General features: G+C 56.6%; 52 protein-coding genes, 7 tRNA genes, 1 other RNA gene and 2 pseudogenes (1 of these 62 running past the window's edge). 26 read left to right on the top strand and 36 right to left on the bottom strand.

Annotated features, from left to right (window positions below):
- The 9 genes from purF to pdxB form a co-directional block, all read right to left on the bottom strand.
- Nucleotides 1–208, bottom strand: partial view of an amidophosphoribosyltransferase gene (gene purF / locus CW267_RS14325; protein WP_002913213.1) — the start only. It extends 1310 nt beyond the left edge of the window; only the first 208 of its 1518 coding nucleotides appear in the window; the start codon lies at nucleotides 206–208; its stop codon lies beyond the left edge, outside the window.
- A 33-nt stretch (nucleotides 209–241) separates the two neighbouring features.
- Nucleotides 242–730, bottom strand: coding sequence for a colicin V production protein (gene cvpA / locus CW267_RS14320; RefSeq protein ID WP_002913214.1), 489 nt, complete (start codon nucleotides 728–730; stop codon nucleotides 242–244).
- A gap of 216 nt (nucleotides 731–946) precedes the next feature.
- Nucleotides 947–1642 (bottom strand): cell division protein DedD, encoded by a 696-nt coding sequence (gene dedD / locus CW267_RS14315; protein ID WP_008803928.1) that lies wholly within the window; start codon nucleotides 1640–1642, stop codon nucleotides 947–949.
- Nucleotides 1632–2900 carry a bifunctional tetrahydrofolate synthase/dihydrofolate synthase gene (gene folC, locus CW267_RS14310; protein WP_012967502.1) on the bottom strand — a complete coding sequence of 423 codons (1269 nt, stop codon included), beginning with the start codon at nucleotides 2898–2900 and terminating at the stop codon, nucleotides 1632–1634. The genes dedD and folC overlap by 11 nt, the downstream gene beginning before the upstream one ends.
- Before the next feature lie 75 nt (nucleotides 2901–2975).
- Entirely contained in the window at nucleotides 2976–3896 is a 921-nt protein-coding gene (gene accD, locus CW267_RS14305) for an acetyl-CoA carboxylase, carboxyltransferase subunit beta (protein WP_100781318.1), read from the bottom strand.
- A 186-nt stretch (nucleotides 3897–4082) separates the two neighbouring features.
- On the bottom strand, nucleotides 4083–4742 hold the full coding sequence (locus tag CW267_RS14300; RefSeq protein WP_008803926.1) for a DedA family protein: 660 nt from the start codon (nucleotides 4740–4742) through the stop codon (nucleotides 4083–4085).
- Between the two features lie 26 nt (nucleotides 4743–4768).
- Nucleotides 4769–5581, bottom strand: coding sequence for a tRNA pseudouridine(38-40) synthase TruA (truA, locus tag CW267_RS14295; protein WP_008803925.1), 813 nt, complete (start codon nucleotides 5579–5581; stop codon nucleotides 4769–4771).
- Nucleotides 5581–6594: an aspartate-semialdehyde dehydrogenase gene (locus CW267_RS14290; RefSeq protein ID WP_012967501.1), complete on the bottom strand. Its 1014-nt coding sequence runs from the start codon at nucleotides 6592–6594 to the stop codon at nucleotides 5581–5583. The genes truA and CW267_RS14290 overlap by 1 nt, the downstream gene beginning before the upstream one ends.
- 63 nt (nucleotides 6595–6657) lie before the next feature.
- On the bottom strand, nucleotides 6658–7794 hold the full coding sequence (gene pdxB / locus CW267_RS14285; protein WP_063266736.1) for a 4-phosphoerythronate dehydrogenase PdxB: 1137 nt from the start codon (nucleotides 7792–7794) through the stop codon (nucleotides 6658–6660).
- 110 nt (nucleotides 7795–7904) lie between these two features.
- Between pdxB and flk the strand changes: the two genes are divergently transcribed.
- Entirely contained in the window at nucleotides 7905–8885 is a 981-nt protein-coding gene (gene flk / locus CW267_RS14280; protein WP_016161596.1) for a flagella biosynthesis regulator Flk, read from the top strand.
- Nucleotides 8886–8943: 58 nt separating this feature from the next.
- Here flk and CW267_RS14275 read toward each other — a convergent pair whose 3' ends face one another.
- From CW267_RS14275 to CW267_RS14260, 4 genes are all read right to left on the bottom strand, one after another.
- Nucleotides 8944–10617, bottom strand: a complete 1674-nt coding sequence (locus CW267_RS14275) for a carbohydrate porin (RefSeq protein ID WP_100781319.1) — start codon at nucleotides 10615–10617, stop codon at nucleotides 8944–8946.
- Nucleotides 10618–10677: 60 nt separating this feature from the next.
- Nucleotides 10678–10989, bottom strand: a complete 312-nt coding sequence (locus tag CW267_RS14270; protein ID WP_038421566.1) for a PTS lactose/cellobiose transporter subunit IIA — start codon at nucleotides 10987–10989, stop codon at nucleotides 10678–10680.
- Entirely contained in the window at nucleotides 10976–12322 is a 1347-nt protein-coding gene (locus CW267_RS14265) for a PTS sugar transporter subunit IIC (protein WP_012967497.1), read from the bottom strand. Before CW267_RS14265 ends, CW267_RS14270 begins: the two co-directional genes overlap by 14 nt.
- Nucleotides 12323–12430: 108 nt before the next feature.
- On the bottom strand, nucleotides 12431–12745 hold the full coding sequence (locus CW267_RS14260; protein WP_046621457.1) for a PTS sugar transporter subunit IIB: 315 nt from the start codon (nucleotides 12743–12745) through the stop codon (nucleotides 12431–12433).
- Nucleotides 12746–12940: 195 nt separating this feature from the next.
- Between CW267_RS14260 and CW267_RS14255 the strand changes: the two genes are divergently transcribed.
- A complete protein-coding gene (locus CW267_RS14255; protein ID WP_012540966.1) occupies nucleotides 12941–13678 on the top strand; it encodes a GntR family transcriptional regulator in 738 nt (245 codons plus the stop codon).
- A gap of 1 nt (nucleotide 13679) precedes the next feature.
- Here CW267_RS14255 and CW267_RS14250 read toward each other — a convergent pair whose 3' ends face one another.
- Both CW267_RS14250 and fabB read right to left on the bottom strand, forming a co-directional pair.
- Entirely contained in the window at nucleotides 13680–14861 is a 1182-nt protein-coding gene (locus tag CW267_RS14250; protein ID WP_008803916.1) for an MFS transporter, read from the bottom strand.
- Between the two features lie 209 nt (nucleotides 14862–15070).
- Nucleotides 15071–16291, bottom strand: a complete 1221-nt coding sequence (gene fabB, locus CW267_RS14245) for a beta-ketoacyl-ACP synthase I (RefSeq protein WP_008803915.1) — start codon at nucleotides 16289–16291, stop codon at nucleotides 15071–15073.
- 158 nt (nucleotides 16292–16449) lie between these two features.
- Between fabB and mnmC the strand changes: the two genes are divergently transcribed.
- On the top strand, nucleotides 16450–18438 hold the full coding sequence (gene mnmC, locus CW267_RS14240; protein ID WP_100781320.1) for a bifunctional tRNA (5-methylaminomethyl-2-thiouridine)(34)-methyltransferase MnmD/FAD-dependent 5-carboxymethylaminomethyl-2-thiouridine(34) oxidoreductase MnmC: 1989 nt from the start codon (nucleotides 16450–16452) through the stop codon (nucleotides 18436–18438).
- 61 nt (nucleotides 18439–18499) lie between these two features.
- Here mnmC and CW267_RS14235 read toward each other — a convergent pair whose 3' ends face one another.
- From CW267_RS14235 to prmB, 6 genes are read right to left on the bottom strand one after another with little or no spacing between them, the layout of a single operon-like run.
- Nucleotides 18500–18781 (bottom strand): YfcL family protein, encoded by a 282-nt coding sequence (locus CW267_RS14235; protein ID WP_008803913.1) that lies wholly within the window; start codon nucleotides 18779–18781, stop codon nucleotides 18500–18502.
- Nucleotides 18782–18812: 31 nt separating this feature from the next.
- Nucleotides 18813–19361 (bottom strand): elongation factor P hydroxylase, encoded by a 549-nt coding sequence (locus CW267_RS14230; protein ID WP_100781321.1) that lies wholly within the window; start codon nucleotides 19359–19361, stop codon nucleotides 18813–18815.
- A complete protein-coding gene (locus CW267_RS14225) occupies nucleotides 19361–20170 on the bottom strand; it encodes a sulfite exporter TauE/SafE family protein (protein WP_008803911.1) in 810 nt (269 codons plus the stop codon). The genes CW267_RS14230 and CW267_RS14225 overlap by 1 nt, the downstream gene beginning before the upstream one ends.
- Complete coding sequence (mepA, locus tag CW267_RS14220; RefSeq protein ID WP_008803910.1) at nucleotides 20170–20994, bottom strand: penicillin-insensitive murein endopeptidase; 825 nt, start codon at nucleotides 20992–20994, stop codon at nucleotides 20170–20172. Before mepA ends, CW267_RS14225 begins: the two co-directional genes overlap by 1 nt.
- Before the next feature lie 2 nt (nucleotides 20995–20996).
- Nucleotides 20997–22082: a chorismate synthase gene (aroC, locus tag CW267_RS14215; protein ID WP_012540962.1), complete on the bottom strand. Its 1086-nt coding sequence runs from the start codon at nucleotides 22080–22082 to the stop codon at nucleotides 20997–20999.
- Between the two features lie 42 nt (nucleotides 22083–22124).
- Nucleotides 22125–23057, bottom strand: a complete 933-nt coding sequence (gene prmB / locus CW267_RS14210) for a 50S ribosomal protein L3 N(5)-glutamine methyltransferase (RefSeq protein WP_002913346.1) — start codon at nucleotides 23055–23057, stop codon at nucleotides 22125–22127.
- Nucleotides 23058–23224: 167 nt separating this feature from the next.
- Here prmB and smrB point away from each other — a divergent pair, with 167 nt between their 5' ends.
- Nucleotides 23225–23776 carry an endonuclease SmrB gene (smrB, locus tag CW267_RS14205; protein WP_008803907.1) on the top strand — a complete coding sequence of 184 codons (552 nt, stop codon included), beginning with the start codon at nucleotides 23225–23227 and terminating at the stop codon, nucleotides 23774–23776.
- Nucleotides 23777–23794: 18 nt separating this feature from the next.
- Here smrB and sixA read toward each other — a convergent pair whose 3' ends face one another.
- The 4 genes from sixA to CW267_RS14185 all read right to left on the bottom strand — a co-directional run bounded on the left by sixA (nucleotide 23795) and on the right by CW267_RS14185 (nucleotide 28386).
- Nucleotides 23795–24280, bottom strand: a complete 486-nt coding sequence (sixA, locus tag CW267_RS14200; protein ID WP_008803906.1) for a phosphohistidine phosphatase SixA — start codon at nucleotides 24278–24280, stop codon at nucleotides 23795–23797.
- Between the two features lie 209 nt (nucleotides 24281–24489).
- Complete coding sequence (gene fadJ, locus CW267_RS14195; protein WP_032736069.1) at nucleotides 24490–26634, bottom strand: fatty acid oxidation complex subunit alpha FadJ; 2145 nt, start codon at nucleotides 26632–26634, stop codon at nucleotides 24490–24492.
- The gene (fadI, locus tag CW267_RS14190) at nucleotides 26634–27944 is read right to left on the bottom strand and encodes an acetyl-CoA C-acyltransferase FadI (protein WP_008803904.1); all 1311 of its coding nucleotides are present in this window, start codon (nucleotides 27942–27944) and stop codon (nucleotides 26634–26636) included. The genes fadJ and fadI overlap by 1 nt, the downstream gene beginning before the upstream one ends.
- Before the next feature lie 157 nt (nucleotides 27945–28101).
- Nucleotides 28102–28386: a YfcZ/YiiS family protein gene (locus CW267_RS14185; RefSeq protein WP_012967491.1), complete on the bottom strand. Its 285-nt coding sequence runs from the start codon at nucleotides 28384–28386 to the stop codon at nucleotides 28102–28104.
- Nucleotides 28387–28759: 373 nt separating this feature from the next.
- Here CW267_RS14185 and fadL point away from each other — a divergent pair, with 373 nt between their 5' ends.
- Nucleotides 28760–30082 carry a long-chain fatty acid transporter FadL gene (fadL, locus tag CW267_RS14180; protein ID WP_012967490.1) on the top strand — a complete coding sequence of 441 codons (1323 nt, stop codon included), beginning with the start codon at nucleotides 28760–28762 and terminating at the stop codon, nucleotides 30080–30082.
- Nucleotides 30083–30143: 61 nt separating this feature from the next.
- Here fadL and mlaA read toward each other — a convergent pair whose 3' ends face one another.
- The gene (gene mlaA / locus CW267_RS14175; protein ID WP_008803901.1) at nucleotides 30144–30905 is read right to left on the bottom strand and encodes a phospholipid-binding lipoprotein MlaA; all 762 of its coding nucleotides are present in this window, start codon (nucleotides 30903–30905) and stop codon (nucleotides 30144–30146) included.
- 289 nt (nucleotides 30906–31194) lie between these two features.
- Here mlaA and CW267_RS14170 point away from each other — a divergent pair, with 289 nt between their 5' ends.
- The 4 genes from CW267_RS14170 (at nucleotide 31195) to CW267_RS14155 (ending at nucleotide 34256) form a co-directional block, all read left to right on the top strand.
- On the top strand, nucleotides 31195–32124 hold the full coding sequence (locus CW267_RS14170; RefSeq protein WP_008803900.1) for a formate/nitrite transporter family protein: 930 nt from the start codon (nucleotides 31195–31197) through the stop codon (nucleotides 32122–32124).
- Between the two features lie 89 nt (nucleotides 32125–32213).
- A tRNA-Arg gene (locus tag CW267_RS14165) sits at nucleotides 32214–32288 on the top strand.
- A 249-nt stretch (nucleotides 32289–32537) separates the two neighbouring features.
- On the top strand, nucleotides 32538–33020 hold the full coding sequence (locus CW267_RS14160) for a WbuC family cupin fold metalloprotein (RefSeq protein ID WP_008803899.1): 483 nt from the start codon (nucleotides 32538–32540) through the stop codon (nucleotides 33018–33020).
- A 375-nt stretch (nucleotides 33021–33395) separates the two neighbouring features.
- A complete protein-coding gene (locus CW267_RS14155) occupies nucleotides 33396–34256 on the top strand; it encodes a hypothetical protein (protein ID WP_012967487.1) in 861 nt (286 codons plus the stop codon).
- Here CW267_RS14155 and cynR read toward each other — a convergent pair.
- Nucleotides 34253–35194 carry a transcriptional regulator CynR gene (gene cynR, locus CW267_RS14150; protein WP_023340583.1) on the bottom strand — a complete coding sequence of 314 codons (942 nt, stop codon included), beginning with the start codon at nucleotides 35192–35194 and terminating at the stop codon, nucleotides 34253–34255. The two genes, CW267_RS14155 and cynR, sit on opposite strands and share 4 nt — an antisense overlap.
- A gap of 132 nt (nucleotides 35195–35326) precedes the next feature.
- Between cynR and CW267_RS14145 the strand changes: the two genes are divergently transcribed.
- The 3 genes from CW267_RS14145 to ypdK all read left to right on the top strand — a co-directional run bounded on the left by CW267_RS14145 (nucleotide 35327) and on the right by ypdK (nucleotide 37388).
- Nucleotides 35327–35785, top strand: coding sequence for a nucleoside deaminase (locus CW267_RS14145; protein WP_016161607.1), 459 nt, complete (start codon nucleotides 35327–35329; stop codon nucleotides 35783–35785).
- Nucleotides 35782–36978, top strand: coding sequence for a cyanate transporter (locus CW267_RS14140; protein ID WP_032736070.1), 1197 nt, complete (start codon nucleotides 35782–35784; stop codon nucleotides 36976–36978). Before CW267_RS14145 ends, CW267_RS14140 begins: the two co-directional genes overlap by 4 nt.
- A gap of 338 nt (nucleotides 36979–37316) precedes the next feature.
- Nucleotides 37317–37388: a membrane protein YpdK gene (ypdK, locus tag CW267_RS14135; RefSeq protein ID WP_099119320.1), complete on the top strand. Its 72-nt coding sequence runs from the start codon at nucleotides 37317–37319 to the stop codon at nucleotides 37386–37388.
- A 70-nt stretch (nucleotides 37389–37458) separates the two neighbouring features.
- On the opposite strand, the gene alaC is transcribed toward ypdK, so the two are convergent.
- Nucleotides 37459–38673 carry an alanine transaminase gene (gene alaC / locus CW267_RS14130; RefSeq protein WP_008803894.1) on the bottom strand — a complete coding sequence of 405 codons (1215 nt, stop codon included), beginning with the start codon at nucleotides 38671–38673 and terminating at the stop codon, nucleotides 37459–37461.
- Between the two features lie 88 nt (nucleotides 38674–38761).
- On the opposite strand from alaC, the pseudogene CW267_RS14125 reads away from it, so the two are divergent.
- Nucleotides 38762–38935 (top strand): annotated as a pseudogene (locus CW267_RS14125) (phytanoyl-CoA dioxygenase); the annotation flags it as partial.
- A 14-nt stretch (nucleotides 38936–38949) separates the two neighbouring features.
- Here the strand turns inward: CW267_RS14125 and CW267_RS30570 are convergent.
- A pseudogene (locus tag CW267_RS30570) lies at nucleotides 38950–39057 on the bottom strand (hypothetical protein); the annotation flags it as partial.
- On the opposite strand from CW267_RS30570, the gene CW267_RS14120 reads away from it, so the two are divergent.
- Both CW267_RS14120 and CW267_RS14115 read left to right on the top strand, forming a co-directional pair.
- Nucleotides 39056–40753 (top strand): sensor histidine kinase, encoded by a 1698-nt coding sequence (locus CW267_RS14120; RefSeq protein ID WP_012540955.1) that lies wholly within the window; start codon nucleotides 39056–39058, stop codon nucleotides 40751–40753. The pseudogene CW267_RS30570 and the gene CW267_RS14120 sit on opposite strands and share 2 nt — an antisense overlap.
- An 11-nt stretch (nucleotides 40754–40764) precedes the next feature.
- On the top strand, nucleotides 40765–41502 hold the full coding sequence (locus CW267_RS14115; protein ID WP_012967486.1) for a LytR/AlgR family response regulator transcription factor: 738 nt from the start codon (nucleotides 40765–40767) through the stop codon (nucleotides 41500–41502).
- A gap of 52 nt (nucleotides 41503–41554) precedes the next feature.
- Here the strand turns inward: CW267_RS14115 and glk are convergent, their stop codons facing one another.
- Nucleotides 41555–42520 (bottom strand): glucokinase, encoded by a 966-nt coding sequence (gene glk, locus CW267_RS14110; protein ID WP_012540954.1) that lies wholly within the window; start codon nucleotides 42518–42520, stop codon nucleotides 41555–41557.
- A gap of 263 nt (nucleotides 42521–42783) precedes the next feature.
- On the opposite strand from glk, the gene CW267_RS14105 reads away from it, so the two are divergent.
- Nucleotides 42784–44019, top strand: coding sequence for an ion channel protein (locus CW267_RS14105; RefSeq protein WP_032736207.1), 1236 nt, complete (start codon nucleotides 42784–42786; stop codon nucleotides 44017–44019).
- On the opposite strand, the gene CW267_RS14100 is transcribed toward CW267_RS14105, so the two are convergent.
- On the bottom strand, nucleotides 44016–45677 hold the full coding sequence (locus tag CW267_RS14100; RefSeq protein ID WP_023340586.1) for an alpha-keto acid decarboxylase family protein: 1662 nt from the start codon (nucleotides 45675–45677) through the stop codon (nucleotides 44016–44018). The genes CW267_RS14105 and CW267_RS14100 overlap by 4 nt on opposite strands.
- Nucleotides 45678–45857: 180 nt before the next feature.
- Between CW267_RS14100 and mgrA the strand changes: the two genes are divergently transcribed.
- Nucleotides 45858–46850, top strand: coding sequence for an L-glyceraldehyde 3-phosphate reductase (mgrA, locus tag CW267_RS14095; RefSeq protein WP_012967483.1), 993 nt, complete (start codon nucleotides 45858–45860; stop codon nucleotides 46848–46850).
- 130 nt (nucleotides 46851–46980) lie between these two features.
- Nucleotides 46981–47334 carry a DUF2502 domain-containing protein gene (locus CW267_RS14090; protein WP_008803887.1) on the top strand — a complete coding sequence of 118 codons (354 nt, stop codon included), beginning with the start codon at nucleotides 46981–46983 and terminating at the stop codon, nucleotides 47332–47334.
- Between the two features lie 57 nt (nucleotides 47335–47391).
- On the opposite strand, the gene CW267_RS14085 is transcribed toward CW267_RS14090, so the two are convergent.
- Nucleotides 47392–48633: an Nramp family divalent metal transporter gene (locus CW267_RS14085; RefSeq protein WP_008803886.1), complete on the bottom strand. Its 1242-nt coding sequence runs from the start codon at nucleotides 48631–48633 to the stop codon at nucleotides 47392–47394.
- A gap of 346 nt (nucleotides 48634–48979) precedes the next feature.
- On the opposite strand from CW267_RS14085, the gene nupC reads away from it, so the two are divergent.
- Nucleotides 48980–50182, top strand: a complete 1203-nt coding sequence (gene nupC, locus CW267_RS14080; protein ID WP_012540950.1) for a nucleoside permease NupC — start codon at nucleotides 48980–48982, stop codon at nucleotides 50180–50182.
- Nucleotides 50183–50230: 48 nt separating this feature from the next.
- On the opposite strand, the gene CW267_RS14075 is transcribed toward nupC, so the two are convergent.
- The 3 genes from CW267_RS14075 to CW267_RS14065 all read right to left on the bottom strand — a co-directional run bounded on the left by CW267_RS14075 (nucleotide 50231) and on the right by CW267_RS14065 (nucleotide 52804).
- Nucleotides 50231–52402: an EAL domain-containing protein gene (locus tag CW267_RS14075; RefSeq protein WP_023340589.1), complete on the bottom strand. Its 2172-nt coding sequence runs from the start codon at nucleotides 52400–52402 to the stop codon at nucleotides 50231–50233.
- Nucleotides 52403–52611: 209 nt separating this feature from the next.
- A tRNA-Ala gene (locus tag CW267_RS14070) sits at nucleotides 52612–52687 on the bottom strand.
- A gap of 41 nt (nucleotides 52688–52728) precedes the next feature.
- Nucleotides 52729–52804: transfer RNA gene (locus CW267_RS14065), tRNA-Ala, on the bottom strand.
- 219 nt (nucleotides 52805–53023) lie between these two features.
- On the opposite strand from CW267_RS14065, the gene CW267_RS14060 reads away from it, so the two are divergent.
- Together CW267_RS14060 and CW267_RS14055 are read left to right on the top strand one after the other, a co-directional pair.
- Nucleotides 53024–53377, top strand: a complete 354-nt coding sequence (locus CW267_RS14060; RefSeq protein ID WP_008803883.1) for a YfeC-like transcriptional regulator — start codon at nucleotides 53024–53026, stop codon at nucleotides 53375–53377.
- A gap of 3 nt (nucleotides 53378–53380) precedes the next feature.
- Entirely contained in the window at nucleotides 53381–53773 is a 393-nt protein-coding gene (locus CW267_RS14055) for a MerR family transcriptional regulator (protein WP_032736073.1), read from the top strand.
- Nucleotides 53774–53825: 52 nt separating this feature from the next.
- Here the strand turns inward: CW267_RS14055 and gltX are convergent, their stop codons facing one another.
- Complete coding sequence (gltX, locus tag CW267_RS14050; RefSeq protein ID WP_008803881.1) at nucleotides 53826–55244, bottom strand: glutamate--tRNA ligase; 1419 nt, start codon at nucleotides 55242–55244, stop codon at nucleotides 53826–53828.
- Between the two features lie 259 nt (nucleotides 55245–55503).
- Here gltX and CW267_RS14040 point away from each other — a divergent pair.
- From CW267_RS14040 to CW267_RS14020, 5 genes are all read left to right on the top strand, one after another.
- Nucleotides 55504–55579 (top strand) — tRNA-Val (locus tag CW267_RS14040).
- Between the two features lie 45 nt (nucleotides 55580–55624).
- Nucleotides 55625–55700, top strand: a tRNA-Val gene (locus tag CW267_RS14035).
- Nucleotides 55701–55746: 46 nt separating this feature from the next.
- Nucleotides 55747–55822: transfer RNA gene (locus tag CW267_RS14030), tRNA-Val, on the top strand.
- A gap of 4 nt (nucleotides 55823–55826) precedes the next feature.
- Nucleotides 55827–55902: transfer RNA gene (locus CW267_RS14025), tRNA-Lys, on the top strand.
- Between the two features lie 22 nt (nucleotides 55903–55924).
- A non-coding RNA gene (locus CW267_RS14020) (RtT sRNA) lies at nucleotides 55925–56060 on the top strand.
- Nucleotides 56061–56093: the final 33 nt, after the last annotated feature.

The following is a 56093-nucleotide window of genomic DNA, read 5'->3' as shown; positions in this document are numbered from 1 at the left end:
TACCCATATTGCCCTGCATACGCTGCATGTGGCGGGCTTCGAATACGTCGCTTACCAGCCCGTTAGCCTTACGCAACCGGAAGCAGTTGTTGGCATCAATGGTGATGATGCCAGCGGCATCCTGTCCACGGTGCTGGAGCACCGTTAGCGCATCATAAATCGACTGGTTAACCGGCATAACACCGGCGATACCGACAATACCGCACATACGTCTTTTCCTCGTTCAGCAACGACCCAAAGTCTATACTTTAGGCAAGAAACTTGACGAGCTTTGCAGGTATTCAAAAAACCATCTGATGACAGGGGTAAAATAGGGAATAAACTGCGACTGATGCCAGTCATCGCTCTTCGCCATCCCGGTAAAGGTGTCCAGGAAGAACAAGATAGCGGCGATGATCAGCACCCCACGTAGCGCGCCGAAGCAGATCCCCAATACCCTGTCGGTTCCTGACAAACCGGTCTTCTCCACCAGCTGGCCTATCACATAGTTCACGATAGCGCCAACGATGAGCGTCACGATAAACAGCGCCGCAATAGCAATCCCATTTCGAACCCGTTCATCCTCAAAGCCCGTAAACCAGACAGACAGGTCAGCGTAGTAATGGCTGGCGACATAAAACGCGCAACCCCACGTCACTAACGATAAAGCTTCGCGAACAAAGCCGCGGATCAGGCTGACCAGGCAAGAAAGACCCAGCACCGCCATAATGGCGTAATCAATCCAGACCATATACGTCCCACGATTTACGCCCTGTCGTCCAGTTCGGGGCGCATTCTAACAGAAAAAGAAAACGTTTGCGTAGGGATTTCCATGCCCTACAGAAATAAAAATGGCGCTGAAAAAACATTCAACGCCAGACTGCCTTTCGCCTCTTGAGGGCGGCTGAGACAGGGTTTGCGGGGCGTTTCTCCCCGCCACGTTCTCTCCGCATGGCGGAAAAAACAATCAGTTTGGGGTGAAGCCCATCACGACCCCACTAAGCCCGGAGATCTGCTGTAGATCGCCCAGCTGGCCTTTCAGCTTGTCTTTTGACGCATCCGGGCCGACGAGGATGCGGGTAATTTTACCCTGTACCGGCGTCGAAGGCGACGTATAGACTTTGAACCCCGAGGCCCGCAGTTTACCCACAATCTCATTCACCTTATCGGCGTTCTTCAACGCGCCCAGCTGAACCACATAGGCTTTCCCGGTCGGCGCCGGCAGGGCCGCCTGCTGCTGCGGTGGCTGTTGCTGCTGTGGCTTAGCCGGCGGCGGCGTTGGCGTCGCGGCCTGCTGTTGCGGCTGCGGCTGTGGTTTCGGCTGCGGCTTGGGCTGCGGTTTCGCGGCCACCACCGGCTCCTGAACGTCGTCGAAGCTGTTGCTGTTCACCGGAATACGCGATGGATCTAACGATGGCGCGGCGGCATCGCCCGCCCGCACCTCTTCCGCCGCTCCTTCCGGCGGTTGCGAAGGCAACGCCTGGGTCGCCGCTGGCAACATATCCGGTTCATCGCGATCGCCCGGTTTCGGCACCAGCGGGATCGCGGCAAACTCATCCTGGTAATGCTTTTTCTGCCCGTCCAGCAGCCCTGGCAGGATAATCACCCCCAGCGCCACCAGCACGATTGTCCCGACTAAACGGTTCTGAAACTTACTCGCCACCGATTCTCCCCGCGTCTATCTCTTCCATAACCTGCGCTACGGTGTGAAACGAACCACACACCAGCACGGTATCTTCCACTTTAGCGTCAGCCATGGCCGCATGCCACGCCTGCGCCACGCTGGTATAGACTGTGCCGCCACGCAAATGTTCCAACAGCTGCTCCGCCGTCGCGCCGCGCGGGCCTTCCAGCGGCGCGCAGTACCAGGCGTCGACTTCCGGGGCCAGATTGGCCAGCGTACCGGCAATGTCCTTATCATGCAGCATACCAATAACCGCCAGCACGCGTCCCGTTTTCGCTAACGTTTTGAGACGCCCGGCGAGATAGGCCGCCGCGTGCGGGTTATGCGCTACATCGAGGATCACCCGCGGGGCATCGCTGATTATCTGAAAACGGCCCGGCAGCATCGCGTCGCGGATCCCATCGCGTAGGATGGCGTCATCCACGGCAAGCCCGCTGGCGCGCAGCGCCGCCACGGCCGTCGCCGCATTCGGCAACGGCACCTGAGGCAACGGCAGGCGGCTTAACGCCCCGGCCGCGTCGCGGAAGGACCACGTATCGTCCTCCACCTCATAGCACCAGTCGACGCCGCGGCGCTGGAGCAGCGCGCCCTTCTCGCTGGCCACGTCGGCAATGGTGTGCGGCATATCCGGCTCACCCACCACCGCCGGTTTACCGGCGCGAAAGATACCCGCTTTTTCCCGGCCGATACTTTCGCGATCCGGCCCCAGCCAGTCGGTATGATCGAGGGCGATGCTGGTGACCACCGCGACGTCGGCATCTACGATATTGGTGGCGTCGAGACGGCCACCCAGCCCGACCTCAAGGATCACCACATCCAGCTGCGCCTGCTTAAACAGCCATAGCGCCGAGAGCGTGCCGTACTCAAAATAGGTCAACGAGATGTCACCGCGCGCGGCTTCGATTTCAGCAAACGAGGCCGTATGCGCGGCCTCCGGCAGTTCCGCTCCCTGAATGCGCACGCGTTCGGTGTAGCGCACCAGATGCGGGGAGCTGTAGACCCCCACTTTATAGCCGGCCGCCATCAGGACGGTTTCCAGCGTGCGGCAGGTGGTGCCTTTGCCATTGGTGCCCGCGACGGTAAAAACAAATGGCGCCGGTTTAACGATATCCATCTGCCCGGCGACCTCGCTGACGCGTGCCAGCCCCAGGTCGATGGTTTTACTGTGCAGATGTTCCAGATAAGAAAGCCACGTAGCCAGGGGCGACGTGGCCTGAGGAATAGGATCTTTTTCCATGATGCCCGTAAGAATTGACGGTTAACGCGTATGAATAAAAAAGGGCAGCGCCGCCAGGCCCTGCCCTCTGCTTTATCAGGCCTCAGGTTCCTGATCCGGTGCCGACGGCACCACCACGCCTTCATGAGGCGCTTCCGAAACGGCAACCGGCGCCGGCAGGTTCATCAGCTTCGCCAGAATGCTGGCCAGCTTGAGACGCATTTCCGGGCGGCGAACGATCATATCGATCGCCCCTTTTTCAATCAGAAACTCGCTGCGCTGGAATCCCGGCGGCAGCTTCTCGCGTACGGTCTGCTCAATTACGCGAGGACCGGCAAAGCCGATCAGCGCTTTCGGCTCGGCAATGTTCAGATCGCCCAGCATCGCAAAGCTCGCCGATACGCCGCCCATGGTCGGGTCGGTCAGCACGGAGATGTACGGCAGCCCGCGCTCCTGCATTTTCGCCAGTGCGGCGGAGGTTTTCGCCATCTGCATCAGCGACATCAGCGCTTCCTGCATACGGGCGCCGCCGGAGGCGGAGAAGCAGATCAGCGGGCAGTTGTCTTCCAGCGCCTGCTCCACGGCGCGCACAAAGCGTGCGCCGACGACGGAACCCATCGAGCCCCCCATAAAGGAGAACTCAAAGGCGGCGGCAACCACCGGCATCGCGTAGAGCGTACCTTTCATTACCACCAGCGCGTCTTTCTCGCCCGTCTCTTTCTGAGCGGACGCCAGGCGGTCTTTGTATTTTTTTGAATCGCGGAACTTCAGCACATCTTTTGGCTCAAGTTCGCTACCCAGTTCTACCAGAGAACCTTCATCCAACAGGCTATGCAGGCGATTACGCGCCGACATGCGCATATGGTGATCGCACTTAGGACAAACCTCCAGGTTGCGCTCCAGCTCGGCGCGGTAGAGTACCTGACCGCAGCTATCGCACTTGGTCCATACACCCTCAGGAATGCTCGCCTTGCGGGTGGGAGTGATGTTGCTTTTAATTCGTTCAATCCAGCTCATTGATAACCTTTCTGCCTGAACCTGGTCGATGCCAGTTTTGTCGTAAGGGGCGCATAATGCCATTTTTGCCTCTTACAGACCATGAATGTTGCACATTAAATCATATCATCCCGGAACATGGGATAAAAAAGTGGTCAAACCGCTGCGCGCGACGATCATGTTCGGTCACGCGCAGCGCAGGGCGAACTACTTCGCCTGCTTTGACGCCGCCCGCTTATGGCGGATGATCTCAATCACACCCGGCAGGACGGAGAGGACGATGATCGCCACGATCAGCAGCTTCAGGTTCTCCTGCACCACCGGCAGATCGCCAAACAGATAGCCGGCGTAGGTGAACAGCAGCACCCACAGCAGCGCCCCGACCACGTTATAGGCTGCAAAATGACGATAGGACATATGCCCCATTCCCGCCACAAACGGCGCGAAGGTTCGGACTATCGGCACAAAGCGCGCCAGGATAATGGTTTTTCCGCCGTGACGTTCATAGAAGCTATGGGTTTTATCCAGATAGCTACGACGGAAAATCTTCGAGTTCGGATTACTAAACAGCTTCTCGCCGAACAGTCGGCCAATGGTGTAGTTGACCGCATCGCCGACGATGGCCGCGATGACCATCAGCAGTACCATCAGGTGAACATTGAGATCGTTCGTCGGCAGCGCCGAGAGCGCGCCCGCGACGAACAGCAAGGAATCGCCCGGCAGGAATGGCGTCACCACCAGCCCGGTTTCGCAGAACAGAATCAAAAACAGAATGGCATAAACCCAGACGCCGTACTGGGCAACCAGTTCGGCAAGGTGCACATCAATATGCAGGATGAAATCAATTAAAAAGTGAATCAAGTCCATGTTTGTCTTTACCCTTAATGACTCTATTAGTCCGCCAGAAACAGCGGGCCCATTGGCAGCACCGGTAAATCATAGTGGGCCGGGTAATCCACCGACACCAGATACAACCCTTCCGCTTTTGCCGTTGCCGCAGCGAGCGTCCTGTCTTTTGCTGCCAGCAGTTCTGCCATCCAGCTCTCTGGCTGGTTTCCGGCCCCGACTTCCATCAGGCTGCCCACAATATTCCTGACCATATGATGTACAAAGGCATTCGCTTTGATATCCACCACCACATACGCGCCGTAGCGGGTAACGTTAATATGCATCACATTCCGCCACGGGGTACGCGACTGGCACTGTACCGCGCGAAACGAGGTAAAGTCATTCTCGCCCAGCAGACACTGCGCAGCGCGCTGCATGCGCTCGGCGTCGAGCGGCTGGTGAAAATGCGTCACGCCATGACTTAGCACCGCCGGGCGCAGGCGATGATTATAGATGACGTAGCGATAACGGCGCGCCGTAGCGCTGAACCTGGCGTGAAAGTCCGCTGGCACATGTTTAACCCAACGCACCGCGATGTCACCAGGTAAATTCGCATTTACCCCCAGCGTCCAGGCGGCATCTTTACGCTGCGCCCGGGTTTCGAAATGCACCACCTGGCCGGTGCCATGGACACCGGCGTCGGTGCGGCCAGCGCAAAAGACGGTAATCGGTTCGTTCGCCACCTGCGAGAGCGCCTTTTCCAGCTTCTCCTGCACACTGCGCACTTCGTTTTGCCGTTGCCAGCCGTAATATTTGCTACCGTCGTACTCGATGCCCAGCGCGATTTTAAAGATCGGCTGTTGCTCCATCTCAGACATCAGTACAGGTACTCCTCAATCAGCTTCTCGGCGATTTTCACCGCCATCAGCGCCCCGCCGAAGCGCACGTTATCCGCGACGGACCAGAACTGAATCTGCTCCGGCATGCCGTAATCGTTATGCACGCAGCCGATGGAGAGACGAGCGTTGCCGGAGGCATCGCCAACCTGGGTCGGGAATTCTCCCTCTTCAGAAAGTTCGATATCCTCGCCGCGGGTAAAGGCGTCACGCGCCTCTTCCGCCGCCAGCGGACGCATCGCTTCAAAGTTCACCATCTGCGCATGGCCGTAGAAGACCGGCGACTGGACCACGTTGGCGGAGATCATCAGCCCGTCATCCTGAAGAATTTTGCGCGCTTCATCGACGATACGGCGCTCTTCGCGCACGCTACCTTCCCGATCCGGCAGCAGCGGCAGCATGTTGAACGCCAGCTGGCGGCCAAAGAAATCGTCTTCATCGATGGGGATGCCGTTCAGCAGCTTGGCGCTCTGCCCTGCCAGCGCATCCACCGCTTTTTTCCCCTGCCCCGAGGCGGAGAGCAGGTTGGTGACGCTGATCCGCGACAGCCCGCCCTGGTCGATAAGCGGCTTGAGCGCCGTCAGCAGCTGGCTGGTCAGGCTATTGGGCACGGCAATCAGATTGCGGTTGCGGTAATCGCCTAACACGAACGGATTCACGTCCGGCACCACCAGCGGTACGTCTGGCTCCAGCGCAAACAGGCCGCTGAGATCGATAACCAGACACCCGGCGTTGGTGGCGTCTTCAATATACGCCGCGCTGGCTTCGACGCCGGCGGCGAAGAAAGCCAACTGGGCCTGGGTCCAGTCAAACTCGGCAGCGTCTTTGACGATCACTGACTTGCCACCAAAACGCAGATGTTCGCCCGCGCTTTCATTGCGCGCCAGAGCAAAAATCTCCCCCACCGGGAACTGGCGTTCAGCAAGAGTTTCGAGCAGGGCTTCGCCTACGGCGCCCGTTGCGCCCAGTACGGCAATATTCCAGCCTTCAGACATGGTGGTTTACTCCAGAAATAAAGCGGCCCTGCCGGAGTATCCGGCAGGGGCATTAAGAAGACATTAACGAACAGGATGATGCACAGCGTTAAAACCGAGCTGGCGCAATAGCGTCGCCGCCTGCGCATCGCTGCACTGTACGTACAGCGAAGACCATTCGCGGCGTTCCTGATAGTTTTTACGCAGCTTGTCAAATTCACCGGCGACGCCGGCCACCTTCCGCAGCGGCGCATCATCGCGGCGCACATCATACACCAAGTGGACCAGCCTTTTCAGCGTCGGCTGATCGAGCGGCCCATGCAGGGTGATGCGGCCAAATTCCGGCGCTGGCAACAGGGTATCCAGCGCCACCTGCTGCGGATGGCCGATAAAGGCGCTGTAGGCTTCAAAAACCTGCGTTGTCCCGCGCGCTTTCCCTTCGAGGGTGTAGCCAGCGATATGCGCGGTACCGATATCCACTCGCTTAAGAAGCTCTACGTTAAGATCCGGCTCCGGCTCCCAGACGTCCAGCACTACGCTCAGCGGCTGTCCAGCTTCCAGCCGTTTCAGCAGCGCAGCGTTATCTACCACCGGTCCGCGGCAGGCGTTGATCAAAATCGTTCCTGGCTTCAGACGGCTAATCAGCGACTCATCCGCCAGATGCAGGGTTTTATATGGCCCTTCTTTATACAGTGGGGTATGGAAGGTGAGAATATCAGCTTCCTGAACCAGCGCATCGAGGGAGCGGAAATCGCCTTCGTCTCCGCGATCGGCGCGCGGCGGATCGCAGAGCAGCGTTTTGATCCCCAGCGCTTCCAGCCGTTTTTGCAGTCGTCCACCGACGTTGCCGACGCCAACGATCCCGACGGTACGATCGCGCAGCGCGAAACCGTCGCGTTCGGCCAACATCAGTAGCGATGAAAAGACATACTCCACCACCGCAATGGCGTTGCAGCCGGGCGCCGCGGAGAAACCAATCCCTGCCTGCTGCAGCCACGCCTGATCGACGTGATCGGTGCCAGCGGTAGCGGTGCCGACGAACTTAACGGCCTTACCGGAGAGCAATGCTTCATTGACCCGGGTGACCGAGCGTACCATTAAGGCATCCGCATCGGTCAGGGCCTCAGCCGGGACCGGACGCCCCGGAACCGCTTGCACATCGCCTAAACGGCTAAAAAGCTCACGGGCATAGGGCATATTTTCATCAACGAGGATTTTCACAGTTCAGTACCTGTCTGAGAACGAGAGTTAACCGGGGAAGTGTGCCATAATCTGGCCGCCAGGCATACTCATCACCTGGTTCCAGCACCGCGATATCGAAAGGATGAATCATGACGCACCCCCTTGCAGATATGCCAGACCGCCCTCCGGGGCGAGGTCCATCAGGCACTGCCGCCACCGGCGAACCTTCGCTTTCCATGCAGCAACGCACCGTTCTGGAGCGACTGATCACGCGCCTGGTGGCGCTGACCTCGCAGCAGAATGCGGAAGTGTGGGCCTGCGTCAAGCATGATCTCGGACTGAAAGGCGACACGCCGCTGCTGGCCTGCCATTTCAGCGCCGCGGAGGCCAGTCTCAACCAGCGCTTAGCCGCCGCTCAGGATAATCATCATCATCGCCAGACGCTGGCGCAGCTCAGCGATCTGCTGGGTCAGGGCAATAACCGTCAGGCGGTCAGCGATTATATTCGTCAACATTATGGGCAAACGGCGCTGCATGCGCTAAGCCAGCCGCAGCTGGAGAACATTCTGCACCTGCTGCAGCGCGGCCAGCTATCGATCCCGCAACCGCAGCAGCGCCCGCCGACCCTGCGCCCGCTGTTGCCGGCCGAGCACAACACGCTCAATCAGCTGGTGACTAAGCTGGCGGCTGCCACCGGCGAACCGAGCAAGCTGATTTGGCAATCCATGCTGGAACTTTGCGGCGTCAAATCCGGAGAGCTTATCCCGGCGACGCACTTCACGCCGCTTTCATACTGGCTGCAGGCGCGGCAAACGCTGAGTGCGCAAAGCGCGCCCACGCTCACCTCGCTGCAGGGTGCGCTCAAGCAGCCGCTGGAGGCCGCAGAATGGCAAAAGATTGTCGACTTTGCCCGTCGCAGCTGGCAGGTCACCCCGCAGACGACGCTGAGCCCAGCGCAGATCCTGGCGCTGTTGAACAAGGTGTTTGTGCTGCGGGTAGCCCGCGCCCAGGAGACGCTGGCCATCCCGCAGGAAGAGCCCGCGCCGACGCGAGCATGGGCCGCTAAGCCGTGGCAGCTGGCGCTGGGCGGTGTGCTGATCCTGCTCCTCCTGCTTTGGCTCCTGCTGTAGCCCACACCGTAGGAAAGCGCGCCTGCCTCATGCGGGCGCCCGTTAAGTGATTTGCCGGTTACCACCACACCTCGGCCTGAACGCCAACCATAAACTCATCTTTGCTGTCGTCGTTGAACGCAAACTGCGACAACTGGTTATCGAGAATATTGATATACGTACCATAAAAGCGAATTTCAGGACGTGACCCCAGCAGGCTCGGCCCAACCTTCAGCGCATGGTACAACGTCGTTTTATACGCTGACTCCTGCAGATCGTCGCCCTGACGGGTGTTGTTTTTCTGGGTAAACCACCCCAGCTCGACCCCGGTCTGGTTCCAGGTGTCCCATATCCACGCCGGGCGGATCACCGCGCGCAGGCTGTCGAAATCGCTGTGCGCTCCGCTTTCATAGCTATACACATCATTGCCATGGGCCCACACCAGCGAATTGGCCATGATAATGCGATCGGCGAGATACATTTCCCCCTGCGAGATCAGACGCCAGGCCACGCCGTTGGTATGATCGCCATAGTAATAGCGCCCGCTGGCCATGGAGTTACTGGCGCCGGAGAAGTTGGCGAAACTGCTGGCGTACGAGTTGTTCGCCACCTGCAGCGTAAATTCGTTAAAGCCCTTGCGCTCCAGCTCCTGACGAATAATGGCGGTGGCCATCCAGGTATCTTTGAACCGGAAGTAGCTGTTGTTATCCTCGTTTCTCTCCTGCTCGTCATTTTTATTTGCGAACGCATATTTGCCCATTAGCGACAGAGACCCCGACTGCCACAGGGGAATATTGCGATAGCGCAGGTCGACTGAGTTGGTGTTCATCTGAGTGGTTTGTGTGAAATCTCGTGAATATACGTCGACGTCGTTCCTGCTGATGGACGCATCCAGCTGACCAACCCCCAGCGCCCAGTTCTGGATCCCGACCCCGGCCGCAACGTCGGTGGTCAGCGACTTCCAGTCCAGCATCTGAATTTCATACTCGGGCAGTTTATGTTTGCCGACCCAGAAATCTGCCTCTGGCGCGAACGGCAGGAAACCTTTGGTGGTCAGATAAATATCACTAAACTGCAAAATGCTGTCGGTATCCTGGCCAGCAAACCAGGCGTCGTTATACTGCTCGCCGACGTTACCGTCGTACGTCACAACGGCATTCGCCGTTTTGCCATCCTGGTTATAGACCCGCTGATTCAACGTTAAGTCGAACCAGCCACTCATTTCATTACCGAAACGACCCAGCGAGCCGGGGGCGTAGGTCTGCGACGATCCGTGATTTGATGTTCCCCAGCCGGAACGGAAGTACCCCTGGTAGCTAAAGCCAATATCATCTTTAACAAATTTACTGATGTCCTTCAGGGTGACGCTTTCCAGTTTCGGCTTCTGGCCTTCGGTATCAATAACCGCCACCTGCTGAGTGGCTTTCACCTGCACCGGAGCCGCCTTTTTACTCAGTTCATTATTTTCATTGGCTATATTTTCCGCCACCGGCGACGTTGTTGTCGGATAACCCGTCGTGACATGACGTTTTTCATTCTCCTTAATACTTTTTTGTAATTCGGCCACCTTACCTTTATAGGTCGATAATTGTGATTGCGTTTTTTGTAGCTCTTTTTTATTCGCCGACAGTTCAGACTCCAGTAATTCCAGACGCTGTTCAATGGTTAATTTAGCCGCCATCACATCACTTGTCGAAATAGCCAGCAGTACCGATAAAGACAATAAGCTCACCTTCAATTGACTTGAATACATAGGGTACCTTTACATATTGTTATAATTGGCCTTCAGCCAGAACGGCTGAAGGCGGGTAAATCAGGCAGAGCGCTCCTGGCGCAGGGCAATAATTTCTTTGGCTAAATCCTGGCACAGCATCGCGGTCATTAAGTGATCCTGGGCGTGCACCAGAATAAGGTTAACGGTGATTTTTCCGCAGCCTTCGTCCTCACCTATCAACGCCGTTTGGATCTTATGCGCTGCCCGACAGGCCGCTTCCGAGCTGGCCATCAAATCCGCTGCCCGCCCCCATTCCCGCTGCCGGGAGGCGGCAATCGCCTCCATGGCGTCTGATCGCGCCTGACCAGCATAAATCAGCAACTCCATGACCGTACTTTCATCTGCAAACATCGCCATCCTCCTGGTCGGTCGCCGCCGCGGTATTGACCTTGTTAGCGGCAATCACAAACGGTAAGTAAATGAGTGTTGAAACCGCGAGGCACAGAATGCCGACAAACAGCGCCAGCCAGTTGCCGCCGGTGCCAAAGAAGGCGATAAGCGGCCCGGGCGTAGTCCAGGGTACGGCGTAAGCAATCGGCGGAATAAACTCCATGCTAATAAAGAAATAACCGATCAATGAATTCACAAACGGCACCAGAATAAACGGGATCACCAGGATGGGGTTAAGCACAATCGGCAGGCCAAACATCACCGGTTCATTGATGTTAAACAGGCCCGGCACGAAGGCCATTTTTGCCAGGTCACGGTAGTCTTTGCGCCGGGAGGCAATAAAGATGGCCAGTAACAGGCCCAGCGTCATACCCGACCCGCCGCAGTTAGCAAACGCATCGTTGATGCCAGTCCATGTGATGGGGTACGGCGCTCCCCAGGTGCTGCCATGCGAGGCGGCATAGGAGAGATTTTCGAGGTTGGCTTCCGAGAAGATGGTCTCGCGGATGGCGGCCACGGTGTTCGGCCCATGGATCCCCAGCACCCACAGGAAATTCGCCACCAGCCCCAGCACCAGAACCGTCACGATGTTGGTCCCCATATCCTTCAGCGGGGCCTGAATAAGGGTATAGATCAGATCGTTAAGACCGTTAGGCGAAATACGCGTCAACAGATAGTTGAGGATCGAAAAGAAGATCATCACGAAGAAGATCGGCAACAACACCTTAAAGGAACGCGCCACCGCCGGCGGCACCGCAGCCGGCATCGTGATGGTCACCCTTGGGTTGCGCGCCAGGCGGCAAAAGACTTCGCTGGAAATCAGCGCGACGATAATCGCCACAAACAACCCCTGCGGGCCAAGATATTTGGTCGCCAGATAGGCCTGGCCATCAATGATGGTATAAGGCGTGTACACCACAAAAAAGGCGCCGATCGCCGTCAGGCCGCACAGGAGATCGTCCTGCTGATAGCTGATCGCCATATTGCGCGCCACCAGAAAGGTGATCAATATCGCCATAATATTGACCGAACCGTTCATTACCGGGGTGAAAATCTGCTGCGCCTCCGCGAGGTGGGGGAATATCGTCCCTAAATGCAGAATACTGGCGATAAATCCGTCAGGCGACAAAATAGCAAAGTTGATAAGAATAATCAGCGAACTGGCCATGACGATGGGAAACGAAAGAATAAACGCATCGCGAATCGCTGAAACGTGGATCTGAGAATTTAACTTAATCGCGACAGGCACGAGGATTTTTTCCATGCCGCGCTCAAAGGTATCCATGAAACTCATGACGAACCCTTATTCATAATAATTTATTAACGTCATCGTGTTTTTTAGCCGCAGCAGCCCAGGGCAGCAACGAAAGTACCCACACGATAACGGGGATAAATGAGAAAACTATTGGTTTGCCAATAATGCCAGCGCACTTTCCAGAACAGCTTTACCGTCCATTTGCCCATAATATTTCATGTCAATCACCGCCACGGGTATTTTTCCCTGAGCCACCTCTTCTATTTCCTTTTTTTGAAAGCGGACCTGTGGTCCCAAAAGGACGACATCTACTTCATTGTTCTTAATTTTTTCTTTAGCTTCAGAAATGGCCAGCGCATTGATATTAACCTGAGCCTTAATATTTACAGCCTGCTCCTGCATGCGTTTCACCAGCATACTGGTCGACATTCCCGCCGCACATACTAATAATATATTTTGCATTACCCCTTCCTGTTTTATTTATGACCTCAATTGACGAGCACTTTAATAATTGTTAATTTTCTTAACCGCGGTTTTGATCACAGTTAGCCATACCAAAGTGGTGCAGAAGCAAAGCAAAAAATGAACGTCTTGCCCTGTATTTAACAACATACGTTAGCAAGCCCATGTTTCCAAAGGGATTGTGGAGGTTCAAAAGTGGTTTACAAAAATATCGTCAATTTGCTTAAAAACAAAATTAATAGCCCATTCTACAACATTGGCGATCTTCTGCCGGCCGAAAAAGAGTTGGCAGAACTTTATGATGTTTCACGCAATACGTTACGTAAGGCGCTGAAAACCCTGGAAGAGGATGGTTTAATCGAACGCCGACATGGCTCAGGTACATGGATTAGAAATAAGCATTTCCAGGCGTCGGTGACACACTTAGACAGTTTTACCGAAATTGCCCGTAATCAGGGGAAAACGCCCTCCAGCCAGATCCTCAAATTCGAGTTACAGCCAGCGTCGGAGGAAATTGCCCGTGGACTGCAATTGCAGCATGGCGAAGCGGTATATTATGCTAAGAGATTACGTTTTATCGATAATATTGCCATGCAATTAGAAGAAACTTGGCTCTCCGCGACCCGTTTTCCCGATCTGACCATCGCGCATATGAAGAAATCGAAGTTTTCATATATAGAAAACGAATGTGGGGTAAGAATAAATGGATGTTACGAATCAATAGTGCCGGTGCTCCCAACGCCTGAGCTGGCAACCCTCCTGCATATCAGCGCTAAAGATCCGATTATCCGCATGCAGACGCAGGCGATTGATGAACACCACCAGCCTATCGATTATTCCATTCTGTATACCAATATGTTTGAATTCCAGGTGAAGTATTATCTGCCGCGACAGACGGCGTCCGGTCTGCCCGCAAGCAAGACCGGACAATAACTTAACCCGGGCGGCGAAAAGAGACGAGGGTGACGAGGATCCCCAGCGCCGCGCAGAGGGCGCCGGCAAGGAACACCGACGAGTAGCCCAGCGAGGTCGCCAGCAGGCCGGTCAGCGGCCCGGTCAGGCCATAGGAGATGTCCTGAAAGGCCGCATAGCCGCCGAGCGCGGTGCCGCGCACCTGCGCCGGAACGCGCTTCACCACCTCCACGCCGAGCGACGGGAAAATCAGTGAGCAACCGCATCCGGTTAGCGCCGCACCGGCCAGCGCCAGCCAGGCATTCGGCGCCAGCCCCAGCAGGGTCAGACCAACCGCCTCTATCAGCAGCGAAACCATCGCCACCCTGACGCCGCCAAACCGGTCCGGCATCCAGCCAAACAGAATACGCATCACGACGAAGGCGCCGCCAAACGCCGTCAGGGTAAAGCCGGCCATCGGCCAGCTATGGCTGGCGAAATAGAGGGAAACGAAGGTGCCGATCACCGCAAAACCAACGCCCTGCAGGCCCAGGCCAATGCCTGGCCGCCAGATCATGCCGATGACGCTCCATAATGAAGGCCGCTCGCCACCGTGAGCCGCCACTTTGCGCACGGTACCGTTAATAAGCCAGGCAACGAGCGGTAAACCCATGGTGACGCAGGCCAGCACCGCCACGCCGAAATGGCTATAGATCAATAATCCCAGCGGGGCGCCCACCGCCAGCGAACCGTACATCGCCATACCATTCCATGACATGACTTTGCCGGAGCGGGCCGGCCCCACCAGCCCCATCCCCCAGCTCAGGTTACCGGTCAGCAGCTGGCTTTCGCCAAACCCGAGGATCAGGCGGCCCAGCAGCAGCAGGCCAAGCCTGGCGAGCACCGGCAGCGGCAACAGCGCAGCGGCCAGCCATGCCGCGCCCGCCAGGGCGCAGGCCAGCATCCCTTGCAGGACGGAGCGTTTAGCGCCGTACTGGTCTGCCAGGCGGCCGGCGTACCCCCGGGTCAGAACGGTGGCGAGGAACTGGATCCCTACCGCCACGCCAACCACGGTGTTGCCAAATCCCAGCTCCTGATGGACAAAGAGCGGGATCACCGGCAGCGGCAAACCAACGGTCATGTAGGTCAAAAAGACGGCAAACGTAATACGGAAAAGCGAAAAATTCGCCGAAGAATGGGATGTTGTTTCAGTAACTGCGGACATGCATTACTCCAGATTCGCAGAGTAAGGCGAGCAAAGCGACACGCCCCCTCCACCTGATTATCAGGGTTAAGGCGCGTTGGTTGACGTTAAACGCTTACGCATTAGTGGAGAGACTAATGGATCCGCCAGCAGTGTGCCTGCAGGCCCTTACCCTGTCAAGATAACAAAAAAGGGGAGCCGGTGGCTCCCCTCTGCACTTCGCATACTGATTAGGCGTTGTATTTACGCATCACCAGCGTGGCGTTGGTGCCGCCGAAGCCGAAGCTGTTGGACATCACGGTGGTCAGCTTAGCGTCAGTCGGTTTGGTGACGATGTTCAGGCCGGCAGCCTGCTCGTCCAGCTCTTCGACGTTGATGCTCGGCGCGATAAAGCCGTGCTCCAGCATCAGCAGGGAGTAGATGGCTTCCTGTACGCCCGCCGCGCCCAGCGAGTGGCCGGTCATCGCTTTGGTTGCCGAGATAGCCGGGCTGTTGTCGCCGAACACTTCGCGGATGGCGCCCAGCTCTTTCACGTCGCCGACCGGAGTAGACGTACCGTGGGAGTTCAGGTAATCGATCGGCGTATCAACACCGTGCATCGCCATCTGCATGCAGCGCACTGCGCCTTCACCAGACGGGGCGACCATGTCAGCGCCATCGGAAGTTGCGCCGTAGCCGACGATTTCGGCATAGATGTGCGCGCCACGCGCCAGGGCGTGTTCCAGTTCTTCCACCACGACCATACCGCCGCCGCCGGCGATAACGAAGCCATCACGGTTCGCATCATAAGTACGGGACGCTTTTTCCGGGGTGTCGTTGTATTTGGTGGACAGTGCGCCCATGGCGTCGAACTCGCAGGCCATTTCCCAGCACAGCTCTTCGCCGCCGCCGGCAAAGACGATGTCCTGTTTGCCCAGCTGGATCTGCTCTACCGCGTTACCAATACAATGAGCGGAAGTGGCGCAGGCCGAGCTGATGGAGTAGTTAACGCCGTGGATTTTGAACGGCGTAGCGAGGCAGGCGGAAACGCCGGAAGCCATCGCTTTCGTGACTACATACGGGCCCACGGCTTTCAGACCACGCGGGCTACGCATGGCATCAGCGCCGAAGACCTGGAATTTCGGGGAGCCGCCGCCGGAGCCTGCGATCAGGCCAACACGCGGGTTGCTCTGGTATGCTTCCGGCGCCAGACCTGCGTCGGCAACGGCCTGTTCCATGGACAGGTAAGCATAGATAGAAGCGTCGCTCATAAAGCGCACTACTTTGCGGTCAATGAGGCCAGTGGTATCCAGTTTGACGTTGCCCCATACGTGGCTGCGCATCCCTGAATCTTTAAGCTCCTGAGAGAAAGTGATCCCTGAACGTCCTTCACGCAGAGATGCCAGGACTTCCTGCTGGTTATTACCGATGCTGGAAACGATGCCCAAGCCAGTAATCACTGCACGTTTCATTAAATACCTCTGTAAGTCGCACTATTTTAAGTTTCGTGTCGCACAATAGCGTACACTTGTACGCCGAACAAGTCCGATCAGACATTTTGTGTATAAATTTGCGCCCTCAGGCACACATCGTTAAGATCGTGCTACGCCTTGTGATTCGAGTAACTTACGTGAAACAAAACGCCATACAACCCGCCAACCTGGAATTCAACGCTGAGGGTACACCTGTTTCCCGAGATTTCGACGATGTTTACTTTTCCAATGACAACGGTCTGGAAGAGACTCGCTACGTTTTTCTCGGTGGAAATCGCCTGCCGGAGCGTTTCGCCAGCCACCCTCGCCCGCTGATGATCGTCGCGGAGAGCGGCTTCGGTACCGGGCTCAATTTCCTCACCCTGTGGCAGGCGTTTGACGTTTTTGTTCGTGATAACCCGGACGTTACCCTGCAAAGGTTACATTTCATCAGTTTTGAAAAATATCCGTTAAAGGCTGAGGATCTCCGCCTGGCGCACCAGCGCTGGCCAGAGCTGGCTCCGTGGGCGCACCAGCTGCAGGCGCAATGGCCGTCGGCCTTCGGCGGATGCCATCGTCTGCTGCTCGACGGCGGGCGGGTGACGCTCGATTTGTGGTTTGGCGATATCAATGAGCTGACCAGGGAGCTGGATGATTCGCTGAACCAGCAGGTGGACGCCTGGTTTCTTGACGGCTTTGCCCCGGCCAAAAATCCCGATATGTGGACCCAGGATCTGTTCAATGCCATGGCACGTCTGGCGCGGCCCGGCGGGACACTGGCCACCTTTACCTCCGCAGGGTTTGTCCGCCGCGGCCTGCAGGAGGCCGGCTTTACCATGCGTAAAAGCAAAGGCTTCGGCCGCAAGCGGGAGATGCTGACCGGCGAGATGGCGCAAACGCTGAGCTTTCCTGCGCGCGTCCCCTGGTTCGCTCGCAGTAGCAGCGATGCCCGCGAGGCTGCCATCATCGGCGGCGGGATCGCCAGCGCCCTGCTCTCCCTTGCGCTGCTGCGCCGCGGCTGGCAGGTGACCCTCTACTGCGCCGACGACGCCCCGGCGCAGAGCGCCTCCGGCAATCGCCAGGGTGCGCTGTATCCGCTGTTAAGCCAGCACGATCCGGCGCTGGCGCGCTTTTTCCCGACGGCCTTTACCTTCGCCCGCCGAATGTATGACGCGCTGCCGGTGATGTTCGATCATCAATGGTGCGGTGTCACCCAGCTCGGCTGGGATGAAAAAAGCGCGCACAAAATCGCCCAGATGCTGGCGCTGAATTTACCCCCGGACATCGCCTGCGCGGTGACGGCGGAACAGGTTGTCGGGTTGACCGGCGTCGATACCGGCTGCGGCGGCATCACTTATCCGGCCGGCGGCTGGCTGTGCCCGCAGCAGCTCACCGCCGAATTGCTGGCGCTGGCGGCAACTCGCGGACTGCACGTGCACTATGGTTATCACGTTGAAACGCTCAGCGCGGAGGGCGATGGCTGGCTGCTCAATCAGCAGCGCAATCATCAGGCGGTGGTGCTGGCGAACGGCCACAGCATCGCGGATTTTGCGCAAACCGCGCAGCTGCCGGTCTACCCTGTTGGCGGCCAGGTCAGTCATATACCTACCACCCCGCGGCTTTCCGCCCTGCGCCAGGTGCTGTGCTACGATGGCTACCTGACGCCGCATAATCCGCAAAATCAGCAGCACTGTATTGGCGCCAGCTACCATCGCGGGAAGACCGACACCACCTTCAGCGAGGAAGATCAGCAGCACAACCGGCAACGGTTGATCGACTGTTTCCCGAACGCGGAGTGGACGCTGGACGTGGATATCAGCGCCAATGCCGCCCGCTGCGGCGTGCGCTGCGCCACCCGCGATCACCTGCCAATGGTCGGCAACGTGCCAGACTATGAGGCAACATTGACGCAATACGCCAGCATCCACGAACAGCTGGATCACGCCGGTCGCGCGCCGGTCTGTCGTAACCTGTTTATGCTTGGGGCGCTCGGATCGCGGGGACTTTGCACCGCGCCGTTAAGCGCTGAGCTGCTGGCGGCGCAGATGAGCGGTGAACCGCTGCCGCTGGATAGCGATACTCTGGCGGCGCTGAATCCGAATCGGCTGTGGGTGAGAAAACTGCTGAAGGGAAAAGCGGTGAAATAAAACCATGAGGGCAGGCAATTTCCCGGGTACGGCTGACGCCTGACCCGGGCTACAATATGGCTCAGGCCTGATTTTTCGCCTGTTGATACAGGTTATGCCACATCCCCTGCACCAGAATTTGGTCCGGCGGCGACAGTTCGCCAGCGCTGATGGCCTTCTCCAGGCTCTGGCTGACCTTACTGTTTACCGCTTCAGCAGAATGCTCGCCCTCACCTTCCAGCTCAGCCACCGCCAGCGTCAGGTGGCCGCGCAGATAACCGCCGGCAAACAGTTCATCATCACTGGCGTGGTCTACCATGTTGTCAATCAGCGCCAGAATGCGTGATTCAAACTCCGCGATCATCATCTTACCTCTTGTCATGTAATGTGTGGCCTTAGTGCAGGTCTTCCGGCCACGGAAAGTGTTCCGCCGTCAATGTCGGCGTTTGATAATAATGTTGCAATGCGCGAATAAAACGCGCCGGACGTTCGGGGATCCCTTGTTCAAGCAAAGTCATTACCCGAGCATGAACCCGGCGCTGGAAGGCGATGCGATCGGGCTCAACGTCTCCTTCCAGATTGTCACAGCTGACGTTAAACGGAAATCCCGCCGCCACGCAGAACAGCCACTCATAGGCCTGCGGTTTCACCTCGACGTCCTCAAACTGGCTTTGAGTCATCGCATCGCGGCCATCCGGGCAGTACCAGTAGCCAAAATCGACTCGTTCGCGGCGCGCTTTGCCGGCGACACACCAGTGAGAAATCTCGTGCAGGGCGCTGGCAAAAAACCCGTGCGCAAACACGATACGGTGATAGGGCGTGTCGTCATCGGCCGGAAGGTAGATCGGCTCATCGTCGCCTTTTACCAGGCGAGTATTAAATTCTTCGGCAAAGCAGCTGTAGAAAAGGTCAATCAGCTGCTGATAATGGTGTTGCTGTTGCATTAATGAATTCCCAACCACTGCAAAATCTCAGCCCCGTGGCTGTCATAGAGAAGCTTCGCGCTCATCACCGCCGAGACGATAACGATCATCGGCCGGATCAGCGACTGCCCTTTACTCAGCACCAGCCGGGAGCCGGCGCGAGCGCCAATAAACTGGCCGGCCATCATCACAAAGCCGGTGGCCCAGATGACCTTCCCGCCGATGATAAACAGCAGCAGACCGCCGACGTTTGAGGTCGCGTTCAGCAGCTTGGCATGGGCCGTCGACTTCGCCAGGTTAAATCCGGCCAGGGTGACAAAAGCCAGTGCATAAAACGAACCGGCGCCGGGGCCAAAAAAGCCGTCGTAGAATCCTACGCTGCCGCCAGCAACCAGCGCAAACGGCAGACCGTACAGCCGACGCTGCCGGTCCGCTTCACCCAGTTTCGGCATCAGCAGAAAATAGAGACCGATGCCGATCACCAGCAACGGCAGGATCTGCTTAAGAATATCGGACTGGACGTGCTGGACCAGCAGCGCACCAGCGGTTGAGCCAATAAAGGTCATCAGAATATTCAGCTTCTGATCGGCGAGGCTGACCACCTTACGGCGGACAAAATAGAGGGTCGCCGATAGCGACCCGCCGCAGGCCTGCAGCTTATTGGTCGCCAGCGCCTGCGCCGGTGGCATTCCTGCCGCCATCAACGCCGGAACGGTCAGTAAACCCCCGCCTCCGGCCAGTGAGTCAATAAAACCGGCCAGGATGGCGACAAAGAAGAGTACCACCAGCACCAACGGCGATACGGCAAACAACTCGATAAAACTATCCATTACAGCACATGCTCATCCAGTAGCGCCTGGCAGGAAGGCGGCAGCGGCGGCGGCGTCTTCTTCACAGGGGGGGTAGACCCGGGTTTAGGTGGTTCGAACCAGCTCTGCAGCTCCGCTCCGCAGCCATCGCCGGGCGGCGGTGGCGCCTGATCCTCGCACTCCAGACTTCCCGCCGGGCAACGCAGTCGGACGTGCATATGAGCGCGATGCTGGAACCAGGGACGGACTTTACGCAGCCACTGGCGGTCGCTGCCCGCGTCCAGGCACAGTTGCTGTTTAATCGCCGGGTTGACGAAAATACGGGTGACCTCGCTATCTTCCGCCGCCAGCTTGATCAGCTGGCTGATTTGCGGGCTCCACAGCGACGGCACCACGTGCTTGCCGTCGCTGGCGACCAGATCCAGCGCCTGCGGCTTCAACAGCTGAGACGATGTCCAGCGCGTTTGCGGCAGCTGGAGGAAAATATCGACATCCAGGCCCGTCTGGTGACTGGCGTGACCGCCGTTAAAGCGCCCGCCTGCCGGCATCCCCATGTCGCCAATCAGCACGGTTCCCATTCCTTTATTGTGCACCTGATTACTCAGGCGCTGAATAAACTGAACCAGATCCGGATGACCGAAGTAGCGACGCTGATCGGTACGCATCACCTGATAGCCGGTGGCGCTCAGAGGGAGCGCCTCGGCGCCCACGATACAGCCATTGGAAAATGCGCCGATTGACTGGGCGCTGCCGCCGATCGGCTGGGATATTTTCTGCCACGGCGTCGCGGCCAGGCTACCGGCGCTGGCCAGCAGCGCGAGCAGTGCGATAACGGTGTTTTTCATGGTTACCAGCGTGGAATTGTCGTCGTCACATCGCCATTCTGCGCGCGCTGACGCATAAAGTGATCCATCAGGACGATCGCCAGCATCGCCTCAGCGATCGGTACGGCGCGAATGCCGACGCACGGATCGTGACGCCCTTTGGTGATCATCTCCACTTCTTCGCCAAAGCGGTTAATCGTATGACCGGGAACGGTAATACTGGAGGTAGGCTTCAGCGCGATGTTGGCAACGATCTGCTGGCCGCTGCTGATGCCGCCAAGAATGCCGCCGGCGTGGTTGCTCTGGAATCCGTCTTTGGTGATTTCATCGCGGTTTTCGCTGCCGCGCAGCTTCACCACTTCAAAGCCGTCGCCAATTTCCACCCCTTTCACGGCGTTGATGCTCATCAGCGCGTGGGCGATATCGGCATCCAGGCGATCGAAGACCGGCTCGCCGAGGCCCGGCGGTACGCCGTCAGCCACCACCGTCACTTTCGCGCCAATGGAGTCACCCTCTTTTTTCAGGCCGCGCATCAGTTCATCCAGAGCGTCGATTTTATCCGGGTCCGGGCAGAAGAACGGGTTCTGCTCGACCTGATTCCAGTCTTTGATGGCCAGCGGAATATCGCCCATCTGCGTCAGGCAGCCGCGAATGACGATGCCGAACTTCGCGGCAAGGTATTTTTTGGCAATCGCCCCGGCCGCTACGCGCATCGCGGTTTCGCGCGCAGAAGAACGACCGCCGCCGCGATAGTCGCGCAGACCATACTTTTGCTCGTAGGTGTAATCGGCGTGGCCCGGACGGAACAGATCTTTGATTGCGCCGTAATCCTGCGAACGCTGATCGGTGTTCTCAATCAGCAGACCGATACTGGTCCCGGTAGTAACGCCTTCGAAGACGCCGGAAAGAATTTTGACCTGATCCGGCTCGCGACGCTGCGTGGTGTAACGCGAGGTGCCCGGGCGACGACGATCGAGGTCGTGCTGCAGGTCGGCTTCGGTCAGCGGGATGCCCGGCGGCACGCCGTCGACGATGCAGCCCAGCGCCAGGCCGTGCGATTCGCCGAAGGTAGTGACGCGAAAGAGTTGTCCAATTGTATTTCCTGCCATCACGGCTCCAATCTTTTTCGTTATGTTGGCGTGTTGTTTTTTTTAGTCTTTATAAATACCGAAGTGCGCGCGGGCGTCAATCAGCTGCTGTTTGGTCAGCATGAAGACACCGTCGCCGCCGTTATCAAACTCAAGCCAGGTAAACGGCACGTCCGGATATTGCTCCATCAGATGTACCATGCTGTTACCGACTTCACAAATCAGAATCCCGTCATCGCTGAGATAATCCGGCGCGTTACCGAGGATGCGGCGCGTCAGCTTCAGGCCGTCGCTACCGGAGGCCAGACCCAGCACCGGCTCATGCTCATACTCTTCCGGCAGATCGGCCATGTCCTCTTCATCGACATACGGCGGATTGGTGACGATCAGATCGTACTGCAGCTTCGGCAGATCGCGGAACAGGTCGGAGCGGATCGGCGTCACGTGATGGATCAAGCCATGGGACTCCACGTTGTGCTCGGCGACGGCCAGCGCGTCCGGGGAAATATCCACGGCGTCGACTTCGGCTTCCGGGAAAGCATAGGCGCAGGCGATGGCGATGCAGCCGCTGCCGGTGCACATATCAAGGATATGCTGCGGCTTATGGTTAATCAGCCCGGCAAACTGATTGTTGATCAGTTCGCCAATCGGGGAGCGCGGGACCAGCACCCGCTCATCGACGTAAAACTCATGCCCGCAGAACCACGCTTTGTTGGTCAGATAGGCGACGGGAATGCGCTCGTTCACGCGGCGGATCACCCGCTCAACGATGCGGTGTTTCTCGCTGGAGGTCAGACGCGCAGTCCGCATATCTTCCGGGATATCCAGCGGTAGGTAGAGCGACGGCAGCACCAGCTGTACTGCCTCGTCCCACGGGTTATCAGTCCCGTGACCGTACCAGATATTAGCAGCACTGAAACGGCTTACCGCCCAGCGCAGCATGTCCTGAATGGTATGCAGCTCATTGACTGCCTCATCAACAAAAATTTTATCCACGACAACCTCCAGGGCACACTCTGCTATAAATTCGGCGGCTAGTGTGCCATGAAGACGGCGATAAATCAGCATTCTTGCGTGGGGTGACCGGGGAAAAAACAGGTTTTCCTTGCCCGAAGGGATATTGAGTCGGGTAAACTAGCGCAAAGTATTAATGAGAGTGGACAATGAAAAAGAAGACATCGCTAAGCGAGGAGGATCAGGCGCTGTTCCGTCAGTTAATGACCGGCACGCGAAAGATCAAGCAGGACACCATCGTTCACCGTCCGCAGCGCAAGAAAGTCACTGAGGTTGCTCCGAAGCGTTTGCTGCAGGAACAGGCCGATAACAGCCACTATTTCTCTGATGAGTTTCAGCCGCTACTGAATACTGAAGGCTCGACGAAATATGTCCGCGCCGACGTCAGCCATTTTGAGCTGAAAAAGCTGCGCCGTGGGGATTATTCGCCGGAACTGTTTCTCGATCTGCATGGGCTCACCCAGCAGCAGGCCAAACAGGAACTGGGCGCGCTGATTGCCGCCTGCCGCCGCGAACATGTGTTTTGCGCCTGTGTGATGCACGGGCACGGCAAACATATTCTCAAACAGCAAACCCCGCTGTGGCTGGCGCAACATCCGCATATAATGGCGTTTCACCAGGCACCAAAAGAGTACGGCGGTGACGCCGCACTGCTGGTGCTGATTGAGGTAGAGGAGTGGCAACCGCCGGAGCTGCCTTAACGGCGGGCTCCGGGGCCGTCAGATGGCGTTGGCCATCTTGAGATTGCAGGGGCTTTTCTGCCAGAGGTATTCACCCTTGCCGTCGGCGTCCAGCGTCACGCAGGCGATAGCCGAGGTGGTGAACATCGGAGGCGTTTCCCCCGGACACAGCTCTGAGACCAGGTACCCCACCAGCGGCAGGTGGGAGACGACCAGCGCCGTCGCCACGCCTTCATTCGCCAGCGCCTGCAGATAGGCGCTAACCAGGCCTACGTCGCCGCACGGCGTGAGTTCCGGCATCACGTCGACATGTTTCGGCAGGTTCATGCACTCCCCAACAATATCCAGCGTCTGTTCTGCACGCAGATAGGGACTGACAAGAACGCGCTCAATATCCACTTTTTGACCTTTCAGCCAGGTTGCCATCTGACGAGACTCATCACAACCGCATACGGTTAATGGACGAACTGAGTCGCTGGCTGCATCGAGGGCAGCGTCGCCGTGACGCATAATAAAAACTTGCATATTGCACCGCTTTTGTTAACCAGAAGCACCGTAGTTTGGCCTGCGAAGACAATACGCAGGTGACCCGGTGGCCGGGCATTGTGCCTGATCCATTCAACGAATGAAACGCTGTTTTTTACCTCAATGGCGTAAGTATAGTCAATCATTGTTTACAAAACAGCCAATCAACAGCTTCATCCGCAGCCGGATTTATCTTCTTTGACCACAACTTAGGTCAGCCGTTCATCCGCTGGCCAAAAGGTTGTCCCCTGTTCGGCCATGCGTAATAAAGTGTCACAGGGTGTAAAACGTGGGCCGTACTGGGCGGCCAGGCGCTGCAGGATCGCGGCAACTTCACCCGCGCCGATAGTATCCATATACCGGAACGGGCCGCCAAGAAATGGCGGAAAGCCTATACCAAAGACGGCGCCGATATCGCCATCGCGCGCGCTACGGATAATCTGCTCATCAAAGCAGCGCGCCGCCTCGTTAAGCATCATCATCACACAGCGTTCCGCCACCTGCTGCGCGGAGAGCCGCGACTGGGGGCGGTCGATGCCGAGCAGCGGATAGACTGCCGGGTCGGGCCGTTTTTTGCTTTTACGCCCTTTTGTCTCATAAAGATAGAAACCACGATTATTTTTTCTACCTTTGCGATCGTCCTTCAAAATCGCGTCAATGATGTTTGCAGGTGGGCTAAAACGTTCTCCAAACGCGCTCTCCAGCACGGGGATAATTTTGGTGCCGGTATCGATGCCAACCTCATCCAGTAGCTGGATTGGCCCTACCGGGAAACCGAATTTAACCAGGGCCTTATCAATCTCTTCAACCGGTTCGCCCTCCACCAGCAGGCGCATCGCTTCATTGATATAGGGCGCGAGGATGCGGTTCACATAGAAGCCCGCTTTATCCGCCACCACAATCGGCGTTTTCCCCTGACGTTTAGCCAGTTGCACCACGGTAGCGATAGCCTGCGGATCGGTTCCCTTATGCGGGATCACTTCAACCAGCGGCATTTTTTCCACTGGACTGAAGAAATGCAGGCCGATCACCCGCCCGGGGCGACGGGCCTGGGCGGCAATATCGCCTATCGGTAACGATGAGGTGTTCGACGCAAAGATGGTCTGCGGCCCGCAATATTGCTCCACTTCGCTGACCATCCGCTGCTTCAGGGCCAGGTCCTCAAATACCGCCTCGATCACCACGTCGCGATGAGCAAAGCCCTGATAGTCGGTGGCGCCGGAGATCATCGCCATCTGGCGATCGCGCTCACTGGGGCGCAGACGACGCTGGCGGACCTGTTTATTCAGCAGCTCCCAGCTGTACTTTAAGGCATGGTTAATCCCACGCGGCTGGATATCTTTAATGCGCACCGGCAGCCCGCCCTTACAGGCGGTCACATAGGCGATCCCCCCGCCCATCAGGCCGCCGCCCAGCACCGCAATGCTCGTCAGCGGTCCGGGCTCTGCTTCGGCGCCACGGTCTTTTTTCAGATCGGTACTGGCAAAGAAGATCGAACGCAGCGCTTGCGACTGCGGGGTCATCGCCAGTTCGCCAAACGCGCGAGCTTCTTCGGCGTAACCGCTGCTGCAACCGTGGGCCAGGCCATTCTCGACAACCTGCAGAATTCGCTTCACCGCCGGATAGTTCCCCTGGGTCTTGCGCTGCGTTTGTTTGCCGACGAAATGGAATAACAGATGGCGGCCCAAAGGCCCCGCCAGCACGCGTTCGCGTACGGGCATATCCCGACTGGCCGGTCGCCCCTTCAGCGCCAGCTCCACCGCCGCCTGCAATAAAATCGCCTGCGGAACCACCTCGTCTACCAGACCGGCCTTCAGCGCCTGGCGCGCACGCAGCTGCCTGCCGGTAAGCATCATATCCAGCGCTGTACTGACGCCAATCAGCCGCGGTAAACGCTGCGTTCCCCCGGAGCCCGGCAGCAGGCCAAGCTGCACTTCCGGCAAACCGAGTCGGGTTTTTTCGTCATCGCTACAGATCCGGCCATGACAGGCCAGCGCCAGTTCCAGACCGCCGCCGAGGCAGGCGCCGTGGATGGCGGCAATCACCGGGATCGACAAGCCATGGATCTCAGCCATAATCTGCTGTCCCTGGCGCGCCAGCGCTTCCGCTTCCTGCGCGCTGCGGCAGCGGGCAATCATGTTAATGTCTGCGCCGGCGATAAAGTTATCCGCTTTGGCGGAGATAAACACCACGCCGCGCACCGACTTATCATCACGAACCTGTCGTATCAGCCCCCGCACCTGATTGCCGAACTCAGCTTTCAGGGTATTCATTTTCTCACCCGGGGCATCGATGGTGATCACCGCGATCTTGTCCGCACGGACCTCAAGCTTAAAAGCGGAAACAGCATCCATTATTCAGCCTCCACGATCATCGCCGCACCCAGACCACCTGCCGCGCAGGCCGTCACCAGACCAAATCCCCCGCCCCGTCGCCGCAACTCATGCAGCGTCTGGGTGATCATCCGCGCGCCGGTGGCAGCAAAAGGATGGCCATAAGCAATAGATCCGCCGAGGACGTTAAACTTGCTCTCATCCACCTCACCGGTGGCCTGCGAGCGTCCCAGCACTTCACGAGCAAAGCGCTCGCTTGCCAGACACTGGAGATTGGCCAACGTCTGCGCAGCAAAAGCTTCGTGCATATCAATAAGCGTCAGATCCGCCAGCGTCAGACCTGCCCGCTCCAGCGCCAGCGGCGTGGACCATGCGGGCCCCAGCAGCATATCCTGCCAGACGTCGATGGCGGTAAAGGCATAGCTGCGCAGGTAACCCAGCGGCGTCAGACCCAGCTCTTTGGCCCTGGATTCGGTCATCAGGATCACCGCCGCCGCGCCGTCCGTCAGCGGCGTGCTGTTGGCTGCGGTGACGGTGCCATGTTTGCGGTCAAAGGCAGGGCGTAACTTTTGGTAATCTGCGAGGGTTGAATTTTTACGAATATTGTTGTCCTGCTCCAACGGCTCGCGGAAGGGGGGCGCGTAGGCCGTCATCACCTCAGCTGACAACTTTCCCTCTTCCCAGGCTTTGGCCGCCAGCTGGTGCGAACGATGCGCCAGCGCATCCTGTTGTTCCCGGGTGATGCCCCAACTTTTCGCCATCTGTTCCGCGGTATCGCCCATCCGCAAACCGGTTGAATATTCCGCCACCGCCGGGGGGACCGGCAGCAGGTCGCGCGGCCGCAGACGGGAAAATAGCTTCAGCTTTTGGCTCAGCGTGCGGGCTTTATTGGCATCCACCAGCGTGCGGGCCAGTGTTTTACTGACCCCAATGGGCAATACAGAAGAGGAGTCGGCGCCGCCGGCGATACCGGCGCGGATGGTGCCGGCCATCAGGCTTTCAGCAACATTCGCCACGGCCTGGAAGCTGGTGGCGCAGGCGCGACTGACGCTATAGGCATCGGTGTGCACGCTCATTCCAGTGCCGAGCACGATTTCCCGGGCGATATTCGGCGCCTCCGGCATCTGCACCACCTGGCCAAAAACCAGTTGCTCAATGACGTCCGCGGGAATGTCACTCCGGGCAAGCATTTCGCCAACCACCATTTTCCCTAAATCAACGGCCGGAACGCCATGAAAAACCGTCGCCTGGCGCGCAAATGGCGTGCGTAAACCCCTGACAATGGCAATGCGATCGCCCTGACGGGTGATAAGCGGTAATGCCTGACTCATAACGCTCCCCTGTTAAGCAAAACAACCAAGTGGTCTGACCTGATAACAGTCTTAACTAATTTTTTACATTAAGCCAATCGGGGAAGCGAAAAATTGCGAGCCAAAACACATTGAACAGAAAGGTAACGCCCCTTCTACGGGGCGTTAAACGGAGGGATTAACGTAATCCTAACTGGAAGATCAGCGATTCGGCTTCGCAGCTAAAAATAAAATCGATATCCAGCTGTACGCCGCCGTCAACATCGGTGAAGGTCGGGTTGATTTTGCACGGTTCAGATTGCACATTACGCGCTTTCTCGCTCAGCGCAGCGAGCGTTTGCTCCGCTTCAGCGCGGTTGGCGAACACGCGGCTGTATGAGGCGGTGCAGTCGGTGTTGTCCACAATGGTGCCAACATCCATACAGCAGCATACCGGGGTTTCATCAGCGCTACATTTACTCATCGTAGATTTCCTCTGTATAGGCACCTTCGGTGCCAGACAAATAATGTGCCTATTTTACGCCCTGCCCCCGGTGAGCCTCCAGCCGAGAATCGCCATCACCGCGTTAAGTGACAGAAATCACACTTAAAAATGATCTAAAACAAAAATCAGCTTTTCTGCCTCTTACTCCCCCCGACAATTTTGCCAGCTGGATCGCGTTTCTGTTATCACAATTGAAAAACTTCATAAACAAACTTGCAACAACTCATCTGGTCAGACCTATACTCAGCGCACTGGTCTGATTTCTCTGTTGTACCACAGACCCTACACTTCCGCGCTTCTGTTACGGCATGTAACATAGTTTAAAAAAAAATAACTCAATGAGGTTATGGGCATGAGCCAGAAAACCCGCTTTACCCAATCTGCCCTTGCAGTGGCTGTAGCACTTGTTTCCACCCAGGCCTGGTCAGCAGGCTTCCAGCTCAACGAATTCTCTTCATCAGGGCTGGGTCGGGCCTATTCCGGTGAAGGGGCTATCGCAGACGATGCAGGCAATGCCAGTCGTAACCCGGCATTAATTATGATGTTTGACCGTCCAACTATGTCGGCGGGCGCCGTTTTTGTTGACCCGGGTGTCAATGTCTCCGGCACCTCTCCCACCGGCAAGAGCCTGAATGCGGACAATATCGCCCCGACGGCGTGGGTTCCCAACTTCCACTTTGTCGCGCCGATTAACGATCAATTCGGTTGGGGGGCATCCATTACCTCTAACTACGGCCTGGCAACGGAATACAACGATGACTATGCGGCTGGCAGCATGGGCGGTAAAACCGACCTGACCACCGCGAACTTCAACCTGAGCGGCGCCTACCGTCTCGACAGCAACTGGAGCTTTGGCTTAGGTTTTGACGCGGTCTACGCCAAGGCGAAGATCGAGCGCTATGCGGGTGACCTGGGTCAGATTGTCGCTGGTTCTGGCGCACTGCCGCCGGCGCTGGCAGGCCAGGTGGCGAAGATCCCTGCCGACACGCAGATCGCCCATCTTAACGGCAACGCCTGGGGCTTTGGCTGGAATGCCGGTATCCTCTATGAGCTGGATAAGAACAACCGCTACGGTTTTACCTACCGTTCCGAGGTGAAGATCGACTTCGACGGTAACTACCGCAGCAGCCTGCCGGCGGCCTATAACCAAATCCTCGGCAACTTCGGTCTGCCAGCGGGCACTAACGGCCAGACCACTGGCGGTTCACTGACCCTTAACCTGCCGGAAATGTGGGAGCTGTCGGGCTATAACCGCGTGGCACCGCAGTGGGCGGTCCACTATAGCCTGACCTACACCAGCTGGAGTCAGTTCCAGGAGCTGAAAGCCACCGGCAGCAACGGCCAGACGCTGTTCTATAAAGAGGAAGGCTTTAAAGACGCCTACCGTCTTGCGCTGGGGACCACGTATTATTACGACGATAACTGGACCTTCCGCACCGGTATCGCTTTCGATGACAGCCCGGTGCCGGCCAACAACCGCTCCATCTCCATTCCTGACCAGGATCGCCTGTGGCTGAGCGCGGGTACCACTTACGCGTTCAACAAGGATGCGTCGGTTGACGTCGGTCTTTCCTATATGCACGGCCAGCACGTTGAAATTAAGGAAGGACCGTATACCTTCCGTTCCGAAGGGACCGCCTGGCTGTACGGCGCCAACTTCAACTACCGCTTCTGATAAGCCGCACGCAACAAAAAAGGGTGAACAACATGTTCACCCTTTTTTTATCATTCGCAGATTACTGTGAATCAATATCCTTCAGCTCATCCTGAATAGCCTGGGCATTCGGGTTGTCCGCCGGGGTCAGCTTACCGCCGTTGGCGATAAAGTCATGGCGCTGGAAATAAGCTTCACGCACCAAAATGTAAGGATCGGAAGACTGACGGAGCAGGCCGTCGGAATCCAGCAGTTGAGCACGCGTTTCAATCCCTTCGACAGCCCATTTACCAATCGACATCGGCCAGGTCAACCAGGAGAGTACCGGGTAGAGGCCATCGGCCATATCACCGCCTTCATCGCGCAGCGTAAAGCTACCGTAGAATGGCAGTTGCACATACGGACCATAGCCGACGCCATAATGGCCGAGCGTGCTGCCGAAACGATGCGGTTCAACGCGCTGCAGCTGCGGATTCGCCATGCCCGCGACATCGATCAGACCGCCCATCCCGAGGATGGTGTTCAGGAAGAAACGGGTAAAGTGCACCATACCTTTATAGGGGTCGCCCTGCAGGAAGGAGTTCACCATTACCGCCGGCTCTTCAAGGTTGCTGGTGAAGTTGCTCAAACCATTGCGCGCCGGCTGCGGGACGTAGTCACGCCATGCCACCGCCACCGGGCGAAGCACGTAAGGATCAACCACGTTAAAGTTGAAATTGAACATCGTGCGGTTAAACCCTTCTAACGGGTCTGAACGCCCCTGCGGCTGATCGCCAGAGCTGGAACTGGCACATCCCACCAGCAATGTGGCGCCAAGCGCAAGCGCCGACAGGCGATAATTCATAGGTGTCTCCCTGGTTTTTATGGCTATCGCGAGTTGCCATCCATGACGGAAAGACAACGTTTCCGCCCGTATAGATGTGAGCGATTGTAACAGCACGTTGAACGATGTCTATATCACCCAAGTTGTTGATTTGATCATAGCCTGGGAATAACGAGATCGCGGGGCTCCTATTCTACCGGAGCAACAAAAATCTGACGTTACCATTTTTGCGATTTCAGAGTATGCCCAGCCAGACGGCAGGGAAAGCCGCTACGCTATATCTATATAGATTGATAGCGAGGGCCACGAAATGGATGAACTAGACAATAACAAATTAAAACCAGCGGATGACGAGCGAGAAGTCGAAAGTGAAGAAAAACAGCGCGGCGAGGAAATAGAAGTGGATGAAGATCGCCTGCCCTCGCGGGCGATGGCCATCCATGAACATATTCGCCAGGAAGGGGAAAAAGAGATGGAACGCGATGCGCTGGCCCTGTTGTGGTCAGCCATTGCGGCCGGTCTGTCGATGGGCGCCTCCCTGCTGGCAAAAGGGATTTTTCACGTCAAACTGGAGGGGATCCCGGGCGGGTTTTTACTGGAAAATCTCGGGTATACCTTCGGCTTTATTATCGTGATCATGGCCCGCCAGCAGCTGTTCACGGAAAATACAGTTACCGCCGTTCTGCCGGTGATGCACAATCCCACCCCAGGTAACATCGGTTTGCTGATGCGGTTGTGGTCGGTGGTGCTGGCTGGCAACCTCATCGGTACCGCAGTGGCCGCATGGGCCTTCAATTTTATGCCCGTCTTTGATGAACCAACTCGTCAGGCCTTTGTCAGCATCGCCGAAGATGTAATGAAAAACAGCCCGACGGAGATGTTCGCTAATGCGATTATTTCCGGATGGCTGGTCGCCACCATGGTCTGGATGTTTCCTGTCGCCGGTGCGGCCAAGATCGTGGTGATTATTCTCATGACCTGGCTTATCGCCCTGGCGGATACGACTCATATCGTGGTGGGATCGGTCGAGATCCTTTATCTGGTGTTTAACGGAAGCCTGCCCTGGAGCGACTTTATCTGGCCGTTCGCCCTGCCGACGCTGGCGGGAAATATCTGCGGCGGGACCTTCATCTTCGCGCTGCTGAGCCATGCGCAGATCCGTAACGATATGAGCAGCAAGCGAAAAGCGGAAGCCCGCGCCCAGGCTGCGGAGAAAGCCAAAAACGCCGACCGGGCATAAAAAAAGCGCCCTGAGTGGCGAGGGTTTAAGCAGTCAGACGGTATGGCTCTTACTCAGGCGGGCAAAAAACGCTATACTCGCACCGCCTTGTCCCCTTAGTTAAATGGATATAACGAGCCCCTCCTAAGGGCTAGTTGCAGGTTCGATTCCTGCAGGGGACACCATATAAACGTTGACCGCTATTTCCCACCATTACCTAAACGCCAGCCATGGCATATTCTTCTCGCCATCATAATTTGCCGAAATTATCCGCGAGTGGATTAGCCAGGACAGGAAGGGGCGCCCCAGTCAATCGCACAGACAATAAACCGACAAAAACGCGCATTCCGCGTACAATGCCCCTTGGCTTAAACAGTCATAAGCCACTACCCCAGTGCAACCTTCTCTGGACGATACAGGAGCCAGGCGTTGATATGAAACAGATCACCCTCAGCGATATGCAGCAGCAGAGCGAAGCGGCAGCCAGTGCACCGCGCTTGCGTGCCCATCGCAATTTTCATCCCGAACTAAGCGACCCGGTACAGCGCCTCGCCATTGCGATGGAACCCGGCACCTATATCCGTCCGCACCGGCACAGACATACCTTCGAACTTTTGCTGCCCCTGAAAGGCCGCTTTGTGGTACTGAATTTTGATGACAATGGCGTAGTCACCCGCCGGGTGGTGCTGGGTGAAACCTGCACGGCGCTGGAAATGGAAGCCGGTACCTGGCATACGGTGCTCTCGCTCGACCCGGGCGGGATGGTTTTTGAAGTTAAGCAAGGTGCTTATCAGCCGCTTGCCGAAGTTGACACCATGGCCTGGGCGCCTGCCGAAGGCCAACCGGGCACCGCAGAGATGATGGCATGGTATGCCATCGCGCAGCCAGGTGATCGTTTTCTGTCGACGCCACAATAACAACAGGTACACCAAACAGACGCGACTGGCGTCTGTTTGCCCCCCTGCCGACCACGAAGGTCGCCAATTGACTGTCCCTTTCTTCGAACTCCGCTCGTGCTCGCCTTCAACATTCCTGCAAAAAGATTCCTGCCAGAAAGAAATGCTTATATTGAGCAAACTATTTTTCTCTACGAATAAGAGATGATAAGATAACGGGATAAAGTAAATACGCGGCAGCAAAACAATAAAAACAGCCAATTTATCGACATATTATTCTCAATGTGAATGGGTTTTGTTAATCAGGTAAAGGAAGTCAGCGGGAAGAATAAATCCTTGTCATCGATGCTTTTTGCTCACCATGGCGATTTATTTTTTCATCGACGTACAATTCTTATGAATATTACAGAACGGAATATCTGGAAGCTAAATAATTTACCGCCAATGGAGTATTGCTCTCTGGCGCGGGCGCAAAAATTATTAAACTGCGAACTTGAAGACATTCTTCACTGGCATGATATTGGTGCGATCAATCTCTGTCTGAAGCTTAATCCGACGCGGGGAACATTAAAAATAGCCGTCCTTTCTCATCAGGAAAAAGACGTGACCACCGCGCTTAATCCGCTTGCCTCTGCCGAGGAAGTGGAGACTTTCTGGTCACCCCACTCCCATATCCGCAGCATTCTGCGGCTTGATGGCGATATTCCGATTGTGGAAACATTACGCGGAAATACGGTGACGCAGTTTAACGTAAAAGTGTCCGCATCTGGACTCTGGCACCCACACAGTCGGAATTTAATGGCGCTACTCGAGGCGCCTGATGATATTCTTTACGAAAACAGACTCAGCATGATGCTGCCCGACAAACCGTTTGTCTATTGTCATTTCATTCCGGATGAAGACGAATACTCTGCTATATCATTGAACCGCATCTATATCACCAGCCAGGCCATTGAGAAAATATACGCTCACAGTATTAGCGCCCGGCCTATGGACGTGACAAAAAATTCGCTGCTGGAACAAACCAGTTACATCCATCAGGAATTAACCGTCCTGCCGCAAAATGAGGTATTGCTGGAATTTATCCATTACCTTATTCAGTCCCATACCGTATTTAATGAGAAATTACAGAATATGGCCGAGCCAGACAAGACTCAGCTCTTTCATCACGTACTGGAAAGGCTCAAAGAAGAGGGCATGCTCCGGGAGAACACCCTGCCCGATGAGGCCGATATCCTCAGCGAAGCCGATCGTTAGTCCAGGCTCGTCGGCAAGTGACGCAGGTCCTCATACAGGGCCTGGCCGTTTTCCTGCTCAAGCGTTACCGCGATCTCCCGCGCCAGCGCAATGAATTCGCGCGCCGCAGCGCTCTGCCATGCGCCCTGGCGCTGCAGCAAACAGGCCGTGCGCTGCAGCAGCGCGGGCTTAAGCTCAATGGCCACGAGGTCATCATACTGTCCGGCGATCGCCGCTGGCAGCAGCGTCGCAAGCGGCGTGCCGCGAATAACCGTTAGTACGGCGCCGATCGAATTCGCCTCCATCCGCACGTCAGGTTCGAGCCGATGACGGCGACAATAGCGGTCGATTTGTTCCCGGGTGGCAAACTCGCTGCTCAGTAAAATCAGCGGCTGTGCGTCAAGAGCCTGCAGCTGCAGGTGGCTCTCCTGAGCCAGCGGATGCGCGCGGCTCACCACCAGCGCGAGGGTTTCCGTCAGCAGCGGCTGAACCACAATATCCCGCGAGAGGCTCTCGTCAAAGGCAATTCCCACATCCAGTTCATCCTCCAGGAGCATCGTTTCCATCCGCTCCTGGTTCATCTCCTGGATAAGCAATTTCACTCCGGGGTAGCGTCGATAGTACGCCTCCACCAGCGGCCCCAGCATGTAAGTGGTAAAGGTCGGCGTCATGGCGATGCGGAGTTTACCACGCTGCAGATCTTCTGTGTCATGCAGGGCGCGCCGCCCCTCCTCAAGATCGCGTAACGCGCGGCGGGCATACTCCAGCCAGATCTCTCCGGCATCGGTCAGGCGGGTATAACGACCAGAGCGGTCAAAGAGCTGAACCTCCAGCATCGCTTCCAGCTGGCGGATCTGCTGTGACAGCGCAGGCTGGGAGATATGGAGCGCCGCGGCGGCGCGGGTAAATCCACGATGTTCTGCCACGGCGATAAAGTAGGAAAGATGGCGTAGGAGCATCCGCTTACCTATAAGCAATTCAAATAGGGTTCATCATAAATAAGTCTTTTAACTTATGAAACAAGATACGTACTCTCTACCTACCATCCTCTGCGTTTTTCACCATCAACATCATCTTATGCAGGAGTGACTATGTCCGCTGACGATCGCTATCTCCAGCGCGCATTAGCGCTGGCAAAACAAAATATTGCTGACGGTGGCCGCCCCTTCGGCGCCGTTCTGGTGCGGCATGATGAGATTGTCGCCGAAGCCGTCAATACCTTTCATCTGAACGGTGACCCAACGGCGCATGCCGAACTGAATGCCGTTCGCGATCTTGCCGCCAGACTGGGAAGCGAGGTGCTGCGCGAATGCGTTATCTATGCCAGCGGGCAACCTTGTCCTATGTGCCTGAGCGCACTCTATTTAACCGGCGTGCGGGAAGTATTTTTCGCCAACAGTAATCAGGATGGCGAGCCCTTTCAGCTCTCAACCACCGCGATTTATCAGCAGCTGCAGCAGCCGCTGTCCCGGCAGACGCTGCCCATCCACCACTGCCCGCAGCCGGAGGGGCCGGCACTTTATCAGCGCTGGGCGGAACAGCAACCATGACGCCCATGCTGCGACAGAATCTGACGCTGTGTGTCCTGGTACTCATCGGGATAAACATGCGTCCGCTGCTCACCTCGATAGGTCCCTTGCTGCCGGATATCCGCGCCGCCAGCGGGATGAGCTATACCCTGGTCGCGCTCCTCACCGCCCTGCCGGTCATCGCGATGGGCGTGCTGGCGCTGGCCGGCGGCTGGGTCGATCGCACTGTTGGTCAAAACCGCAGCATTGCGCTGAGCCTGCTGATTATCGCGGCGGGTGCCCTGCTGCGGGAAAGCGCCCCACATAGCGGTTTGCTGCTCAGCAGCGCCCTTGCGGGGGGAATTGGCATCGGCATTATCCAGGCCGCCATCCCGGCGGTGATAAAGCGTCTGTTCGCCCGGCGTATGCCGCTGGTGATGGGACTATGGTCGGCGGCGCTGATGGGCGGCGGCGGGTTAGGCGCTGCGTTCACGCCATGGCTGGCGTCACGCAGTACGGTCTGGCACCAGGCGCTGGCCTGGTGGGCGCTCCCTGCCCTGCTGGCCCTACTCGGCTGGCTGGCAATTTGCCGGCAATTGCCTCGCGCACCGCATCAGACCAGCGCTTCCCCCCGGGTCGCGATTATTGGCCAGCGCCGCGCCTGGACGCTGGGACTCTATTTCGGACTGATCAATGCCGGTTACGCCAGTCTGATCGCCTGGCTGCCGCCCTACTATATCCAGCTTGGCGATAGCGCCCAGTACAGCGGCTCACTGCTGGCGCTGCTGACCGTCGGGCAAACCGCGGGGGCGCTGCTGCTCCCGGCGCTGGCTCGCCAGGATGACCGACGCCAGCTTCTGCTGTTCGCGCTGGCGCTACAGCTCATTGGCTTCTGCGGCTTCATCTGGCTGCCGCAGCACGTCCCAGCGCTGTGGGCCATCGCCTGTGGAGTGGGTCTGGGTGGCGCCTTTCCCCTGTGCCTGGTGCTGGCGCTGGATCACGCCGGACAACCGGCGGTAGCCGGCCGGCTGGTGGCGTTTATGCAGGGTATCGGATTTATCATCGCAGGCCTCTCCCCCTGGCTTTCCGGCCTGTTGCGCAGCCTGAGCGGGAACTACACGCTTGACTGGTCCTGGCATGCGCTCTGCGTCCTGCTACTCATGGCGCTCACACTGCGCTTTATCCCGGCTCACTACCCGGCCGAGTGGCGGCCGCGCGCCTCTGACCAGCATTAAATCGGCGGCGGCGCGTAGCAAAGAAATTGCGCGCGCCCTCGCTGGCCGTCCTCCATTTTGCCCATCGCCAAAATCCGTTTTAACAGCGTCGCTGGCGTGAAATTTATTACCGGGTGAAATTAATGTGTCGCCGAATCACGACACTCCTAAGTAACTAAAAATTAATAAAAAAATGCCCCTTGTTTCCCTCATTTTTTAGGCGTACATTAGCGCCATCTGGAGCACAAAGCGCACAGAATTGCGAGCTGCCGCAACGTGATTTTTCACCTGCGACAGCCCAGGAATAACAGAACAATTAATTCATTTGAACGTCGCACAAGCGCGTGGAGTGATGAATCGTGAAATACTTCTTTATGGGCCTCTCTTTTATGGTCATCGTTTGGGCCGGTACTTTTGCCCTGATGATCTAGACTGCAGCGGTGTCAAAAAAAACGGGAGCCCACTGGCTCCCGTTTTTGTTATGGCGTATTCGCCGAAGCGCTAGCTCGCGGCGGGCAGCAAGCCATCGGCGCGGAACATCGCCTTGATGCCACGGATCGCCTGGCGCGTACGGTCCCGGTTTTCGATCAGCGCGAAGCGGACGTGAGTATCGCCATAGTCGCCAAAGCCTATCCCCGGCGAGACGCAGACCTTCGCTTCATTAAGCAACTTTTTCGCAAACTCCAGCGAGCCCATGGCAGCGTAAGGTTCCGGTATTTTTGCCCAGACGTACATGGACGCTTTCGGACATTCCACCATCCAGCCGGCTTCGTGGAGCCCTTTCACCAGCACATCGCGACGGCGCTTATATTGTTCGGCAATTTCACGCACGCACTGCTGATCGCCCTCAAGGGCAGCGATCGCCGCCACCTGCAGCGGCGTAAACGTGCCATAGTCGTGATAGCTTTTGATGCGAGCGAGGGCATTCACCAGGGTCTTATTGCCGACCATAAAGCCAATGCGCCAGCCGGCCATGTTATAGCTTTTCGACAGGGTAAAGAACTCGACGGCGACATCACGCGCGCCGGGCACCTGCATAATGGAGGGCGCTTTCCAGCCGTCATACACGATATCGGCATAGGCCAGATCGTGGACGACCAGGATGTCATACTGCTTCGCCAGGGCGACGACCTTTTCAAAGAAGTCCAGCTCCACACACTGCGCCGTTGGATTCGAGGGAAAACCAAGGATCATCATCTTCGGCTTCGGGTAACTCTCGCGGATGGCGCGTTCCAGCTCGTTAAAGAAATCCACACCTTCCACCAGCGGCACCGAGCGCACCTGCGCCCCGGCAATCACCGCGCCATAGATATGAATCGGATAGCTGGGGTTTGGCACCAGCACCGTGTCGCCATGATCCAGGGTCGCCAGCATCAGGTGCGCCAGCCCCTCTTTCGAACCAATGGTGACGATCGCTTCCGATTCCGGATCGATGTCAACGTTATAGCGTTCTTCATACCAGCGTGAAATGGCGCGACGCAGGCGCGGGATCCCCCGCGAGGTAGAGTAACCATGGGTATCAGGCCGTTGGGCAACGGTGCAAAGTTTTTCCACGATATGCGGCGGCGTCGCGCCATCGGGATTGCCCATACTGAAATCAATAATATCCTCGCCGCGCCGACGCGCAGCCATTTTCAGTTCAGCAGTAATATTAAAAACGTACGGGGGGAGACGATCGATACGCGTAAAACGGCGTTCAGGACTGGATTCAGCCATAGGTTCCTCTGATTAACGTTAGCGCCCGGACCGTCCGAGCGACGCTGCCGCTGTTGCGGCTCGTTTAGAAAATAACCTGAAAAAAAACATGTTGTCGAGAGGGCCGGTAAAAAATATTCCCTGGCATATAAAACGGGTATCGACGGCGCTAAATACGGCAGTTCATCGCCGGAATATTCCAGAGTTGTATAAGAGTGGTAACACATTGATATCTTTCTTAACACAGAATTTTATCGTTAAAAGCCAGGGCTGCCGCTCTCGCGGTGGCCCCCCACCAATCCCCTTTAAAAAGTATGCCTTTTCCTCATTATATTTCTGCGGCTGGTCTTCTGCCGTCAGGTTTTTTATCATGTTCTTTTCTGGCCACTGACGCGGCGCACCCATGCACGAAATTTTTACGATGATGCTGGCGGTCTATGATCGTGCGGCCCTGATGCTTATTTGCCTGTTTTTCCTCATTCGCCTGCGCCTGTTCCGCGAACTGTTGCATAAGTCGGCCCATACGCCGAAAGAGCTGCTGGCCGTGACCGCCATTTTCTCGCTGTTCGCCCTGTTCAGCACCTGGTCCGGCGTCCCGGTGGAAGGCTCGCTGGTAAACGTACGCATTATCGCCGTCATGTCCGGCGGGATCCTGTTTGGTCCGTGGGTAGGGGCAATTGTCGGGGTGATTGCCGGCGTACACCGCTACCTGATTGATATCGATGGCGTCACCGCCGTGCCCTGCTTTATCACCAGCATTGTCGCAGGCCTGCTGTCAGGATTGATTAACCGTAAAGTGGCCCGCGATCAACGGTGGAAAATCGGCATTCTGGCCGGCATGGTGTGTGAGACCCTGACCATGATCCTGGTGGTGGTCTGGGCGCCTTCCCTGAGCCTCGGCCTGGATATCGTCTCTAAAATTGGTATCCCGATGATCCTCGGCAGCGTCTGCATCGGTTTTATCGTGCTGCTGGTACAGAGCGTGGAAGGGGAAAAGGAGGCCAGCGCGGCGCGGCAGGCAAAACTGGCGCTCGATATCGCTAACAAAACCCTGCCGCTGTTTCGTCACGTTAACAGCGATTCTCTGCGCCAGGTATGCGAGATTATCCGCCGCGACATTACCGCTGACGCGGTGGCGATCACTAATACCGAACATGTACTGGCCTACGTGGGCGTGGGGGAGGCCAACTATCAACACCACGACGATGTCATCAGCCCTACCACCCGACAAGCGATTCGTTATGGAAAAATCATTATAAAAAACAATGATGAAGCCCACCGCACGCCGGAGATCCACTCCTTGATGGTGATCCCGCTGTGGGAAAAAGGGGTGGTGACCGGCACGCTAAAAATCTATTACTGCCACGCCCATCGCATCACTTCGACGCTGCAGGAGATGGCGATTGGCCTGTCGCAAATAATCTCCACCCAGCTGGAAGTCTCCCGCGCCGAACAGCTGCGCGAGATGGCCAACAAAGCGGAGCTGCGCGCCCTGCAAAGCAAAATTAACCCGCATTTTTTATTCAATGCCCTGAACGCGATCTCCTCCTCGATTCGCCTTAATCCGGACACCGCGCGCCAGCTCATTTTTAATCTGTCACGCTACCTGCGCTATAACATCGAATTAAAAGACGATGAGCAGATTGATATCAAACGAGAGCTGTATCAGATCAAAGATTATATCGCCATTGAACAGGCGCGATTCGGCGACAAGCTGACGGTCATCTATGATATTGACGACGACGTCAGCTGCGTGATCCCGAGCCTGCTTATCCAGCCGCTGGTGGAGAATGCCATCGTCCATGGTATCCAGCCCTGTAAAGGCAAGGGGGTGGTGACGATCGGCATTAACGAGTGCGGCAATCGGGTTCGCATCAGCGTTCGCGACACCGGCAACGGCATCGATCCCGCCGTGGTCGCTCGCGTGGAAGCCGACGAAATGCCGGGAAATAAAATCGGCCTGCTTAACGTTCATCACCGGGTGAAGCTCCTCTACGGCGAGGGGTTGCATATCCGCACCCTGACGCCAGGAACAGAAATCGCCTTTTATGTCCCCAATCAACACACGCCGCAGGCGCTGACGGAGTCTCTGTTGTCATGAGCGGAGAAAAGATGAAAGTTATTATTGTGGAAGATGAGTTTCTGGCTCAGCAGGAGCTCTCCTGGCTTATCAACACCCACAGCCAGATGGAGATCGTCGGCAGCTTTGACGATGGCCTGGACGTGCTGAAGTTTCTCCAGCACAACAAGGTCGATGCCATTTTTCTCGATATCAATATTCCGTCGCTGGACGGGGTTTTGCTGGCGCAAAACATCAGCCAGTTTGCCCATAAGCCTTTTATCGTTTTTATCACCGCGTGGAAAGAGCACGCCGTGGAAGCCTTTGAGCTGGAGGCGTTTGACTACATCCTGAAGCCCTACCAGGAGTCACGCATCATCAATATGCTACAAAAGCTAACCGCCGCCTGGCAGCAGCAAAATAACGTCGCTGCGGGAGCGACCAGCGCGGCGCCACGAGAAAACGACACCATCAATCTGATAAAAGATGAACGAATAATCGTCACCAGCATTCATGATATTTATTATGCCGAGGCGCATGAAAAGATGACGTTCGTCTATACCCGCCGGGAGTCATTCGTCATGCCGATGAACATCACCGAATTCTGCAGCAAACTGCCCACCGCACATTTCTTTCGCTGCCACCGCTCGTACTGCGTGAATCTCAGCAAGATCCGCGAAATTGAGCCGTGGTTTAACAATACCTATGTGCTGCGCCTGCGCGACCTTGAATTTCAGGTGCCGGTGAGCCGCAGTAAAGTGAAAGAGTTTCGCCAGCTGATGAATCTGTAGAGGCGGGAAGTCCCGCCATCCGGGCTACGACGGTAGCCCGGGAGGGATGCGCTTATAACACCTGGCCCAGCGTCTGACGCAGATGCGCGCCAGAGCCCAGCAGGCCCGGGTTTTCATGCACGATCAGGTAAACCGGAATATCCTGAACATAAGCTTTGAAACGGCCTTTGTCTTCAAAACCGCCGCGGAAGCCGGAGGCTTTAAAGAACTCCAGGAAGCGCGGCACGATGCCCCCGGCGATATACACGCCGCCAAAGGTCCCGAGAGTCAGCGCCAGGTTTCCGCCGAAGCGGCCCATAATGACGCAAAACAGCGACAGCGCCCGGCGACAGTCGGTACAACTGTCCGCCAGCGCTCGCTCGGTGACCTCGCGCGGCTGCAGGTTTTCCGGCAGGCGGCCATCAGATTTCACAATCGCGCGGTACAAATTGACCAGTCCGGGACCCGAGAGCACGCGTTCTGCGGAAACATGCCCCAGCTCGGCGCGCAGCTCTTCCAGAATAATCCCCTCTTCTTCGCTGTTCGGCGCAAAATCGACATGACCGCCTTCGCCCGGCAGGCTGACCCAGCGCTTGTCAACGTGCACCAGATGCGCCACGCCAAGCCCGGTTCCGGCGCCATAAACGGCGATCGGTTTGCCCGCCACCGGAGCGCTGCCGCCAAACTGAATGAGGTGCTCGGCTTTCAGCATCGGGATGGCCATGGAAACGGCGGTAAAATCGTTAATTATCTCCAGATGGGCAAAGCCAAGGTTGCGCTTCATTTCAGCGATGGAGAAGGCCCAGGTATGGTTGGTCATCGCTACCCAGTCGCCGGTGATCGGGCAGGCAATGGCGATACAGCCTTCGTTGACGGTCACCTGGTGCTCCTCCAGATAGACGCGCACCACCGCCTCCAGACTGGGATAATCGAGCCCGGAATAGGTCTTAGCACGAGAGATCTCTCCGCTCGCCAGATCACATAGCGCCAGGCGGGCGTTGGTCCCCCCGACATCTCCTACTAAAGCAAATTTTGTCATTCCGTTACGGCTCCGCTAAAGTCAAAATAATTCTTTTGGCACACTGTAAATTCATGGCGGCTTAACAACAACGTCCAACGCGCAGACGCCCCTTGTTTAGCGACACAGGTCACATTTAGTTTGTAATCTATGCAAGGTAGTCTGTAAACGACGCCTCGGATATCAGACGCCGCCTTAACTTTATCGTTTCAGCACCATTTGCATCGACGGCCCCTACCGACGAAGGCAAAGTAGTGCTTCAGAACTTTGACAAGGACATTTTCATGCTCCATCCTCGCGCCAGAACAATGCTGATCCTGTCGGTGCCGGCCATCCTGATAGGTATCGCCTGCAGTCTGATCCTGATCGGCGCGATGAAGGTTGCCGCGCTGCTACAGCGCGTGCTGTGGAGCAATCTGCCCACCCAGTTGGGGATCAGCGCTGACAGCCCGCTATGGATTATCGCCATGCTCACAGCGACAGGGATCGCCGTGGGCCTGGTCGTCCGCTACAGCCCGGGACACGCCGGGCCGGATCCGGCGACCGAATCGCTCATTGGCGCCCCCATTGCCACCGGCGCGCTGCCCGGGCTGCTGGCCGCGCTGATCCTCGGCCTTGCCGGCGGCGTCAGTCTCGGCCCGGAGCATCCGATTATGGTGGTGAATATTGCGCTGGCCGTCGCCGTCGGTTCACGGCTGTTTCCGCGCGTCAGCTCGCTGGACTGGACCATCCTCGCGGCCTCAGGCACCATCGGCGCCCTCTTCGGCACCCCGGTGGCCGCCGCGCTGATTTTTTCGCAAACCCTCAACAGCAGCAACGAGTCGCCGCTGTGGGATCGTCTTTTTGCGCCGCTGCTTGCCGCCGCCGCGGGCGCGCTGACGACCGGGCTGTTTTTCCACCCACATTTCACGCTGCCGATCCCCCATTATGGCCAGATGCACTTCGTCGATATCATCAGCGGCATGATCGTCGCTCTGATTGCTATCGCCGTCGGCATGGTGGCCGTCTGGTGTCTGCCGCGCCTGCACTCCATGATGCATCGCCTGAGACATCCCATCCTGACGCTGGGCATCGGCGGGCTGCTGCTGGGGATCCTGGGGACTATTGGCGGGCCCTTAACGCTGTTTAAGGGGCTGGATGAGATGCAGCAGCTGGCTTTCAGCCAGACGCTAACCGCCGCGGATTTTCTGCTCATCGCGCTGGTCAAACTGGCTGCCCTGGTGCTCGCCTCCGCCAGCGGTTTCCGCGGTGGGCGGATTTTCCCGGCGGTCTTCGTCGGGGTGGCGCTGGGGCTGATGCTGCATGCCCACGTGGATGCCGTGCCAGCGGCGATCACCGTCTCCTGCGCGATCCTCGGCATGGTGCTGGTCGTCACCCGCGACGGCTGGCTGAGCCTGTTTATGGCCGCCGTGGTGGTCCCGGATACGACGCTGCTACCGCTGCTGTGCATTGTGATGCTCCCGGCCTGGCTGCTGCTGGCCGGGAGGCCGTTGATGATTGCCAAACGACATACCGACTAAACGCGGCTGTTTCGTTCCTCCAGCGCCTGCGTCACCGCACGCAGGAAATCGGGGATATCCATTTTCGGTAGCATCACTTCGACCAGGGTAAGGGTATCGGAGGTGATGCTTTCCGCCATCGCTTCCCGTAGCTCAGCCGTGTGCGTGACCCGCCAGCAGCGAGAAACAACGTCCGGGGCGAAGGCTTCCGGCAGCCGCTGCCAGTCCCACAGGGCGATGTCATTGTAGCGCTGCTCAGGGCCATGAATCGCCCGCTCCACGGTATACCCTTCGTTATTCAGCAACAGAATAAGCGGTTTTTGCTTATCGCGAAGCATAGAGCCCATCTCCTGAATCGTCAGTTGGGCGGCGCCATCGCCGACAATCAGCACCACCCGCCGCTCTTCCGCCGCGGTTTGCGCGCCATAGGCGGCCGGGAGGGTAAAACCAATCGACCCCCACAGCGGCTGAACGATCAGCGATGCCTCAGAGGGAAGCTTAAGCGCCGCGATGCCAAACGCCGCCGTCCCCTGATCGGCGAGGATAATATCGCCGGGGCGCAGCGCATCCTGCACAGTCGACCAGAAATTCTTCTGGGTTAACTCGCCTTCGGCCTCCTCTTCCACTTCCGGCGCCACGACCTGAGGCGCCGCCCACTCCGCCGCCAGCGGGGCGGAAAGCGTCATTAATGCAGCCAGGGCTTGATCCATCGGCACGCCGCTGAACCAGTGGTCGCCCACCCTGACGGCGAAGGGCTGGATCTCAATGGTCTTCTCCCGCGCCAGATGCTGGGTGAATCCCGCGGTGATAGTGTCGGTGAAGCGCGTACCAATGCAGATGATGGTGTCGGCGTTTTCAATCGCCTCCCGGGTCTGCGGGGCGCTGGCGATCCCGCTATAGGTCCCGACAAACCCGCTCAGCTGCTCATCGAACAACCCCTTGCCCATTAGCATGGTGGCATGGGCGATGGGGGTTTTCGCCACCCACTCCCGGAGCGTGTTCTGCAGGCCATAGCGTTGCGCCAGGAAATCCGCCAGCAGAGAAATGCGTCGGCTGCCCCGCAGCAGGCGGCTGGCATGTTCTCGGAACCCGGCGAGCTGGTTTTCATCCGCCGGAGCGGGCTCCACCAGTAAGCGCTGGGCTGGGGCAATCGCTGCCGCTCTGGCGACATCGGCCGGCAGCATCAGATAGCCGGGCCGATGATGCGTCAGCATATCGCGCAGGACACGGTCGATCTCATAGCAGGCGTTGCCGGCGGTCAGCAGCGCCTGGCTGCAGGTGATCTGCTCGCTCATGCGGGCGAAATGGCGAAAATCGCCATCGCCGAGGGTATGGTGCAGCAGTTCGCCACGCTGCTGAGCGCCGGTAGAGGGCGCGCCGACGATATGCAATACCGGAATATGTTCCGCATAGCTACCCGCAATGCCGTTCAGCGCGCTCAGTTCGCCGACGCCGTAGGTGGTCAGCAGCGCACCGGCCCCTTTGATGCGCGCATATCCGTCAGCGGCATAGGCCGCATTCAGCTCGTTGGCGCAGCCGACCCACCCCAGGGCGCTGTGCGCGATGACGCGATCGAGAAACTGTAAGTTGTAATCTCCTGGTACGCCGAACAAGCGGTCAATACCGCAGTCAACGAGGCGATCCAGCAGATAATCCCCAATAGTGTAGGTCGGTTGCATGTCCATTATCCTCATTTTGGTGCAGGTGTAATTTGAGTATTGAATAAGCGATCCGCCTGTCCAGAAGGGGGACGATAAAGCCGGTGTAAAGCAATAGTTACGCCCAAAAAGCGGTGTACTCCACGCAAAACATTGATTAGTGTAAACGCATACACACCCTGTTTTATCTGCGGAGGAAGAATGGTTTACCAGGCAAGCACCACGCGATATCAAACGATGGAGTATCGTCGCTGCGGGCGCAGCGGCCTTCAGCTCCCGGCGATTTCTCTCGGCCTGTGGCACAACTTTGGCGACGAAACGCGCGTGGAGATCAGCCGGCAGATGCTCCTGCACGCGTTTGACCTTGGCATAACTCATTTCGACCTGGCCAACAACTATGGGCCGCCGCCGGGTTCAGCAGAGAGCAATTTTGGCCGCATTCTGAAAGAGGCGCTCCAGCCCTATCGCGATGAGTTGATCATCTCCACCAAAGCGGGCTACACCATGTGGGACGGCCCGTACGGCGACTGGGGTTCACGCAAATATCTGGTAGCCAGTCTTAACCAGAGCCTGCAGCGCATGGGGCTGGAGTATGTCGATATTTTTTATCATCACCGCCCGGACCCGCAGACCCCACTGACGGAAACAATGCGTGCGCTCGATCATCTTGTCCGTCAGGGTAAAGCGCTGTACGTCGGGATCTCCAACTATCCGCTGGCCCAGGCGCAGGAGGCGGTGAAGATCCTTAACGACCTCGGTACGCCCTGCGTCATTCACCAGCCCCGCTATTCGATGTTCGAACGCAGTGCGGAAGAGGGGCTGCTGGATTTTCTGCAGACGGAAGGGGTGGGAAGTATAGCGTTTTCACCGCTGGCGGGCGGACAGCTTACCGATCGCTATCTGAACGGTATCCCGGCCGACTCTCGCGCCGCCAGCAGCAGTCGTTTTCTGCAGCCGGAGCAACTGACCGCCGCGCGATTAGAAAAAATTCGTCAGCTAAATACGATAGCGGAAGAGCGCGGGCAGAAGCTGTCGCAGATGGCGCTGGCCTGGGTTCTGCGCGAGGAGAAAGTGACCTCCGTGCTGATCGGCGCCAGCAAAACCGCGCAGCTGGATGATGCCGTCGGCATGCTGCAGAATCGCCATTTCAGCACCGAAGAGTGCGCGGCCATCGACGCCATCCTTGCGCTGTAAAGCAAATGTTACTTTAGCAAAAAGTGCTCTTTTCTGCGCTTTCGGAGTTCGTCCGATGCGGCGGGTCTTTACCGGCCCGTAATATCAGGTTAACAGGCCGCTTACGGCCCCGATCGTGAAGGAGAAGAGTATGTTCAGGTCACTGATTCTGGCAGCAGTACTGCTGGCCGCAGCGCCACTAGTCGCTAACGCTGGTGAAATCACCCTGCTGCCATCGGTAAAATTACAAATAGGCGATCGTGACAATTACGGTAACTACTGGGACGGTGGCGGCTGGCGCGACCGTGATTACTGGCGTCGTCACTATGAATGGCGTGATAACCGTTGGCATCGACATGACAACGGCTGGCACCGCGGCTGGGACAAGGGTAAAAATAAAGCCTGGGAGCGCGGCTATCGTGCTGGCTGGAGCGACCGCGACGACCACCGCGGCGGCTGGGGACGAGGCCCGGGCGGACGTGGCCATGGCCATGGTCATCACTAACAGACGAAAAGGGGAGCCCATTGGCTCCCCTTTGCTTTAACCAGCGCGGGTCAAGAACTACGCCACGCCGAGCAGCGATCCCACAATTAACCAGCCGTTCAGACTCACCACAATGACGACAATCACCCAGCCAGTGACTCTCACCCAGCGGGTATTCACCAGGTCGCCCATCAGTTGCGCATTGCTGGTAAATATCAGCAGCGGCACCAGAGCAAGCGCAATACCAAAGCTCAGCAGCACCTGACTCATCACCAGGATACGCGTAGGATCCAGCCCCAGCAGGATCACCACAAACGACGGCAGCATGGTGACCGCCCGGCGAAACCACAGCGGAATATGAAAGCGGATAAACCCCTGCATGACGACCTGCCCTGCCAGGGTACCCACTACCGTCGATGATAAACCTGCAGCGACCAGGCTCAGACCAAAGATGGTCGCCGCCGCGTGGCTCAGCAGTGGCTCCAGCGTTCTGTAAGCCTGATCGAGATCGGCGACGCCGGTATGGCCGTTGAAATGGAATGCCGCCGCGGCGGTCGCCATCATCGCCAGGTTGACAAACCCGGCAATGGTCATGGCGATCGCCACATCCCAGCGGGTCGCGTTATAGCGCTCTTTCCGCGTACCGCCGTGCAGATGCTGGGTAAGCGAGGAATGTAAGTAGATAACGTGCGGCATAATGGTCGCCCCCAGTACCCCGGCGGCTAAGAATACCGCCTCGCCGTTGGGCAGCGTAGGGATCACCAGCCCTTTTGTCAGGGGGGCCAGCGCGGGCTGAGAAAAGATCAACTCCACGACATAGGCCACAGCGACAAACAACAGCAGCCCGCCGATCACCTTCTCCAGCGGCTTTTGCCCGCGCCGCTGCAGCATCAGGATCAGGAAGGTCGCCACCCCGGTCAGCACCGCCCCCTGCAGAAGCGACACGCCCAGTACCAGCTTAAAGCCAATCGCAGCGCCGATAAATTCAGCCAGGTCGGTGGCCATCGCAATGATTTCCGCCTGCACCCAATAGAACCACACCACCGGGCGCGGGTAATGGTCACGGATCTGCTCGGCCAGATTTTTGCCGGTGGCAATGCCCAGTTTGGCAGAGAGCACCTGGATCAGCATCGCCATCAGGTTGGCCCATACCACGACCCACAGCAGCTGATAGCCAAAGCTGGCGCCAGCCTGAATGTTAGTGGCGAAATTACCGGGATCGATATAGCCAATGGCAGCGACGAAAGCGGGCCCCATGAGGGCGAGCTTCACCTTGCGCGCGGCGCGACTACTGCTATTCTCAACGCGACTGCTAGTCATCTTCTGCCTCTGGAAATATAGCCTTTGCTATGTTTCATGCTATCAAAATGCGAATGATTATCAAGTTCATTTAAAATGGAGATAATGATTGCTGTGATAGGCGGGAACAATAGCTGGCCGGAAATGAAAAACGGGCGTTAGAACACGAGAGCGTGCCCAGTACTAAGAGTAGTACAAGAATGCAACTTTTAAAACCTTTACGTAACATAACAAAAGTGGATGTTTGATCACTATTTTTGCCATTGGTCACAGTTCCTTGCAATAGTGTGCAATTGATCTCGTTTTCTTTAAAGCCGTTGCATAGAATGTGCACGGAAATTTAACCTGCCTCATATTTGGAGCAACTATGGACCGCGTCTTGCATTTTGTCCTCGCGATCGTTGTGGTGGCTATACTGGCCCTGTTGGTCAGTCACGACCGTAAAAAGATCCGTATTCGTTATGTTGTTCAACTGCTTGTCATCGAAGTCCTGCTGGCCTGGTTCTTCCTGAACTCCGATATTGGTCTGGGTTTTGTGAAAGGCTTCTCTGAGATGTTTGAAAAGCTTCTCGGGTTTGCCAACGAAGGGACAAACTTCGTGTTCGGCAGCATGAACGATAAAGGTCTGGCCTTCTTCTTCCTTAAGGTTCTGTGCCCTATCGTCTTCATTTCCGCGTTGATCGGTATTTTGCAGCATATTCGTATCCTGCCGATTGTCATCCGCGCCATCGGTACCGTTCTGTCGAAAATCAACGGCATGGGCAAGCTGGAATCCTTCAACGCCGTGAGCTCGCTGATCCTCGGTCAGTCGGAAAACTTTATCGCCTATAAAGATATTCTCGGCAAAATGTCGCGCAACCGCATGTACACCATGGCGGCGACGGCGATGTCCACCGTGTCGATGTCGATCGTAGGCGCGTACATGACCATGCTGCAGCCGAAGTATGTCGTCGCGGCGCTGGTGCTCAACATGTTCAGCACCTTTATCGTTCTGTCATTGATTAACCCGTACCGCGTGGAAGAGAGCGAAGAAAATCTGCAGATGTCGAATCTGCACGAAGGCCAGAGCTTCTTCGAAATGCTGGGCGAGTACATTCTGGCGGGCTTTAAAGTCGCGATTATCGTGGCGGCGATGCTGATCGGCTTCATCGCACTGATCTCGGCCCTGAACGCCCTGTTCGCCACCGTGACCGGCTGGTTCGGCTACAGCATCTCCTTCCAGGGGATCCTCGGCTATATCTTCTACCCGGTTGCCTGGGTGATGGGTGTGCCGGCAAGCGAAGCGCTGCAGGTGGGCAGTATTATGGCCACCAAGCTGGTCTCCAACGAATTCGTCGCCATGATGGATCTGCAGAAAATCGCCTCGACGCTCTCTCCGCGTGCGGAAGGCATTATCTCTATCTTCCTGGTCTCCTTCGCCAACTTCTCATCTATCGGCATCATCGCCGGGGCGATCAAAGGCTTGAACGAAGAACAGGGTAACGTGGTTTCTCGCTTCGGTCTGAAGCTGGTCTACGGCTCCACGCTGGTTAGCGTGCTGTCCGCCTCGATTGCGGCACTGGTTCTGTAACAGGCGCCAGTCATCTAAGCCGGGCAATGCCCGGCTTTTTTTTACCCGTCATTCGCCCAACGGCTGAGGCTTACCGACCAGGTAACCCTGCAGATAATTCACGCCCAGTTCCAGCAGGCGCGCTTTTTGCGGTTCGCTTTCGACATATTCCGCCACCACGCTCATCTGTTTCGCCCGCGCCATTTCGACAATCGATTTCACCATAATGGCGTCCAGCGGGTCCGTCAGAATGTCGCGGACGAAGCAGCCGTCAATCTTAATGATATCGGCCTGCAGATGCTTCAGTCGTTCATAGTTCGCATAACCGGTGCCAAAGTCATCAATGGCGATGGCGCAGCCAAACGCGCGCAGCGCGTCGAGATTTTGCTGGCTGGTGTCGGCATTGGAGAAAGCCTGCTCTTCGGTCACCTCAATGGTGATAAGATCTGGCGAAATGCGATAGCGTTGAAAGAGCGCGATAATCTGCGCCGCGCTATCCTTTTGCATCAGGGTTGAAGGCAGCAGGTTGACCGAGAACCGCTGGCCGGGATGCTGATGGAGCGAACTGAACAGGGTCTCCAGCACCAGCATGTCAAAACGCTGGCTGAGGTTAAACTGCACAATCAGCGGAATAAACTGATCCGGCATAATGACGCTATCGCCACAGCGCATGCGCGTGAGGATCTCATGATAGCCCTCCCCCTCCGCGTTTTGAATCGGTTGCGCATAGAGCACCAGCGCCCGCTCTTTGAGAACCTGCTTGACGCGCATCAGGAGGCGTACCTGCTCGGTGGTTTGATCCACCACCAGCTCCTGCTCCTCATCCAACGCCAGTACCCGGCGTTCACTGCCCGCCTGTTCGGAAAGCCAGCTGAGCTGGCCCAGCATCTGGTGCAGCGTCTCACCCTGACCGTCATCACGGCTCCATGCCGCGCCAAACTCAAGATCCAGCGGCTGATTATGCCAGCTGAACTTTTTGTGGTTGAGGATGGCGACCATATGGTTTAGCCGCGCCGCAGGGTCCGGCCCGTCAAGCACGAGGATCAATTCGCTGCCGGGAACCTGGAAGACTTTATCCGTTGCCCCCAACAGCGGCTGAAGCGCCCGGATGATTTGCCGTTTACAGTCCACGCCCATCATTAGCCCATAATGTCGGCTAAGAAAATCGAGATTATCGATACGCAAGCTGCAGATAGCCTGCAGAGGACTGCTCTGTAAATGGCTCACCAGCGCGCGCAGATTAGGTAAGCCCGTCAGCGGATCCTCTTCCGCCTGGCTACGCCAGCGGCGTTTATTGCGATCGCTGCGGGCATAGGTGTCTGCCATATAAAACAAACAGATAGTGAAGGAGATCAGGACTGACAGCACAAAGGATAATGAATACTCGCTTTGGACGCCCTGGAGAAAGTTTTTATTATACACCACCAGCAAAAAGGCTGAGACAGACCATGAAATACGCAGCAGCGCATGACCAATCCGGCTAATCCCGATAAAGTAGACAATAAATATCACCGGAACTAAATAACCGGCAATAAATTCAGACTGATACGGCGCACACAGTAAAGTTAATAAAAGCGCCAGCGAGATAAACCAATATAGGGTAAAAGAACGATGTTTGGGTGCCAGCCATGGTAAACATTCCTGACGCCAGAAACGTCGGGCATAGTGCGGACTGATAATCATCCGCATTGGATAATAAAGAAACGTCGTAAAAATTAATGCCGCGCTGATTAAACTTTGGATATCTATTACGGTATAAATCAACGGCATACTACCAAAGTAACTGGTAATAGATAATGGAAACGCAAAATATTGCCCGGCAAGGTACATGGTGATTTTCAACAGCACCGGCGCGAAGAAGCCGCCCCAGAAGATCCGCGCCCCCATATGTTTCGCCGTGGGGCCACACCGCCAGCGCTTGCCCACCATCAGGCGTAAAACAGCGCAGGAGACAAACACAGCAAACAGCTGACAAAAGAGCAGAATAAGCGCCTGTGACAGCGTTAATTCAATGAGAAAGCTATTGGTAATGGCAAACGCGAGAATTAATGGTGCGATCGCATAGCGGCCAAAGATAAAAATAACAGAAAACATCACGCTGATTGGCAGCCAGGCAATATAAATAAGATTGCCATCAATAACCGTTTGCGGTGAAATAAAACGAGCCAGCGGAATAGCGACTAAACTGACGAGAAAGGCCAACAGAGTTTTTTTGATATTAATGTTAATTTTATCAAGCATTATTGTTAATTAAAACTCCGGCAACCTCATTACGTTTAATGGGGGAAATGTTATGTTGCTTATTTAGGGCAGGCAAGGTGAATTATCAGGAAAAAGTCTGAAATTACTTTCGATTTTAATAGCTGGAGATTAACTGACTTAACCAGAAAGTGCTTTACATGAAAACAGCTAAAAACAAAAACCCCCGCCGAGGCGAGGGTTCTGAATTTTGGTGGAGCTAAGCGGGATCGAACCGCTGACCTCTTGCATGCCATGCAAGCGCTCTCCCAGCTGAGCTATAGCCCCACAGGACCTCTTTACGAACCAAATCTGCTGGGTGCAGAATTTGGTGGAGCTAAGCGGGATCGAACCGCTGACCTCTTGCATGCCATGCAAGCGCTCTCCCAGCTGAGCTATAGCCCCGTAACGTAAAGCGTGTCGTGTTGACGGGCGGCATAATATGAATTCCTCGCTCAGGTGTCAACGGCAAAATTATCCTTCGCAATTCAATCGCTGAAAAAGCAGGCAACTTGCTGACATTGCGAGCCTTATCGCAGCCAGAAGTTAAACAGGTCACTTTTTCACGTAAAAGGATGCTATAACATGTGCAGCTAATTCCCATACATTTACTCAGGAAATAGTATGCTCAAGGAACGAATGACACCTGAAGAAATCGCCCACCTGACCGGCTATAGCCGGCAAACCATCAATAAATGGGTGCGGAAAGAAGGCTGGCAAACCTCTCCGCGGCCTGGCGTCCAGGGTGGCAAAGCGCGGCTGGTCCATGTCAATGAGCAAGTCAGGGAGTTTATCCGCAGCGCTCAGCGCGTGGCAGAGACACCAGGCGCCTATTCTACCCACGACAGCGATCTGGAATCGCTGCTGCTGACCCTTAGCAAAGAGCTCACTCCCAGCGAGCAGAAGCAGCTGATGTCGCTGTTGCTGCGCGAAGGGATCACCGGGTTACTGCTTCGGTTAGGGATCCGCGATCGGTAAAGCATGATGAAACTGAAAGATAAAATGACACCCGCAGAGCTCGCCAACTGCCTGGGACTGGCCAGACAAACGATCAATCGCTGGGTTCGCGAGCAAAAATGGCGCACGGAAGCGATACCCGGCGTCAAAGGAGGACGCGCGCGACTGGTGGTCATCGACAAACCGGTGCTCGAATTTCTGACCAATGCGCCTGCCAGGCGCCATCTGTTTACCGACAATCATTTAGCGGAATCGCCCGGCGCTTATCTGGTCAATGAGGCTGACGTGGTCTGGCGGCAAATCACGGAAACCCTGCAACTGATGACTCCGGCCGAACAGCTGCAGCTTCGCGATCTGCTGGCCCGGGAAGGGATTAGCGGCTTTCTTGCCCGCCTCGGCATCGCCAGCCCGGCGTAACAGACAAAAAAAACGGCAGGAGTAACCTGCCGTTGTTTCATCCACGTCCCAATCAGGACGCCTGACCTTCACGTTCAGCGATAAAAGCCAGCGCTTTGTTGATACGCTCAACGCTACGGGATTTACCGATAGCGTGGACGGTGACGTCAAGCGCAGGAGACTGCCCTGCCCCGGTAACCGCCACGCGCAGCGGCATGCCGACTTTACCCATGCCGACTTCCAGCTCATCAGCGGTTGCCTGAATTGCATGGTGGACGTTCTCCGCTGTCCAGTCGCCGATCGCCGCCAGCTTGTCGCGAACCACTTCCAGCGGCTGACGCGCCACCGGACGCAGATGTTTCTTCGCCGCATCGGCGTCGAACTCAGCGAACTCTTCATAGAAGTAGCGGCAGCTCTGAGCAATCTCTTTCAGCGTTTTGCAACGCTCGCCCAGCAGTTTCACCAGCTCGGCCAGCTGTGGGCCATTACGGGTATCGATATTTTCCTGCTCGATGTGCCACTGCAGATGCGTCGCCACGTATTCCGCCGGCAGCGTATTGATGTAGTGATGGTTCAGCCACAGCAGTTTGTCGGTGTTGAACGCACTCGCGGATTTGCTGACCGCCCCCAGCGAAAAGAACTCGATCATCTCTTCGCGGGTGAAGATCTCCTGATCGCCATGGGACCACCCCAGACGTACCAGATAGTTAAGCAGCGCTTCCGGCAGGTAGCCGTCGTCACGATACTGCATCACGCTCACCGCACCGTGGCGTTTGGACAGTTTTTTACCGTCATCGCCGTTGATCATCGACACGTGGGCGTAAACCGGCACCGGCGCATTCAGCGCTTTGAGGATGTTGATCTGGCGCGGTGTGTTGTTGATATGATCTTCACCACGGATCACATGGGTGATCGCCATATCCCAGTCATCTACCACCACGCAGAAGTTATAGGTCGGGGAACCATCGGTACGACGAATGATCAGATCGTCCAGCTCCTGGTTGCTGAACTCGATAGGTCCGCGGATCTGATCGTCAAAGATCACCGACCCTTCCTGCGGGTTGGCGAAACGCACCACGCACGGCTCATCGTCGGCATGATGCTCGTGGCTATGGCGGCAGCGGCCATCGTAACGCGGCTTCTCACCGTTCGCCATTTGCTCTTCGCGCAGCGCTTCCAGACGCTCTTTCGAGCAATAACATTTATAAGCGGTGCCAGCTTCCAGCATCTCATCGATCACGTTGTTATAACGGTCGAAACGTTTGGTCTGGTAATAAGGGCCCTCATCCCATTGCAGATTCAGCCAGTTCATGCCATCCATGATGGCTTCAATTGCTTCCGGGGTGGAGCGTTCGAGATCGGTGTCTTCAATACGCAGCACAAACTCACCGCCGTGGTTACGAGCAAAAAGCCAGGAATAGAGAGCAGTACGCGCACCGCCAACGTGCAGATAGCCTGTTGGGCTTGGCGCGAAGCGAGTTTTGATTTTCATGAATTGGCCTTACGTTTAATAAAGATGCCGATAGCCGGCAATGTCCGGTGGAAATTATGGGTCAATATTCTAACACCGTGGGCTGATTCCTCAATGTTGATCCCGTCGGAACGTCACGGTTTGCCATTTTTGTTTATAAATCATGCTACGCCGCCGGTTTTACGATCGCTTTGTTTAATTTTACGACGAACGAACGAATTCTTTAGAAAAGGCGTTGACTCATTTTCAACTCTCCCTATAATGCGACTCCACACAGCGGGGGTGATTAGCTCAGCTGGGAGAGCACCTCCCTTACAAGGAGGGGGTCGGCGGTTCGATCCCGTCATCACCCACCACTACTTAACGTAGTCTCCGCCGTGTAGAACAGAAAATTGAGAAGTGGGTGATTAGCTCAGCTGGGAGAGCACCTCCCTTACAAGGAGGGGGTCGGCGGTTCGATCCCGTCATCACCCACCACTTTCTCGCCAGCTGGATTTTCTGTCAAAATGTGAAGTACCGAAGTGGGTGATTAGCTCAGCTGGGAGAGCACCTCCCTTACAAGGAGGGGGTCGGCGGTTCGATCCCGTCATCACCCACCACTTCGGGTCGTTAGCTCAGTTGGTAGAGCAGTTGACTTTTAATCAATTGGTCGCAGGTTCGAATCCTGCACGACCCACCAATGTAAAAAGGCGCCCTAAAGGCGCCTTTTTGCTATGCGCCGAACTCAACGATTCGAACCTGCAGCAGGTTCGGGTCGAACGCAGTGAGACAACGGAGCCGCTTGCGGCGACGGCCCGAAGGGCGAGGCGAAGCCGAGTCATCCTGCACGACCCACCAATGTAAAAAGGCGCCCTAAAGGCGCCTTTTTGC

Origin of the sequence: Klebsiella sp. X1-16S-Nf21 (assembly GCF_002837615.1) — a bacterium.
GTDB classification, from domain to species: domain Bacteria; phylum Pseudomonadota; class Gammaproteobacteria; order Enterobacterales; family Enterobacteriaceae; genus Klebsiella; species Klebsiella variicola.
Note: the sequence above shows the minus strand (reverse complement) of the source record. Positions and strands in the feature narration are given on the sequence as shown.

Excerpts from the sequence above, each read along its gene's own strand:
- CW267_RS14090 (WP_008803887.1), top strand. The coding sequence starts at position 46,981 with ATGTTCAGGTCACTGATTCTGGCAGCAGTACTGCTGGCCGCAGCGCCA.
- mlaA (WP_008803901.1), bottom strand. The coding sequence starts at position 30,905 with ATGAATTATCGCCTGTCGGCGCTTGCGCTTGGCGCCACATTGCTGGTG.
- fadL (WP_012967490.1), top strand. The coding sequence starts at position 28,760 with ATGAGCCAGAAAACCCGCTTTACCCAATCTGCCCTTGCAGTGGCTGTA.
- fadJ (WP_032736069.1), bottom strand. The coding sequence starts at position 26,634 with ATGGATGCTGTTTCCGCTTTTAAGCTTGAGGTCCGTGCGGACAAGATC.
- CW267_RS14170 (WP_008803900.1), top strand. The coding sequence starts at position 31,195 with ATGGATGAACTAGACAATAACAAATTAAAACCAGCGGATGACGAGCGA.
- CW267_RS14115 (WP_012967486.1), top strand. The coding sequence starts at position 40,765 with ATGAAAGTTATTATTGTGGAAGATGAGTTTCTGGCTCAGCAGGAGCTC.
- CW267_RS14185 (WP_012967491.1), bottom strand. The coding sequence starts at position 28,386 with ATGAGTAAATGTAGCGCTGATGAAACCCCGGTATGCTGCTGTATGGAT.
- CW267_RS14145 (WP_016161607.1), top strand. The coding sequence starts at position 35,327 with ATGTCCGCTGACGATCGCTATCTCCAGCGCGCATTAGCGCTGGCAAAA.
- nupC (WP_012540950.1), top strand. The coding sequence starts at position 48,980 with ATGGACCGCGTCTTGCATTTTGTCCTCGCGATCGTTGTGGTGGCTATA.
- mepA (WP_008803910.1), bottom strand. The coding sequence starts at position 20,994 with ATGAAAAACACCGTTATCGCACTGCTCGCGCTGCTGGCCAGCGCCGGT.
- CW267_RS14060 (WP_008803883.1), top strand. The coding sequence starts at position 53,024 with ATGCTCAAGGAACGAATGACACCTGAAGAAATCGCCCACCTGACCGGC.
- CW267_RS14265 (WP_012967497.1), bottom strand. The coding sequence starts at position 12,322 with ATGAGTTTCATGGATACCTTTGAGCGCGGCATGGAAAAAATCCTCGTG.
- folC (WP_012967502.1), bottom strand. The coding sequence starts at position 2,900 with ATGGAAAAAGATCCTATTCCTCAGGCCACGTCGCCCCTGGCTACGTGG.
- gltX (WP_008803881.1), bottom strand. The coding sequence starts at position 55,244 with ATGAAAATCAAAACTCGCTTCGCGCCAAGCCCAACAGGCTATCTGCAC.
- CW267_RS14120 (WP_012540955.1), top strand. The coding sequence starts at position 39,056 with ATGCACGAAATTTTTACGATGATGCTGGCGGTCTATGATCGTGCGGCC.
- CW267_RS14230 (WP_100781321.1), bottom strand. The coding sequence starts at position 19,361 with ATGCAACAGCAACACCATTATCAGCAGCTGATTGACCTTTTCTACAGC.
- fabB (WP_008803915.1), bottom strand. The coding sequence starts at position 16,291 with ATGAAACGTGCAGTGATTACTGGCTTGGGCATCGTTTCCAGCATCGGT.
- flk (WP_016161596.1), top strand. The coding sequence starts at position 7,905 with ATGACGCACCCCCTTGCAGATATGCCAGACCGCCCTCCGGGGCGAGGT.
- CW267_RS14275 (WP_100781319.1), bottom strand. The coding sequence starts at position 10,617 with ATGTATTCAAGTCAATTGAAGGTGAGCTTATTGTCTTTATCGGTACTG.
- CW267_RS14270 (WP_038421566.1), bottom strand. The coding sequence starts at position 10,989 with ATGTTTGCAGATGAAAGTACGGTCATGGAGTTGCTGATTTATGCTGGT.
- alaC (WP_008803894.1), bottom strand. The coding sequence starts at position 38,673 with ATGGCTGAATCCAGTCCTGAACGCCGTTTTACGCGTATCGATCGTCTC.
- CW267_RS14105 (WP_032736207.1), top strand. The coding sequence starts at position 42,784 with ATGCTCCATCCTCGCGCCAGAACAATGCTGATCCTGTCGGTGCCGGCC.
- CW267_RS14160 (WP_008803899.1), top strand. The coding sequence starts at position 32,538 with ATGAAACAGATCACCCTCAGCGATATGCAGCAGCAGAGCGAAGCGGCA.
- glk (WP_012540954.1), bottom strand. The coding sequence starts at position 42,520 with ATGACAAAATTTGCTTTAGTAGGAGATGTCGGGGGGACCAACGCCCGC.
- cvpA (WP_002913214.1), bottom strand. The coding sequence starts at position 730 with ATGGTCTGGATTGATTACGCCATTATGGCGGTGCTGGGTCTTTCTTGC.
- smrB (WP_008803907.1), top strand. The coding sequence starts at position 23,225 with ATGAAAAAGAAGACATCGCTAAGCGAGGAGGATCAGGCGCTGTTCCGT.
- CW267_RS14155 (WP_012967487.1), top strand. The coding sequence starts at position 33,396 with ATGAATATTACAGAACGGAATATCTGGAAGCTAAATAATTTACCGCCA.
- CW267_RS14225 (WP_008803911.1), bottom strand. The coding sequence starts at position 20,170 with ATGGATAGTTTTATCGAGTTGTTTGCCGTATCGCCGTTGGTGCTGGTG.
- CW267_RS14085 (WP_008803886.1), bottom strand. The coding sequence starts at position 48,633 with ATGACTAGCAGTCGCGTTGAGAATAGCAGTAGTCGCGCCGCGCGCAAG.
- truA (WP_008803925.1), bottom strand. The coding sequence starts at position 5,581 with ATGTCTGAGATGGAGCAACAGCCGATCTTTAAAATCGCGCTGGGCATC.
- aroC (WP_012540962.1), bottom strand. The coding sequence starts at position 22,082 with ATGGCAGGAAATACAATTGGACAACTCTTTCGCGTCACTACCTTCGGC.
- CW267_RS14100 (WP_023340586.1), bottom strand. The coding sequence starts at position 45,677 with ATGCAACCGACCTACACTATTGGGGATTATCTGCTGGATCGCCTCGTT.
- CW267_RS14250 (WP_008803916.1), bottom strand. The coding sequence starts at position 14,861 with ATGTCCGCAGTTACTGAAACAACATCCCATTCTTCGGCGAATTTTTCG.
- sixA (WP_008803906.1), bottom strand. The coding sequence starts at position 24,280 with ATGCAAGTTTTTATTATGCGTCACGGCGACGCTGCCCTCGATGCAGCC.
- CW267_RS14140 (WP_032736070.1), top strand. The coding sequence starts at position 35,782 with ATGACGCCCATGCTGCGACAGAATCTGACGCTGTGTGTCCTGGTACTC.
- CW267_RS14075 (WP_023340589.1), bottom strand. The coding sequence starts at position 52,402 with ATGCTTGATAAAATTAACATTAATATCAAAAAAACTCTGTTGGCCTTT.
- CW267_RS14260 (WP_046621457.1), bottom strand. The coding sequence starts at position 12,745 with ATGCAAAATATATTATTAGTATGTGCGGCGGGAATGTCGACCAGTATG.
- mgrA (WP_012967483.1), top strand. The coding sequence starts at position 45,858 with ATGGTTTACCAGGCAAGCACCACGCGATATCAAACGATGGAGTATCGT.
- CW267_RS14235 (WP_008803913.1), bottom strand. The coding sequence starts at position 18,781 with ATGATCGCGGAGTTTGAATCACGCATTCTGGCGCTGATTGACAACATG.
- cynR (WP_023340583.1), bottom strand. The coding sequence starts at position 35,194 with ATGCTCCTACGCCATCTTTCCTACTTTATCGCCGTGGCAGAACATCGT.
- CW267_RS14290 (WP_012967501.1), bottom strand. The coding sequence starts at position 6,594 with ATGTCTGAAGGCTGGAATATTGCCGTACTGGGCGCAACGGGCGCCGTA.
- fadI (WP_008803904.1), bottom strand. The coding sequence starts at position 27,944 with ATGAGTCAGGCATTACCGCTTATCACCCGTCAGGGCGATCGCATTGCC.
- CW267_RS14055 (WP_032736073.1), top strand. The coding sequence starts at position 53,381 with ATGATGAAACTGAAAGATAAAATGACACCCGCAGAGCTCGCCAACTGC.
- accD (WP_100781318.1), bottom strand. The coding sequence starts at position 3,896 with ATGAGCTGGATTGAACGAATTAAAAGCAACATCACTCCCACCCGCAAG.
- CW267_RS14300 (WP_008803926.1), bottom strand. The coding sequence starts at position 4,742 with ATGGACTTGATTCACTTTTTAATTGATTTCATCCTGCATATTGATGTG.